The organism is Pseudomonas sp. AC255, assembly GCF_979258175.1.
Window position 1 is genome coordinate 1819250 of the sequence record NZ_OZ409841.1, and the last position, 57083, is coordinate 1876332.

The following is a 57083-nucleotide window of genomic DNA, read 5'->3' on the forward strand; positions in this document are numbered from 1 at the left end:
GGCGTCGAACAAGTCGAGCACACCGGTCAGCATCTGGAAAACATCGCGCGACTTGCCGCCGGAGTGGAAACCCAGGTCAGCGAAATCGCCCGTGGCGCGCAAACCAATCGCGAGCAGCTTGATGCGCTGTTCAGCGCGATTGAGCAAATGCGTAGCGATCTGGCGATCAGCGATCAGCAGACCCGCCGCCTCGCCGAGGCAGCGGTGCAGATGGAAGGGCAGGCGGAAACCATAAGCGAACGCTTGGCCGAAGTCGGTCTGGACGACTATCACCAGCGCATTTATGACCTGGCGCGCGAAGGTGCGAGCCTGATCGCAGCGCGCTTCGAAGAGGATGTCGAGCAGGGGCGGATCAGTCTGGATGACCTGTTCGATCGCAGCTACCAGCTGATTCCGGGCACCGAACCAGCCAAATTTCAAACCAGGTTTGATCAGTACACAGATCAGGTCTTGCCCGCGATTCAAGAGCCTCTGTTAACGCGTCATGAAGGTTTGGTTTTCGCGATCGCCTGCACGCAGCAGGGTTATGTACCGACGCATAACCAGGCATTCAGCCAGCCGTTGACGGGTGATGTGCAGGTCGACACGGTAAATAACCGCACCAAACGCAAATTCGCTGACCGCACGGGCATCCGTTGCGGCAGCCATCAACAACCAGTTTTGCTGCAGACTTACACGCGCGATACGGGTGAGCTGATGCATGATCTTTCGGTGCCGATCATGATCAAGGGCCGGCATTGGGGCGGATTGCGGCTGGGCTACAAACCGGAGAATCCACGCTGAGATTGTTACCGTTGACGCAATGAATCTGTGCACGGCGGTTGCTGTTTCCTCCCGAAGGAAAGCTTTAATCTGACGACTTAGTTAGGTAGCTAATTATTTCGGAGGGCACATGCAGTGCAGGGTGGATGTGGCAGTAATGATCGGCAGCGGCGTTCCGGCCGGCTTACGCGCGATGGGGCGCAGTGTGTGCTGGGTGGTTTTGCTCAACGGGGAGCGACGCGGCACAGCCTTCGCCAGTCGCGATGAAGCGGAGGAGTGCAAGGCTGCCTGGCTCGAACAACTGAACATCGAGCCCGGCGACAGCCTGCACTGATCGCCCTTATTTACCGCGATGCAGGCGCACGTTCAGCTCATCGACAGTTATCGCTTCCTCACCGTCAGCACGCAGCCACTCTTTGAGTAATTGCGCCTGTTGGGGCGTCCAGAAATCGGCATCGATCAATTTGATATCAGATTTCAAAGGGTGGGCTTCGACAAAATTATTGATCGACGCTTCATCGGCCGGTAGGCCCAGCTGTTCGAAAAGGGTGGTCAGGTTATGCTCGGTTGGCAGTTCCATCATCTACTCCTGAATTGGTGCCGGTACGGCTTGTTCGTTCACTCCCTTATCAGAGGCAGGCGCTGGCGCGGAGTTCGATTTTTGATTCAAGCGAGCGGGCGAGGGCGCAGGCTTCGTTGTGATTGCCGCGGAAACCTCTGACACGGCCGGTGGATATTTCCTTGATATGAAAGAAAGCGATGCCCGCCGGCACCACCTGAAAATGTGGAGTTTGGTGATTGTTAGAAGATGTCGGAAGGTGATCGAGGTCGGTAACCTGCATGGCCAGAGATGGAGTGATTCGCGCGTCAGCCGACGTGGCAAAATGAGTCAAAGTGCACATATGAAGTCCTTTTCATCAGTCGGCCGGGATTTAACGGCCGTTGCGGGTAGTCGTAATGAGCATCGCTGCTCTAGAATCGCCAGTACCTGTTGACGACCGGGCTTATCTAAAGCAATTTTTCGCCAGCGATATGTCGGAAAAGTGCTTTTTTTCGTGAGAAATTTCCCTGAAGTTCGTAGTCAGAATTGCTCTAGTCGCACTTGAGGCGTTTTTCTTCAAGCTTTGGCGATTTCAGAGCAGGTTTCACTAATGACAATCCAGTAGTCTACGAACCTCGCGATTCAAGAGTGCTTTGCTCGCTTCGGGTGTTTGAATGTTTTTGCAGTTTTCATCGGCCTGGCCGTTTCTTTGCCGTGGGCGTTTTTCGCTGCGCGGTTTTTCAAATGTGGGGATGTTTCTTTGGCAGTCAGTAACCTCGATATGCATGCTTTGTTCGTGCTGGGTGATTTGCGTGCAAAGCTGGTCAAGCAATTCCAATCACGTTTTGTTTACATCACCGAGCAAAACGCCGAAGGCATTTACATCGCCGAAATCGACACCGAAAGTGCATTGGTAGTCGATGACAAACCGGGACTCAAACTCAAGGTTGGCGACCATTTCATCGCGTCAGTTTTGCCCAGCCGTGAAGGCGGCAAGATGGACATTCGTTTTCGCGACATCAAACTGACGGTCTACGGCCTGGGCGATTACGCCTTTGTCAGCACGGCCGACGGGCACGCGATCCTGTTCAAGGAAGGCCATAGCGTCGTCACCGTGTTCGCCGCCAATGAGCAGCTGCAGGAAGGTTTGACCAAAACTCTCAAAGCCGTCACTGCCAAAGCCGCCAAATGGCGCAAGGGCGAGCTGGTGACCTTCAAGGCCAGCGAGTGAAGCGCGCGGATTTCCATGCGCAAAACCTCGACAGCGCACGCGAAGACGCTCAGCGCTTGTTCGCCCGCAAGGCCGAACTGCAAGGTGCCTGGCTGAGTTGGGTAGCGTCGCAGCTCTATGCATTGCAACCGGCGGCATACGCCAGCATGGTCAGGCGTGAGCTGCAAAGCCTGCAGGAAAACTCTTAAACGTAACCTCGCGCACGGTAGACCCCGGAAAAAGCAGGAACCTCGGCTAAAGTCAGTTGACTGAGTCATTCAGAGGCTTGCGTTTCTGTCAGGCCAACTGCCATTGCTGTGAACAGCACGAGGTGAGATGCATGAACGGATTTCGACGGTTACTGGCCGCCAGCGTGGCCACCTTTGGTTTGCTGACGTCAGCGCAATCGCTGCAGGCGGCACAGGCGCCGATCCACTTTGCCGACCTGAACTGGGAAAGCGGCAGCCTGATCACCGAGGTGCTGCGGGTGATCGTCGAGAAAGGCTACGGCTTGCCGACCGATACCTTGCCGGGTACCACTATTACCCTTGAGACCGCGCTGGCCAACAATGACATCCAGGTGATTGGCGAGGAGTGGGCCGGGCGCAGTCCGGTCTGGGTCAAGGCCGAAGCCGAGGGCAAAGTGGTCGGCCTGGGCGATACGGTAAAAGGCGCCACTGAAGGCTGGTGGGTGCCGGAGTACGTGATCAAGGGCGATCCGGCCAAAGGCATCAAGCCGCTGGCGCCGGATCTGCGCAGTGTCACTGATCTGAAGAAATACAAGGACGTGTTCAAAGACCCGGAAAGCCCGGGCAAAGGGCGTTTCCTCAACAGCCCGATCGGCTGGACTTCGGAAGTGGTCAACAAGCAGAAGCTCACGGCGTATGGCTTGCAGGACGACTACACCAACTTCCGCAGCGGCTCCGGCGCTGCGCTGGATGCCGAGATCAGCTCTTCGATTCGTCGCGGCAAACCGGTGTTGTTCTATTACTGGTCGCCGACGCCGCTGCTTGGCAAATTCAAACTGGTGCAGCTGGAAGAGCCGCCGTTCGATGCCGAGGCGTGGAAGACGCTGACAGATGCCGATAATCCCAATCCGAAACCAACCCGCTCGCTGGCATCGAAGCTGTCGATTGGCGTGTCTACGCCGTTTCAAAAGCAGAACCCGCAAATTGCCGAATTCTTCAGCAAGGTCGATTTTCCCATCGAGCCACTGAACAAGGCACTGGCGGATATGAGTGACAAGCACACCGCGCCTCGTGAGGCGGCGGTCGCGTTCATGAAAGCGCATCCGGACGTGTGGCAGGCCTGGTTACCCAAGAATGTGGCTGACAAGGTGACGGCTGATCTGAAATAACGCGGTCAACGCAGCGTACCGCCGACCGGTCGTGCAGGGGCAAAAATCCGACTAGGATGGTTTGTTCAAATCCCTTTGAAGGATTTCAACCATGACCTTTGTGTTGGCTCAATGGCTGGTGACTGTGTTCGCAGCAATCGGCCTGATGCACGTGTATTGGGCGTTGGGTGGGCAATGGGCGGCTGCGGTGGTGGTGCCGCAGGTGCCGGTGTCGGGCTTCGTGGCCTCGGTACGCCCGGCCTTCAAGCCCTCAGGCTGGCTGACGCTGGCAGTCGCCGCTGCGCTGCTGGTGATTGCGGCCCTGGTTTGCATGCGAGTGGGTTGGGGCGTGCCGGCGGTGCAGCACAAGGCACTGCAATGGGTGATCAGCGCAATTGCGTTGTTGATGTTCGCCCGAGCGATCGGTGATTCGAACCTGGTCGGATTTTTCAAGGAAGTGAAGGATTCGCGATTCGCGCGGCTCGATACCTGGGTGTATTCGCCGTTGTGTGCGCTGCTGGGGGCGGGGTTGTTGGCGGTGGCTTGGGTTTGAGCTGATCCGGAATTGGCGACGCCCCGACTGGCCTCTTCGCGAGCAGGCTCGCTCCCACTTGGGAGAGCGGATTCCTGGTGTAGCGATGGCGCCATCACAGGCGCCACATGATCATCAGTTACCACTTTCAGTCTGACGACTGCTCACCTCTGCCGGCACATCATCCCCGGCCATCCGCTTGCGGAACAACGCCGCCCGCGCCAGCAGCAGGGTGGTCACTGGCACGGTGATCGCCAACAGAACCGGAATCAGCCAAGCATGCACCACTGGCCCGGACTTCAGCGCTGAAAAGCAAATGATCGACGCCAGTGCCACACACCAGGCACCGATTGTCGAGGCCAGCGCTGGCGGGTGCATACGCTGGAAGTAATCCTTCATGCGCAGCAATCCGGTTGCGCCCAGCAGGGTAAACACGCCGCTGAGCACCAGCAGGACCGCCACCGGAATCTCGACCCACAAAGACAATTCGGCATTCATTCGATCACCTCGCCACGCAGCAGGAATTTCGCCAGGGCAAACGAGCCGACGAAGCCGAACAGCGCAATCAGCAGCGCCGCTTCAAAGTAGGTATCACTGGCGTAGCGAATGCCCAGGGTCAGCATCATCAGCATGGCGACGATGTACAGGTAATCCAGCGCCAGTACCCGATCCTGAGCTGACGGGCCTTTGAACAGACGCACCAGCGTCAGCGTCATCGCCACGCAGTACAGAAACAGCGTGAGCAGAATCGCATTCGACAGCAATGGGCTCATTCGAAAATCTCCATCAACGGTCGCTCGTAGGTGCTTTTGAAGTGCTCGATAAACTGCGCCTCGTCGTGCAGGTCCCAGACGTGCAGCAACAGAACGCTGCGGTCCAGCGCCAGCTCCGACCATACGGTGCCGGGCACCACGGTGCAGATCATCGCCAGTGCCGCCAGACCATGAGCATCGCGCAGATCCAGAGGCACCTTGATAAAGCATGAGTTGGGCGGGCGCCGTCCGGCGTTGAGTACGCCCCAGGCGACGATCAGGTTGGACATGATCACGTCACGACCGACCAGGAGAAACAGGCGCAGCACGGCCATCGGATTGCGAATGCGCGCACGTTTCGGCCGCAATTTGCGCATCATCAGCGGCGCGGCGAAACCCAGCGCGGCACCGAGCAGCAGATTGCCCGGGCTGACGGACAGGTTCAGGGTCAGCCACAAGACCCACAGCGCCAGCGATAACCACGGAGCCGGAAACAGTCGATTCATGGCTGCACCTCGAGCATGTCAGCTCTGGCTTGCGGACTCGGCACCGCACGTGTACCGAGAACTGCGAGCACATATTGCTGCGGATTGTTCAGCGCATCGGCCGTAGCCTGGGTGTAGCGCAACAGCGGTTCAGCCTTGAACGTCAGAACAATGCTCAGCCCGAGCAGCAGAAAAATCGGCGCGCATTCGAGTTTGCGCAGCAGTGGTGACGGGCGCTCCTCCGGCGTCCAGAAGCGCTGGATACCCAGGCGAGAGAAGGCCATGAGGGAGGCCAGGCCGGTCAGGATCAACAGGGCCAGCAATCCCCATGCGCCGGGAGGCAGCGGCGCCGCAGTGCCAAGTCCCGACGGGTTGAGCAATGCCCCGATCAGGCTGAGCTTGCCGATAAATCCGGAGAGCGGTGGCATGCCGATAATCAACAGCGCGCAGGCAATGAAGCTCAAACCGAGAAAGGCCATGGTCCACGGGATGACCTGACCGACCACGGCTTTCTGTTCGTCGTCGAGGTTGATGCCCTTGGGCGGTTGCAGCGATTCCTGCGGGCGCGGAAGCAGTTCGCTTTCGTCCTCCAGCGGAATTTCGTTGGCCGAGCGCGAGCGCTCGATCAGTTCGGCCAAGAGGAACAGCGCGCTCAGCGCCAGGGTCGAGCTGACCAGATAGAACAGCGCAGCGCCGATCAGGTTCGGCTGGGCGAAGCCGATCGCCGAGAGCAGGATCCCCGCCGACACCAGAATGCTCAGGCTGGCCATGCGCTCCAGGCGTTGCGCGGCGATAATCGCCAGCCCTGCGCAAGCCATGGTCGCCATGCCGCCGTAGATGAGCCAGTCGCCGCCGAAGAATGCCGAGGCGCCGGCCTGACCGGAAAACAGCAGCGTCCACAGGCGCAGCAGGGTGTAGACGCCGACCTTGGTCATGATCGCAAACATCGCCGCCACTGGCGCGCTGGCCGAGGAATAGGCCGGCACCAGCCAGAAGTTCAGCGGCCACATCCCGGCCTTGGCCAGAAACGCTACCGCTAGAATCCCCGCGCCAGCGTGCAGCAGACCACGATCGGCTTCCGGCACCAGCGGGATTTTCATCGCCAGATCGGCCATGTTCAGCGTGCCGGTCACCCCGTAGATCAATGCAGCGCCGATCAAAAACAGTGACGATGCCAACAGGTTGATCGAAATGTAATGCAACCCCGACGACACCCGCGCCCGGCCCGAGCCGTGGAGCAACAAACCGTAGGATGCCGCGAGCAACACTTCGAAGAATACGAACAGGTTGAACAGATCCGCCGTCAGGAACGCGCCATACAGGCCCATCAGCTGGATCTGGAACAGAGCGTGAAAGCTTGAACCGGCGCCGTCCCAGCGGGCCATGGCAAACAGCAACGCGCTGACGCCGATAACGCCGGTCAGCACCAGCATCAGTGCCGACAGGCGATCAACCACCAGAACGATGCCAAACGGTGCCTGCCAGTTGCCCGGCAGGTACACGCCGATGGAGCCGGGTACGCCGGTGGTCTGCGTCCATTGCAGCAGCATCACTGAAATGAACAGGCCGAGGAGGCTGGAGAACAGGTTGATTTTCGCCTTCAGCGGCCGATGCTTTTCGCCCAGCATCAGCATGATTGCGGCGGTCAGCAGCGGCAGCAGGATCGGTGCGGCGATCAGGTGAGTCATCGCCATCATTCTTTAGGCTCCCGGCCGTCGACATGGTCGGTGCCGGTCAAGCCGCGCGAGGCGAGCAATACGACGAGGAACAGCGCGGTCATGGCGAAGCTGATGACGATCGCCGTCAGTACCAGCGCCTGGGGCAGCGGGTCGGTGTAATGCAGCAGATCCTGGGTCACGCCGTCCTTGATCACCGGCTCCTTGCCGATGAACAGGCTGCCCATGCTGAAAATGAACAGGTTGACCGCATACGACAATAGACACAGGCCCATGACCACCTGAAAGGTACGCGGGCGCAGGATCAGCCAGACCCCGGAGGCGGCGAGAATGCCGATGGCGATTGCGATGACTTCTTCCATCAGACGGCTCCTTTGCTGGCGACGGACTTGGGCAGCGAGGCCGTCTTGTGGCCGCGCACCGATTGGTGGGCGAGGGCGGTGAGAATCAGCAGCGTCGACCCGACCACTACGGCATATACACCGATGTCGAAGAACAGCGCACTGGCGATATGGATATCGCCCAGCAACGGCACGCTGATGTGCCAGGTGTGAGTGGTGAGGAACGGATAGCCGACCAGCATCGCACCGAGGCCGGTGGCGGTGGCGAACAGCAGACCGGTGCCCATCCAGCGCAATGGACGCAGGCTCATTTGCGCCTCGACCCACTGCGTGCCGGCAACCATGTATTGCAGGATAAAGGCCACCGACATCACCAGCCCGGCGACAAAACCGCCGCCCGGCTGATTGTGCCCACGCATGAACAGATAGAACGACACCACCAGTGCGACAGGCAGCAGCAGGCGCACCAGCACTGCCGGCACCATCATGAAGCCGAGCGCGGTGTCGCTGGCCGAACGCGGGTTGACCAGATCGGTGACCACGTCCGGTGCCAGCAGGCGTTGCTGCGCCGGCAACTGCAGGCTTTCCTTCGGCGGGCGGAAGCGGCGCAGCAGGGCGAACACGGTGAGCGCCACGGCGACCAGCACGGTGATTTCACCGAGGGTGTCGAAGCCACGGAAGTCCACCAGCATCACGTTGACGACGTTGCTGCCGCCGCCCTCGGGCAGGGCGCGACTGAGGTAGAAAGAGGAAATATGGTTCGGCGTCTGCCGGGTGAGCATGGCGTAGGACAACAGCGCCATCCCCGCACCGACCGCAATCGACAGCAGCAAGTCGCGCAGACGACGGGTACGCGCCTTGCGCAGGCTGCCTGGCAGTGGTGAGACCTCTTCGATGCGTCGTGGCAACCAGCGCAGACCAAGCAGGATCAACACCGTGGTCACCACTTCGACCGCCAGTTGCGTCAGCGCCAGATCAGGCGCGGAGAACCAGACGAAGGTCACGCAGGTCATCAGGCCACAGACGCTGACCATGGTCAGTGCAGCGAGACGGTGATATTTGGCCTGCCATGCGGCGCCGAGCGCACAGGCGATCGCCAACAGCCACAGGGTCACGAAGACGATGGAACCAGGTATTTTCGGCCGGTCGCCCCAGGTCAGCGTGCTGTGCAGCATCGGGATCAGACCGGCGAGCACGGCGGCCGAAACCATCAGGAACAGCTGCATCTGCAAGCGCTTGGTGCCGAGGCGCCGCTCGACGCGCCGGGCGATGCGCATCATCACGACCAGACTGCGCTCGAACAAACGCTTGCCGTTGAAGCGGCCGACCAGCGGCGGATACTTGAAATGGCCGAGCTTGAACTGCTTGCGCAGCAGCAGATAGAGGATGATGCCGCCGGACATGGCGATCAGGCTCATGATCATCGGTGCGTTCAAACCGTGCCAAATGGCCAGGCTGTATTCCGGCAACTCACCACCGACCACCGGCAGTGCCGCAGCGGCGAGTAATGGCCCGACGATCTGCGCCGGGAAAATCCCCACCAGCAGACAGGTGAAGACCAGCAACTCGACCGGGGCGCGCATCCAGCGCGGCGGCTCGTGCGGCGTGTGTGGCAGGTCAGTGGCGGTGGGGCCGAAGAACACGTCGACGGTGAAACGCAGGGAATAGGCAACGCTGAACATGCCGGCGATGGTCGCGACGATTGGCAGACTGGTCTCGACCCACGCGGTGGCGTTGATGAACACGGTTTCGGCGAAGAACATTTCTTTCGACAGGAAACCGTTGAGCAGCGGCACGCCGGCCATTGAGGCACTGGCGACCATGGCCAGCGTCGCCGTATAGGGAATCAGTTTGATCAGACCGCTGAGCTTGCGGATATCACGGGTGCCGCTTTCGTGGTCGATGATGCCGGCGGCCATGAACAGCGAGGCTTTGAACGTCGCGTGGTTGAGAATGTGAAAAACTGCTGCCACTGCGGCCAGTGAACTATTGAGGCCCAGGAGCAAAGTGATCAGACCGAGATGGCTGATGGTCGAGTAGGCCAGCAAACCTTTGAGATCGTTCTGGAACATCGCGCAGTACGCGCCAAGCAATAGCGTACAGGCGCCCGCTCCGCTGACGATGTAGAACCATTCCTCACTGCCGGACAGCGACGGCCACAGACGTGCCAAAAGGAAAACCCCGGCCTTGACCATGGTCGCCGAGTGCAGATAGGCCGAGACGGGCGTCGGTGCCGCCATCGCGTGGGGCAGCCAGAAGTGAAACGGGAATTGCGCGCTTTTGCTCAGCGCGCCGATCAGGATGAGTGGCAAGAGAACAGGGTAGAGGGCATGTGCACGAATCAGATCGCCGGCGGCCAGGACCTTGTCCAGGTCATAGCTGCCGACGACATGGCCGAGAATCATGACCCCCGCCAGCAGACATAACCCGCCGGCACCGGTGACCATCAGCGCCATATAAGCCCCGCGCCGCGCATCGGCGCGGTGGTGCCAGTAGCCGATCAGCAGGAACGAGAAGAGGCTGGTCAGCTCCCAGAAGAACACGATCTGAATCAGGTTGCCGGAGATCACCAGCCCGAGCATGGCGCCCATGAACGCCAGAAAAAATGCGAAAAAGCGCGGCACCGGATCGTCCGGCGACATGTAATAACGGGCATATAAGGAGACAAGTGTGCCGATGCCGAGCACCAGCATCGAGAACAGCCAGGCGAAGCCGTCCATGCGCAAAATGAAGTTCAGCCCGAGGCTGGGCAACCACATGAATTCTTCGCGGATCACGCCACCGTGGGCGATTTGCGGGTACAGCATCGCGACCTGAACGGTGCCGATCAAAGCGACCAGACCCGCCAGCAGCGATTCGGCATTGCGCGCATTGTGCGGCAGCACCGCTGCCAGACAGCTGCCGATGAACGGCAGAAGCAGTAGAACTATCAGGGACATAGGCTTCTAATCTGCGGAAGTTTGTGAAGCATCATACGTGCCAGCTCCCTGATCACCAAACGCGAGGATGTCTCAGAATCCTACAAAGTAGTCTGGAATTTTGTGTTTGGCGTTGTTTCCGCTTGGCCAGACAACCGCAGAATCCAATTGCAAGGATGAAATCTCACTCAAAGGCGGCGTTTGGTTATCGACCGTTCATCGGGAAAAGCTCTTAACCTGTAATTTCTGACAGTAGACGGTCTTTTGTAATGCCGTTGTACTTGAGTTGCACCGAGGTGCATTGAACGGCCAGCCGGACGAGCGCGGGCCATACCAGGTACAAGGAGAGTTGGAAGATGCATATTCAAACAGAAGGGAAACGTACACTAAAAAAAGACCAATTGCAGCCGCCCCTCTTTTCTGAAGCAGTCGGGACTGTTATTTCCCGGGCAAAAATCAAGAATGGCGCTACGTTCGTGGTTCCTCCTATTTCTCAGGCAAAAGTCGGGGACATTCTCGACATCTATTCCGATACAGAAACAGGGCTCTGGTCGTCTCGTCTGCAACTCAGTGAGTTGCATCTGGGCAAGTCCTTGGAATTCAGAGTCCTGGCGTTTCACTTTGATGACACTGATTGGGCAAATGCGTATTACGTGTTGACCCAAGGAGGCGCACAGTTTGTCTCTGAAATGAGCCAGTATAAAGTGACGGATTGATCTGGAGCAGTCAGGTCGGTACCTCACTGTGAATTGTGAGCGCACCGGCCTGGCAGTTTGTACTGGGGCTGGTTTTGTGCCAGGCGTACACTTTCAGTCCCTACTGACCTCAGCTTCCTGGCCCTGATCCACGTCGGATGACACATCCTTACCCTTGGTCTTCAACTCACTGACAATCACCGCCGCAACAATCAACCCGGCCCCAACCAGTGCAATCGCCGGCAAGCGCTCTCCGGCAATCCGTCCGACAATCCCGGCCCACACCGGTTCACCGGCATAGATCAACGTCGCCCGAGTCGGCGAAACACTCTTCTGCGCCCAGTTCATCGCCACCTGAATCGCCGCACTTGCTGCGCCCAGACCCAAAGCGGTCACCAGCAACAACCAGGAAAATTCCGGAATCACTTCACCGGTCGGGACCACCAGCAAGAACGACAGCACCGCCGTCACCGCCAGTTGCACCACCGTCACCCGCCGCACATCAACCTGTCCGGCGAATGTGCTGATCAAAATGATCTCGGCAGCAATCGCAACGGCGCTGATCAATGTCGCGATTTCTCCGGGACTGAAATTCAACGCCGCCCCCGAGGGGCCGGACAACAACATCAGTCCGGCAAACGCCAGCATGATCCCGATACTTGGCATCAACCCCGGACGCCGTCCCAGCACCAGCCATTGCAGCAGCGGCACAAACGGTACATATAGCGCGGTAATGAACGCCGACTGACTGCTCGGAATACTTTGCAATCCGACCGTCTGCAGGCCGTAACCGAGCATGATCGCCACGCCGATGAACGACCCGGCCTTCACTTCGAACAAGGTCAGTTCGCGCAGATGACGCCAGGAGAACATCGCCACGATCGCCGCCGCGGCGGCAAAGCGCAGGCCGACAAAAAACATCGGGCCACTGACCGTCATGGCATGTTGCACAATCAGAAACGTGCCGCCCCAGATCATGGTGATCAGCACCAGCACGCACTCGGCTTTGCTGAAGCGGGAAAAGCGGATTCGGGACGCAGAATTGTTTGGCGACATCATGACCTTGCGCACATTAAAAGGGAGGCCGCACAATGCCGCCAACGTTGCGCAGTATACTGCCCAACCCCACCGAGTGAGCAATATAGTGCACAAAGATTCGACCCAGCGAGCCTCCGTCCTGCAACACGTCAGCCAGAACGTTCGACGCCTGCGCCATGCGGCGGATATGAGCCAGACCGCACTGGCGGAAAAGTCCGGGGTGAGCCGACGGATGCTGGTGGCGATCGAGGCAGGCGAAAAGAATGTCAGCCTGACCACGCTTGATCGCGTCGCCGAAGCGCTCGACGTTGCGTTCAGTGATCTGATCCAAGCGCACGATGCGCGCGACCCGAGCCGGATCAATGAGGTTGCCTGGGCGGGCACGATTCCCGGCAGCAGAGCCGTGCTACTGTCCAAAGCCACCGCGAGCCGCGAAGTCGAGCAATGGGAGTGGTGCCTGCAACCGGGCGAGGTTTATCCGTCGCAACCGGACGCCGATGGCTGGAGCGAGCAGATCTACGTATTTGAGGGTTGCCTGACGCTGATGCTCGGCGATCAGGCGCAGCACATCAATAAAGGAGAGTTTTTCATGTTCGCCAGCAATCAACCGCATGCCTACCGCAACGATGGCGATGTGGCTGCGCGGTTCGTGCGTAATGTGGTGATCTGAATGGAGCAGCCTGCGGACATTCTGATCATCGGCGGCGGCCTTAGCGGCACGATGCTGGCAGTGCAATTGCTCCGGTTGCCGGGGCAACGAAAGATTCTCATCATCGAGCCTCGCGCTGAACTGGGACGTGGTGAGGCTTACAGCGCAGTCGAGTTGGGGCATACGCTGAACGGCAACGCGGCGCGGATGAGCGTCGATCCGGATAATCCTGATGATCTGACGCAGTGGCTGACCGCGCATATTGCCGGCGGCGGCTGGCCGGAATCTGCCGAGCAGGACGTGCCGGTCAGTGAGCTGTTTCCGCCGCGCGGCCTGTTCGGGGTCTATGTGCAACAGCGTCTGGCTGAGGCCCGGGCGGTGGGCGCGCTGCAAGGTTCGACCGTTGAACATATTTGTGCTGAAGCCGTCGACCTGCAAAGCGATTCCGGCTCAATGCAGCTCACCTTGAGCGATGGCCGGATTTTGCGTGGATCGCAGGCGGTGCTGGCCACCGGCATGTTTCCCGCCGCTCGCACGCCGCAGACGCAATCCAGTGGCCTTAACGCCGCAGCGCTTGATCCCTGGGATGTGGCGGCCATGCGCGAACTCGACCCGCAGTCCACCGTGGTGATCATCGGCTCCGGTCTGACCATGGTCGATGCCGTGGTGTCGCTGGAGCAGGCCGGGCACCGTGGGCCGATCGAGGTATTCTCCCGGCATGGCCTGCTGCCGCACGTGCGCCGTCAACCGCCGGCCTGGGTGGATTTTCTGGCAGCAGATCACAGCATCCGCACGCCACGCCAGTTGGTGCGCGAATTGCGCCGACATTGTCGCGACGCAATCGCCCAAGGCATCGACTGGCAGGCGCCGCTGGATACGGTTCGCGCGCATATCGCGCGGTTGTGGAGTCAGGCGACTGACGTGCAACGTCGACAATTCGTACGGCATGTACGGCCATGGTGGGAGAGTCACCACCATCGTTCGCCGCCACTGAGTGCCGAGTTGATCGAACGGCTGCACAAGGAAGGACGCTTGCGCATTCACGCCGCGTCATTCAAGGGCATTGAGCCCGGCGCTGGCGATGCTGTGACCATTCGCATCCGTCCTCGGGGTGAGGCTGAAACATCTACTGTAAGTGGTGCGGCGCTGATCAACTCCAGCGGTATTGAATACGACTGGCGGCGAGTCGCACGACCGTTGCCACAGCAGTTGCTGGCGCGGGGGCTGGTGCGGCCGGGGCCGTCGGCGCTGGGGATCTCGGCAAAGGACGGCGCAGTGGTGGGTGCCGAAGGGCGGGTGAGTAGTCAGCTGTTTGCCATGGGCCCGCCGTTGCGCGGGATGTGGTGGGAGAGTACGGCAGTGACGGACGTCGCTGCGCAGGCTAAAGCGTTGGCTCGGCGGTTGGTGGATAGCCTGAGAGACTGATGTGTTTTTCTTGGGCCTCTTCGCGAGCAGGCTCGCTCCCACAATGGGATTCAGGTTGTTACTACAATTTGCGGCACACCATAAATCCTGTGGGAGCGAGCTTGCTCGCGAAAGCGTCATCTGATTCAACGTCTCTGTTGAATGAAAGACCGCTATCGCTGGCAAGCCAGCTCCCACATTGGGCTTTTGTGACGGCTTGAGATTATGCGACTACCCGGTAGCAAGGCACATACGCCGCGCCACCCGGAAGTTTCATCCGGTGCTGGGCGACGAAGGCTTTGAGCAGTGCATCAAGCGGCTGCATGATCGCCGCATCGCCACGGATCTGATACGGCCCGTGCTCTTCGATCAGACGAATGCCCTTGTCCTTGACGTTACCGGCGACGATCCCGGAAAACGCCCGACGCAGATTGGCCGCCAGTTCATGCGGTGGCTGGTCGCGGTGCAGTTTCAGGTTGGCCATGTTTTCGTGGGTCGGATCGAACGGACGCTGGAAGCCCTCATCGATCTTCAACAGCCAGTTGAAATGAAACGCATCGTTACGCTCGCGGCGGAACTGCTTCACCGCTTTCAAGCCTTGAGTCATCTGCCGCGCTACTTCGGCCGGATCATCGATGATGATCTCGTAATGCTGTTTGGCTTCTTCGCCGAGGGTCGCGATGACAAACGCATCCAGCTGTTCCAGATACGGCGCGGCATGCTTCGGCCCGGTGAGGATCACCGGGAACGGCAGACCTTCATTGTCCGGGTGCATCAGGATGCCGAGCAGGTACAGGAACTCTTCGGCCGTACCGGCGCCGCCCGGGAAAATGATGATGCCGTGGCCAACACGGACGAAGGCTTCCAGACGTTTTTCGATGTCCGGCAGGATCACCAGCTCATTGACGATCGGGTTCGGCGCTTCGGCGGCGATGATGCCTGGCTCGGTCAGGCCGAGGTAGCGACCGCCGTGAATGCGTTGTTTGGCATGGGCAATGGTCGCGCCCTTCATCGGGCCTTTCATCACGCCAGGGCCGCAACCAGTGCAGATGTCGAGGCTGCGCAGGCCCAGTTCGTGGCCGACTTTCTTGGTGTATTTGTATTCTTCGGTATTGATCGAGTGGCCGCCCCAGCACACCACGATCTTCGGCTCGACGCCCGGGCGCAGGGTGCGCGCGTTGCGCAGCAGGTGGAACACGTAGTCGCTGATGCCTTGGGAATTGCTCAGGTCGATGCGCTGGCTGTCGAGTTCGTTCTCGGTGTAGACGATGTCGCGCAGGGCGCTGAAGAGCATTTCGCGGGTGCTGGCGATCATCTCGCCGTCGACGAACGCGTCGGCCGGAGCGTTCAGCAGCTCCAGGCGTACGCCGCGATCCTGTTGGTGAATACGGATTTCGAAGTCCTTGTAGGCTTCGAGGATGGTCTTGGCATTGTCGACATGCGCGCCGGTGTTGAGGATGGCCAGGGCGCACTGGCGGAAGAGGGTATAAGTGCTGCCGGATCCGGCTTCGCTCAGTTGCTGGACTTCACGTTGAGAAAGGGTTTCCAGACTGCCTTTCGGGCTGACCGAGGCATTGATTACGTGTCGTTGGGTCATGCAGTGATCCTTAAAACGATGTCATCCACAACGCAGCGGATGGCATCCGAATAGTGTGTATCCATGAATGAAGATGGCACGATCTGCGCTATACCGCCATGTCCCGTTGGACTTTGAAAAGATGAAAAGGAGCCCCAGCATAGCTAAAACCCGGTGCGATGCGATAATGCGCCGGCGAGTTTTTTCCGTTGCGCGTTTTGTCACTCAAGGAAGTCATTTTCGATGTTCGAGATTCAGCCGATGGACCCCGCTACCTTTCGTCAGCAGACCCGCCGCAGCACGATCATCATCGCCGTGCTGTTTCTGCTGCTGGCCATGCTGTTTTCGTCTGTCGCGGTGGCGGTATTTGGCGAGCCCGATGGGGATAATCTGCGATTCAACGTGGGCGGGGTATTTGTGGCGTTTCTGCTGACGGCGGCGCTGTTGCGCGGACGTTTCTGGCATCAGACCTGGATGGCCCCGGCGGTGTACAGCTGGCGCCTCAAGCGCAATCTGATGAGCATCACCAATATGATGCATCAGGTAACAGCGGCGGCGCAGAACAACGATCCGACGGCGATGAAGGTGTTGCGTTTCTACCACTTGGGACTGCTGCAGATGCATGAGCTGGACGGCAACTCCAGCGATCATGGACAACTGCGTGACGAAGTCGCACAGCACAAGGCGCGGATGCAGGCGCTGGGCCTTGATCCTGACCAGCCACGCTTCGATCCGCAGTGGCTGGAAACGTTGAAACCGGCCTCGCGTTAAAACGGAATGCGCCGGGCCCGGCGCAGTTTCCACGAACGCAGCAGTCGTGCGTACACCAACAGGTTGACCGCCAGCACCACGCTGCCAAGTGCCAGTTGAATCTGCGGCGTCAGACCGGCCGGGTAGATGATCGGCCAGATGTAATGCTCAATGAAACCGCCGGCGTATTCGGTCTGCCCGGCCGCGTGGCGCATGAGGTTTTCCCAGTAGGTCAACGGACAGGTCAGGTGCAACACCTCGACCGCTACGCCCCAGGCAGCCGCCGGCAGGTGCAGCCACATCAACCGTGGCCAGCGCAGCACCAGCAGCCCGCCGAACAGTACGAACAAGATGAAACACAAGTGAAACAGCACCAGCCCGTCGGCGGCGATTCGGTACAGCATGGCGTCTTCCTGACGTAAGGGGAGATGGCGCTATGGTACGCCGCGCGGGACAAAATGCGTTGGTGAATCTGGGCGCGCAAAAGTGTTCTACCCTTTAACGATCATCAACTGTTCTGAGGTGAGGTGCACATGGCAACTGAGCAAACGCGCGCGGAAGATGATGAGCCAACGGAAGAAGAAATCGAGCAGCAGAAGAGGCAGGAAAAAACCTGGAAGCATGATGACAGCCGCGAGCTGTCGGACCGCGATCAGGAGCGTCCTCTGAAACCTTGAACAGCGCATACGAAGAGCCCCGCATCAGCGGGGCTCTTCGCGTTTCAGAAGTCTTCCAGCTGCGTGAAATCCGGGTAGGTCGCTCGATACCCCAACGTTCGATCGATCCACGCATTGAGCTCATTGACCATCACCGGCGGATGGCCGGGATATCCCTCGAGGGTGCTGCGCAGGGTGCGTTCGATATCGGGCACGCTGTGCAGGTTTCGGGTCTTGATGTAATGGCCGATAAAACAGTCGAGTTCCAGGCGTTCTGTCTTGGACAGATGGACACACTTCAGGCCGCTGACCTGTTTGATTGCAAAATCGTCGCTCACTTATTTCTCTGCAAGGCTTGAAAGTTGTTGATGGATTCCTGATTTCTTTGACTCTTTGGTCAACTGGTATACCAATCGGAAAGGCGGCGCGCATGCTATCCGCAGCGCGGGGAAATGTATGTATGACTGTCGAAATGTCTGACAGGCGGTTGATTCGCTCAAACGGCTGTTTTACGGGGGTGTATCGCGGTTGAAACACTTTTTGTAACGCGCGGGATTCAGTGACGGGCTCGCTTGATTAACGCAGCAGTGAAGTAATTATTTAGTCGACTCGTTCTATCAATTGCGCACCTTGATTACGCGTATTACCGACCGCTTTGCCGACTTTGTACCATTCGAAGGCATCACTGGGCTCGCCTTCAAACAGCAGCATCTGCTCGGCGCGTTCCAGCGGCGTAGCCGGATCAAGCCATTCCCGAGCCCGCGTCGAATCGAAGACCACCGGGCGGCGATCGTGAATATCGAGGAGGCCGCCCAGGCTGTCAGCGGTGATGATGACGAACCCGTCGTCCTCCCTCGGCGCAACCCCCGGTGCCGGAAACTGGCCGATACCAGCACAGAAAACCGGAGCCTGATCCGCCCGACGAATCAACCAGGGCTGGCGGGATTTTTCCCCGGTATCAACCCATTCAAACCAGTTGTCGACCGGCACAATCAGCCGCTGCCGCCAGATCGCCCGGAAGAACGCGCCGTGGGCGACTTTTTCCACCCGTGCGTTGATGGGCGCGGCACGATCCTTGGCCCAATGCGGCCGCCAGCCCCAGCGCAGATTGTCGGCATGAATAGCCTGTTCGTGCTGATGCAGAACCGCCAGCGCAGTGGTGGGCGCTGCGTTGTAGCGATTGAGCGGCGCATCGCCAACGTGATTGATCAACGCATCGGGGATGCTGAGCACCGCGACGAAATCGTGAATCCCACGGTACTGCGTGAGTCTTCCGCACATGGCTGAAATCTCCTTGAGGAAATTTGAGTCTAGTCGGACATGCCGACGTGCCTGGCCGATGACGCACTGGAACCAGCACCGGAACCAAACCCTGTGTACCTTATCCAACCTGCGCTCGCGGATAGCCGCGCAGGGATGGACAAAGGCGAGGGAGGTTTGCCATTCGACAACACCACGGCCGCGGCCTCGGGGCAAGACATGACATCCGGATGCAAACTTCTTTGTGTTGCGCTCATCGCGCTCGGTCAGGCCGGTTGCATCGCCGCGCCGATTGAAATGACCACGCAAACCGAAACGCGCCTGAAGGCACAGGCCCCCGTACGTTTTCTGCTGACGTTTGACGATGGCCCCAGCGCTTCAGGATGGTGGAATCCCACGGCGACGGTGCTCGACAGCCTCAAAAGCAATCCGCTGCAGGCAGACATCAAAGCCGTGTTTTTCGCGCAGACCCGAGCACCCAGGGCAGGCGACAGCGAGATCGGTCGCAGCCTGATGCGTCGTGAACACGCCGAGGGGCATATTCTCGCCTTTCACACTGCAACCCACTGGCACACCAACCATCGCTCACTCGATCCGCAAGAGCTGGAGCAATCGCTGACCGATGGCAGCGCTGACATTGCCGCCATCACCGGAGCGCTGCCCAAGCTGTTGCGCCCACCGTTCTGGAACTACGACAAGCGCACATTTGCGGCCTATCAAAAACACGGCTTGCACGTCTTGCTCACGGACCTGAGTGCCAACGACGGCAAGATCTGGGGCTTCAACGCCAGCCCTCGGCGTCGGGCGAACATGCTGCGGCAGTTATCGGAAGTGCGCGAGCGCATCGCCGTGGGTCAATTGCCGACCGTGGATGGCGTGATTCCGGTCGTGGTGACGTTCCATGATCTCAATCGCTACACCGCGCGCCACACTCGCGAATATCTGCAGATTCTGCTCGATAGCGCGGCGGCGACCGGGGTCAGACTGGCGGACGAGCCGTTCTACGACGATCAGGCCGCACTGGAAAAAGCCGCGTTGGCGCGTACGGTTCAGCAAAGCGCTGAGCCGGTGAATCTGCCCGGTATGTGGAACTGGATCTGGGATCACGACGCGCATTGAATGACGTGAGTGAGTTGTGATCGGCTTGGCATTCCCGAGCGGGCAATCAACAGACCGTGGGTCTATGCTCGATGGATCGATTCTCCGCCTGCGAGGCGCCCGTCCATGCTTGCCATTGCCGATATTTGCCGGATCGTCGAGTCAGGCTTCCCCACGTTCAAGTGTGATTGCACACCGACCGGACAAGGTCTGTTGCGGATCAAGGTGTATGAGCCGGGCAGTGGGCGTGTCGAGTTGTTGCTCGACGGCGTTTCTCCCGAACATCTGGTGACGATTCGCGATATTTCCAATTTCATCGGTGAGTTGCGCACGGAAATCAGCGCCGGTCGCCGGGCGTTCGCCGGCTGATCGTTATAAACGCCGTTGAAAGGCCTGCACGATGCGCCGTGTCGCGTCGTTGGTTTCAAGATTGTGCAGGGCATCTAGCGGATACCAGATGCAATCGACGATTTCATTCTGCGGGCGCACCTCGTCGAGGTTGACCACCGACGCCTCATAAACGTGATGTCGCGTACTGCCCGCCTGCAGATCCATCAGATACAGGACGTCCTCGGCATTCAGCCCGGTTTCTTCTTCCAGCTCGCGAACGGCAGCCGCCGCGCGGGTTTCCCCGGGCTCGATCTTGCCTCCGGGCAGCGACCAGTGATGGCGGGGTTTGCGCACCAGGAGGATATGCCGATCCTGTTCGCAAATGACGGTAGCGCGTACTTTCATGAATGCCCTGCTGATGCTTGTCATAAAAATGTAATTAAACTGCAATATTCGAGCCGCAAGCAGATTTAAAGGTTCCCCGTTGATTGGGAGCTACTTGCCCAGCAAAAAGTGCCAGTGGATTGACGAATGCAGGGTGAGTTCGGGTTTACAACGAAGCAGGTACCGGGTGTAAGGTGGGCCTGTACACCGAAAACACCGTTGGCAAAAGGGAGGTGCTTATGAGCATTCCAATGCTGAACAAGCTGCACATGAATGGTTACGATGTGCTCAGTGTGAACAACGGCCCGTGGCGGGTATGCACTCAGGGCGACCGGTTGGCGTCATTCACCAGCAGGGAGGAAGCGATGGCCTATGCGGCGGCGCTTCCTGGTTACAAGCAACGCCCCAAACGGGTGCAAAGCCAGAACGTCAGTTGATGCGTTATAACGAAAGAGCCCCGGTTTCGACCGGGGCTTCTTATTTGTGGCTTTGGAACGCTTGTCAGTGCACCTTGATTCGGCTGATGGTCCGGGCTTTTACCTCCTTGGCATAGATCTGCAATCTCTCTTCGTCGCTTTGCAGGATTTCGCACGACCGCAACACGGTCTGGGCGTCTGCCTCGTTGCCGGATTTACGCAGTTGTTCAGCGATGCGCTTGAGATCGACCGCCGACCATCTCAGGTCCGACGCCACGCTTTGCAAATCCCGTTGAAGTTCGTGTTCGTATTCATTGAGCCGCATGATCACCTCCTGAACGTTCTCGGTAGAAAAGAGTAGTCGCATTTTCCCGGATGCGGCCAAGTCATCTGACGCCCGGCTGAACCGATGTGAAAAATTGTCCAAACGCCGGTAACGGCGGGTTGCCACGATGGATGTGCAAGCGGTTAAACGGTACATTCAGCTTTTTTCCGCACAGGTAAACAACATGCGCGTATGGATCGGCAGTCTGGCACTTGCTCTGTTGACGGGGTGCTCGTTACCGGCGTCGCTGGTGCCGGGCGAGCCAAACCTCAGCAAGGCCAGTGACAAGCCACCCAAGGAATATGCTGCGTGTTTGTTACCGTTGTGGCAGAAGGATGTTGCCAGGACCTCGCAGACGTCGATTTCCAACGGCTACCGGATTACCGCGCCGAGCATTATCACGGCGGATGAGATTCTCGATATCGTCAAATACAAGGACGGTAGCAAGGTGTCCCTCTACCAGGGGCCGCCGTGGGCCAAGTCCGGATCGCTGCGCCAATCGGTGCGTGATTGCCTGTAACCGGGCGCCCGGATCTCAAAAAAGGCAGACACCGAAGTTCGATGTCTGCCTTTTTTCATCGGATGGAGACTCCAGCCAAACGCTCGCAATGAGCTGTGACAGTTGCCCGCGAGGCGCTGCCGAATCCTTGACTAGGCTTTGAATGTCGGCCCGTGACGGGTTCGGCATGACTGAAAGGAGCCTCGGATCATGGATGATCTGGTCAAGGACATCATTCCGCTGTTGCAGTATCTAATCCCAGGTTTTCTATCGACCTGGATCTTCTATTCACTTACGGCATTCAAGCGACCGGATACGTTCGGCCAGATCGTGCAGGCGCTGATATTCACATTTGTGATTCAGGGCGCGGTGTTGGCGGTGGGCAACCTCTGTTTGTGGATTGGCTCGAAGGGTTTTTCATTAGGAAACTGGGATGATCGGGCGCAAACGCTCTGGGCATTTATGTTTTCGCTGATGCTGGGATTGTTTGCCTGTTACCTGGCAACGAGTGACAAATTGCACGGCTGGTTACGTAAGCGAAACGTCACGAAACAATCTTCTTTCCCCAGTGAATGGTTCTGCGCCTTTGCCCAACATGAGCGCTTTATAACCCTGCATTTAAGCGACGAAAGGCGCGTATTTGGCTGGCCGGTCGAGTGGCCACGGGAATCATCAAATGGTCAGTTTGTCATGAAATATCCGCGTTGGCTCACGGATGATGGCCAACCTGCATCTATTGGCGCGGAGTTTTTGTTGATAGATTCCGCGAAAGTCAAATGGGTCGAGTTCAGCCCAGTATCAGAGGGATCAACATGCCAACTGCCAGAGCACCACAACCCATGCCAAAGCATTTAGAGCGACTCTTTGTCGGGCCGGACGGAAAAATGCTCGACGTGCCCTTGATCAAGGGACCCAGTGCGCCGCCGCCTCTGAAACCACGGTCTAGACGATAAACTTCTTCAGCCCCAACCCTGCACCACCGCCCGGCGAATCGCCTCCAGCAACATCGCGAACGCCGGGTTGTCATTGTTCTCCCGCCAGATCAGATGCAGTTCGCTTTGCACCCCTTCGCCCAGATCGATCTCGCGAAACACCACATTCCTGAACACCACGCTGGTAGCGCAACGCGGTACCAGCGCCAGACCCATGCCAGCGTTGACCAGCGCCAGAATCGTCAGCGACGAGCCCAGCCACTGCACGTAATCCGGCGCCACCCGCGCTGAGCGTAGCGTGCCGGTCAACAGTTCGTTGAACGGCGGATAGGCTTCATGGGAGTACATCAGGAACGGTTGTTTATCCAGATCGGCGACAGACACTTCAGTCGCGTTTGCCAACTTGTGCCCGCTGGGCACTGCAAGCACAAATGGTTCGCGCACCAGGCATTCGGTGGCATAGCCCGGTTCCTGCAATGGCGCCCGTGCGATGCCCAGGTCGATACGGCGAGCTCGCAACGCCTCGTGCTGTTGATAGGTGTTCATCTCTGCCAGATCGATTTTCACCTGGGGCTGTTTAAGTCGCGCTTCGGCGATCACCTTGGGCAGAAACTCATACACCGCGCTGCCGACAAACGCGATGTTTACCGAACCAATATCGCCCTCGGCAAACCGGCGTGCGGTGATCGCTGCTTGCTGGGCGCGCTCCAGCAGATTCTGCGCTTCAACGAAAAATGCCCGGCCTGCCGACGTCAGCGCAACGCTGCGTGTGCTGCGGGTGAACAGCTCGACGCCAAGGTGATGCTCCAGCAACTGGATCTGCCGACTCAGCGGCGGCTGCGTCATGTTCAGACGCTCGGCGGCGCGGCGGAAGTTGAGTTCGGTGGCGACCGTGGTAAAGCAGCGCAGTTGGGTGAGTTCGAACATTGATCTAATCCAGGTATCAATCGAATGCCTGTTTAGATTAGACGGGATCAATGCACGACGTCCATGATCGGCTCATTGCTTCAAGTCATCCCTAAAAAACAAGATCGGGAGTCGCCCCTTGAAAACCCTCCAGAGTCCGCCGGACATCACGGTGCTCGCCCGCGCCGCCGCCAAGGTCAAACGCCACGTACTGCCGCTGTTCGTGGTGATGTTCATCGTCAACTACATCGACCGGGTCAATATCGGTTTCGTGCGCAGTCATCTGGAGACCGATCTGGGCATTGGCGCAGCGGCTTATGGACTTGGCGCCGGATTGTTTTTCATCGGTTATGCGCTGTTCGAAGTGCCGTCGAACATGCTGTTGCAGCGCTACGGCGCGCGGGTCTGGCTGACGCGGATCATGTTTACCTGGGGCGCTGCGGCCATGGCCATGGCCTTTGTTCAGGGCGAAACCAGTTTCTACGTACTGCGCTTTATTCTTGGCGCGGCTGAGGCCGGGTTCTTCCCGGGAATCATTTACTACTTCACCCAATGGCTGCCAGCGTCCGAGCGCGGCAAAACCATGGCGGTGTTCCTTAGCGGCTCAGCGATTGCCTCGGTCATTTCCGGCCCGGTGTCCGGTGCGCTGTTGCATATCAGCGGGTTTGGCATGCACGGCTGGCAGTGGATGTTTCTGATCGAAGGCGCAGCGTCGGTGGTGTTGTGTGCTTTCGTCTGGTTCTGGCTGCAATCGCACCCGCGTCAAGCCAAGTGGCTGAGCGAGGAAGAGCGGGACGCACTGGTCGCGGCGATTGCCGAGGAGCAGCGCGCTCGCGAAGCGGTACAAGTCGCCAAGCCGTCGATGTTCAAGCTGTTGGCCGACCGGCAGATCGCGCTGTTCTGCTTCATCTACTTTTCCATTGCCCTGACCATCTACGGCGCAACCTTCTGGCTACCGAGCATGATCAAGAAGATGGGCAACCTCGGTGATTTCCAGGTCGGGCTGCTCAACTCCATTCCGTGGATCATTTCGATTGTCGCCATGTACGGCTTCGCGGCGCTGGCCGGCAAGTGGAAATTCCAGCAGGCCTGGGTCGCGCTGACCCTGGTGATCGCCGCCATCGGTATGTTCATGTCGACCACCGGCGGGCCGGTGTTTGCATTTGTCGCGATCTGCTTCGCCGCCATCGGTTTCAAAGCGGCGTCGGCGCTGTTCTGGCCGATTCCGCAGAGCTATCTGGATGCGCGCATTGCGGCGGCGGTGATCGCGCTGATCAACTCCATCGGCAACCTTGGCGGCTTCGTCGCGCCGACCGCGTTCGGCATCCTTGAACAAACCACCGGCTCCATCGAGGGCGGCCTGTATGGCCTGGCGGCGACATCGCTGATCGCTGCCGTGGTGATCTCCTTCGCCCGCACGGCGCCTGGCGCCAAAGATAAAACCCCGGCAAAGCCAAGTGACGAAGCCGCCGTTGTGGCGCCGGCTCGTCCGGCTGCGAGCCACTGAATCGATTGTTGATCTGTCAGGAGCGTTATCTTGAAAATCACCCGTGTCAGCGTCACCCCGATTGCCTTTCGCGATCCGCCACTGCTCAACGCCAGCGGCATCCACGAACCCTTTGCTCTGCGCTCGATCATCGAGATTGAAAGTGACAACGGCTACATCGGCCTCGGCGAAAGCTACGGCGATGCCCCGGCGCTGGCGATCCAGCAACAATTGCAGAGCCAGTTGATCGGCCTCGATCCGTTCAGCCTCAATCAATTGCGCGCGATCGTGCAGGCCACCGTGGCGGCGAATAAACCCGCCGGCGTCGCTGGTGCCGAACTGGCCCCCGGTTCCCACGCCAGCAAAGCGGTGAGCAATGCCTACTCGGCATTCGAAGTGGCGTTTCTCGATTTGCAGGCGCACTACCTGAACGTGCCGCTGGTGGACCTGCTCGGCGGAGCGATCCGCGATGAAGTGCCGTTCAGCGCCTACCTGTTTTTCAAATACGCCGAACATATCGAGTCCCCCTACAAGCCGGACAACTGGGGCGAGGCGCTGAGCGAGCAACAGATCGTCGCGCAGGCAGCGCGGATGATCGAGGCGTACGGTTTCAAGAGCATCAAGCTCAAGGCCGGCACCTTGCCGCCGGAGCATGAGGTGGCGTGCATCAAGGCACTGAAGAAAGCCTTTCAGGGATTTCCGCTGCGCATCGATCCGAACGGCAACTGGTCGCTGGAGACAGCGATTCGCATGGCCGAACTGCTCGGCGATGATCTGCAGTATTACGAAGACCCGACCCCGGGCCTTGATGGCATGGCCGAACTGCACAAGCGCACCGGTCTGCCCTTGGCGACCAATATGGTCGTTACCGATTTCGACGAGTTCCGCCGCAGCGTTGCGCAGAACAGCGTGCAAATCGTCCTCGCCGACCACCATTACTGGGGTGGCCTGCGGGATACGCAGACGCTGGCGAAAATGTGCGATGTGTTTGGCCTCGGCGTGTCGATGCATTCCAACTCGCACCTGGGCATCAGCCTGATGGCCATGGCGCACGTCGCGGCGGCGGTGCCGAATCTGGATTACGCCTGCGACACCCACTACCCGTGGCAGGAGCCGGACGAGGAAGTGATCAAGGGCGGCAAGCTGCCGATTGTCGATGGCTGTGTGAAGATCACTCGCGCTCCGGGGTTGGGGCTGGAGCTGGATCATGAGCAACTGGCCAAGCTGCATGACCAGTACCTGACGTGCGGGATTCGCCAGCGCGATGATGTGCGGCAGATGCAGCGGTACAAGGCGGATTGGCGGGCGGTCAAGCCGAGGTTTTGAGGTGGTCGGGACGGGCCCCATCGCGGGCAAGCCCGCTCCCACAGGGTCTTTGTCGGATGCAAAATTTGTGAGCGACACAATACCTGTGGGAGCGGGCTTGCCCGCGATGGGGCCCACGAGTCAAAGCGTCTCGAGCAGCCAATCCCGAAACGCTCTCAACGAAGGCAGATTCTCATTACGCGGCGGATACACCAGGTAATAGCTGCGTCGGCTGGTAATCGGCTCGCCCAGTTGCAGCAATTCGCCCTTGAACAATTCGTCTTCGACCAGAATTCGCGGCACCAGGCCAACACCGATATTGGCGCGTACCGCCTGGATCAAGTGCGAGGTCATTTCAAAGCTCGGCCCGATCCGCATGCTGCGATGCGGCAGTTGCTGATGGCTGAACCATTCCGCCCACGCCTGGGCATTGCTGCTGACGTTGAGCAATAACTGCCCGGCAATGTGCTGCTCAGCTTTGTCGCGTTCAGGTGCCGACAACTGCGCGCTGGCAATGGCCACCAGTTCTTCGGTGTGCAGGGGCAGGGCGGTCAGGCCTGGCCATTCTCCGCCGCCGACGCAGATGGCGGCGTCGATTTCGCTGGTATCGAAGTCGATGGTTTCGATCCGCGAGTGCAGGTGCACGGTCATGCCCGGGTGCGCCGTGTAGAAATCCTTCAACCGTGGCAGTAGCCATTTCGAGCCGAAGGTCGGCAGCGTCGCCAGGCGCAGGCTGTGGATGCCCGAACCAAACGCCATTGCCTGCAAGGTTGCGCTGCGAATCTGCCCGAGGGCTTCGCTGAGTTCGCGCTGATACATGCGCCCGACATCCGTCAGCACCACCTGCCGGCCTTCGCGGCTGAACAAGCGCATGCCCAGCATCTTCTCGAGAATCTGTACCTGACGGCTGACCGCGCTCTGCGTCAGTGACAGTTCATGGGCGGCGCGGGTGTAGCTCTCGTGTCGAGCGGCGGCCTCGAAAGCCAGCAGCAGCGACATGGACGGTGTGAGGGTGCGCGGATTCATTCGTAAAACTCATCGATAGCGGGTCGAAATTACGCTTGTTCCATGGCTGGCCAGCAATGAACATGGGCGCAATCAGATGGCGGAGCCTGACGCAATCATTCCTTGCGCACAACTGTTCACCGCCACACAGCCCGATTTGACCGAGATGACCTGACCGATGATTGCCCAGCTGTCGCCTGCCAAAGCCCTGACCGGCGATTACCAACAATTCCTCGCCGCCCTGAAAGACAGCGGCTTTCGCGGTGAAATCAGCGCTGATTACGCCAGCCGGGTGGTGCTCGCGACCGACAACTCGATCTATCAGCGCTTGCCGCAAGCGGCGGTGTTTCCGCTGGATGCGGACGATGTGGCACGTGTCGCACGGCTGATTGCCGAACCGGCGTACGAGAAAGTGGTGATCACCCCCGTGGCGGTGGCACCGGCACCAACGGTCAATCGCTGACGGACGGCATCGTTGTAGACCTGTCGCGGCACATGAACCGCATTCTGGAAATCAACGTCGAACAGCGCTGGGTGCGGGTGCAGGCCGGGGTGGTCAAGGATCAGCTCAACGCCGCGTTGAAATCCGCCGGGCTGTTCTTCGCCCCGGAACTGTCGACCTCCAATCGCGCCACGGTCGGCGGCATGATCAATACCGACGCCAGTGGCCAAGGCAGTTGCACCTACGGCAAGACCCGCGACCATGTGCTGGAACTGGAGATGATCCTGCGCGGCGGCGAGCGTTTGCACGGTCTGCCGCTGACGGAGGACGAGCTTGAAACGCAGTGCGCCCGCGACGATCGGGTCGGCGAAGTCTATCGTTGTGCGCGGCAGATCATTGATGAACAGGGCGAGCTGATCAAGGCACGCTTCCCCGATCTCAACCGCTGCCTGACCGGTTATGACCTGGCGCACCTGCGTGAGGCCGATCAGCGCTTCAACCTCAACAGCGTGCTCTGCGGCGCTGAGGGCTCGCTGGGCTTCGTCGTCGAAGCGCGGTTGAACGTTCTGCCGATTCCCAAGCACACGATGCTGGTGAATATCCGCTACGCCGGGTTCATGGATGCCTTGCGCGATGCGCGGGCGTTGATGGCGCTCAAGCCGTTGTCGATCGAAACCGTCGATTCCAAGGTTTTGCTGCTGGCGATGCAGGACATCGTCTGGCACGGCGTTGCCGAATATTTTCCCGAAAACCCTGAGCGACCGACTCTGGGCATCAATCTGGTCGAGTTCTGTGGTGACGATCCGCAAGACTTGCAGCGCCGCGTCGAAGCGTTCCTCGAACATCTGCAAAGCGACCGCACGGTTGAGCGCCTCGGGCATACGCTGGCGGTCGGTCAGGCAGCGGTGAACAAGGTTTACGGCATGCGCAAACGTGCGGTGGGCCTGCTCGGCAACGTCGCCGGTGAAGCCCGCCCGCAGCCGTTCGTTGAAGACACCGCAGTGCCGCCGCAGCATTTGGCCGAATACATCGCCGAGCTGCGCGACCTGCTCGACAGCCACGGTTTGCAGTACGGCATGTTCGGCCATGTCGACGCCGGCGTACTGCACGTGCGGCCGATCCTCGACATGAAAGACCCGCAGCAAGCGGCGCTGGTACGCCCGGTGTCCGATGGCGTAGCGGCGTTGACTCAGCGCTACGGCGGCCTGCTCTGGGGCGAGCATGGCAAGGGCCTGCGTTCGGAGTACGCGCCGGCATTCTTCGGCGAGTTGTACCCGGCGCTGCAAGCCTTGAAAGCCGCGTTCGACCCGTTCAACCAGTTCAACCCGGGCAAAATCGCTACGCCGGCCAACAGCGGCGCAGCACTGCTGAAGATCGACGAAGTGACCCTGCGCGGCGAGCTGGATCGACAGATCGACGAGAAAGTCTGGCAAAGCTACGGCGCGGCCATGCACTGCAATGGCAACGGCGCCTGCTACAACTTCGATCCCGATGACGCCATGTGCCCGTCGTGGAAAGCCACCCGCGAACGCGCGCAGTCGCCCAAGGGCCGCGCGTCATTGATTCGCGAATGGCTGCGGTTGCAGGGCGAGGCGGGCGTCGACGTGCTCTCGGATGCGATCCGCAAACCGGCGTTTTTCCCCACGCTGTGGCAGCGCTGGCGCAACAGTCGCGATCCGTCGGCAGACTTTTCCCATGAAGTTTACGACGCCATGGCCGGTTGTCTGGCCTGTAAATCCTGCGCGGGGCAGTGCCCGGTCAAGGTCAACGTGCCGGAGTTTCGCTCGCGTTTTCTCGAGCTGTATCACAGTCGTTATCTGCGGCCGGCACGGGATTACCTGATTGCTTCGCTGGAATACACCGTTCCGTACATGGCGCGGATTCCGGCGCTGTACAACGGTGTGATGGGCGCTGGCTGGGTGCGTGGCGCACTCGCGCGGATCGGTGGCATGGTCGATGTGCCGTTGCTCAGCCGTTTCGATTTCCACGCGGCGATGCGCCGTTGGCAGGTGCAGCCGGCAACCGTCGCAACGCTGTCGGCGCTGAGCCCAGAGCAACGCGAACGCAGCGTGGTCATCGTGCAGGACGCCTTCACCCGCTACTTCGAAGCGCCGCTGCTGGCGGATCTGGTCGAGCTGATTTCACGCCTGGGTTATCAGGTGTATCTGGCGCCGTTCAGCGCCAATGGCAAACCGCTGCATGTGCAGGGCTTTCTCTCGGCGTTCAATCGCGCGGCGTTGCGTAACGCTGAGCAGTTGCAGGCGCTGGCGCAGACCGGCGTGCCGTTGCTGGGGCTCGATCCGGCGATGACCCTGGTCTATCGCCAGGAATACCTGAAAGTGCCGGGCCTGAATGAATGTCCTGAAGTGGCGCTGGTGCAGGAGTGGTTGCTCAAGGTTATGCCAGAACGGACGCCTGATGCTCAGCCCAAAGCGTTCCGTCTGCTCGCCCATTGCACGGAGAAAACCAACGCGGCGGCCGCGACCCGCCAATGGGAACAGGTCTTCGAACGTGCCGGACTGAAGCTGGCCACGCAAGCCACCGGTTGCTGCGGCATGTCCGGTACCTACGGCCACGAAGCGCGTAATCGCCAGACCTCGGCAGTCATTTATGAGCAATCGTGGGCGCGTCAGGTGCAGGCTTCGGCGGAGAAGGGCGAGGCGCTGGCGACCGGCTATTCCTGCCGCAGCCAGGTCAAGCGCCAGTCGGATCAGGCGCTGCGCCATCCGTTGCAGGTGCTGCTCCAGACGCTGCGTCGCTGACCGTGTCGCTGGTGTCCTTGTCCCAGATCAGGCGCGGGTCGAAACTCATCGCCGCGAGCATGGTGAACACCACGACCAGGCCGAAGAAGAGGATGCCCGGTCGTGGCTCGATATCGCCCAGCGCCTGGAATTTCACCAGCGCCGCGACCAGCGCGACCACCAGCACATCGAGCATCGACCAGTAGCCGATCAGTTCGACGAAGCGGTACAGCTTCGAACGCTCCCTGCGCGCCCAATCGCTGTTGCGCTGCACGGTGACCAGCAGCAAGGTCAGGGCGACGAATTTGATTCCCGGCACCGCGATGCTGGCGATGAAAATGATCAGCGCAATATCCCACGCCCCGGCCTCCCAGAACTCCAGCACGCCACTCATGATCGTGCTGTCGGCGCCGTTGCCGAGCATCACGGTATTCATCACCGGCAGCAGATTGGCGGGAACATAAAACGCCAGCGCGGCGAGCATGTACGCCCAGGTGCGCGCCAGCGAATTGGTCTTGCGCCGGTGCAACGGCGCATCACAGCGCGGGCACTGGTGTGGCTCGTCGGTCATGTCACAGGCCAGGCCACAGCTGTGGCACAGGCACAGGTTGAGTTCGCTGGCGGTCGGTGGACGCTTCATAAAATGTCCCAAAGTTCGCGAATGTCCCGGCCGGCAATGCGGATCATCATCAGGCTCAGCACCGCCAGGGCGAACAGGCCGATCCCGGGCAGCACATCGAGCAGTCCGGCGAGTTTGAACACCGCGACCATCGCCCCCAGCAGACACACTTCGAGCATGCTCCACGGGCGCAGGGTTTCCAGCCAGCGCATGCACAGATTGAACCCCGGTGCCCGACGCAGGCCGAGGGCAAAACTCAACACCCAGACCAGCAACACCAGCTGAAATGCCGGGGCGATGATGATCGCAATCGCCGCGACCATTGCAATGAACGTAATCGGCCCCTGACTCAGAGCAAGCACCGAATCCCAAAGGGTTGCGCTGTTTTTCATGCCTTTGAGGCTGATGCTCATCACCGGGTAGAAATTGGCGAACAGCCACAGCATCGCCGCCGTGAACGTCAGCGCCAGACGCTGCTCGATGGTCAGGCCGTTGAAGCGCTGCAGCACGCCACCGCAGCGCACGCACAGGGTTTTCTGGTGTTGGGCGAGCACGACTTTCTCGTACACACAATCACAGTGCTCGCAAATGATCAGGTGTTCGGTGTTGACCATGGACAACGCTCGAGGAGGGCCGCGACGGCAGGGCAGACCTGTTCACTATAGAAGGCCGGGGCCGATGGGCAACCTTGATCCTGACTTGTTTGGGTTTTGCTTTTTAGATGTTATAAGGTAACGCGAATTTGCGGGCGGCGTTACGGCCGTCCGGTGTTATCCCTCTCGATTGCGAAAGATCCATGACCCCTGTGCTTCCCCGTTCTGCCCCCTTGACGACTGGCCGGCTGCTGTCCATTGATGCGCTCCGAGGCCTGGTGATCCTGTTCATGCTGCTCGATCACGTGCGCGAAACCTTCCTGCTGCATCGCCAGGTCTCCGATCCGATGGACATCGCCAGCACCGAGCCGGCGCTGTTTTTCAGCCGCACTCTGGCGCATCTGTGTGCGCCGGTGTTCGTCTTGCTGACCGGATTGTCGGCATGGCTCTACGGCGAAAAATACGCCGGCAAAGCCGATGTCAGCGCGTTTCTGTTCAAGCGCGGATTGTTCCTCGTGGCGCTGGAGTTCACCTTGGTCAACTTCGCCTGGACCTTCCAGTTGCCGCCCAGCGTGATCTACCTGCAAGTGATCTGGGCGATCGGCCTGAGCATGATCGCGCTGGCGCTGCTGGTCTGGTTGCCACGTGCGGTGCTGCTGACGCTGAGCCTGGCGATCATCGCCGGGCACAACTTGCTTGATACGCTGCATTTCCCGGTCGAGTCGGCGCTGCATGTGCCTTGGGCGATTCTGCATGATCGAGGCTGGATCGAGATCAGCGACACCCTGCGCCTGCGCACCTCGTACCCGCTGCTGCCGTGGATTGGTGTAATCGGCCTGGGCTATGCGCTGGGGCCGTGGTTTGCTCGGGGCATGGACGCGGCGGTGCGTCAGCGTCGTTTGCTGATTGCCGGGATCGGTGGATTGCTGGGATTTATGGTGCTGCGCTTGATTAACGGCTACGGCGAAGAACCGTGGGCGATCAGCGATTCGTTGGTGCAGACACTGATGAGTTTTTTCAACATCACCAAATATCCGCCGTCGCTGCTGTTCATCGCGCTGACTGTGAGCGTGGGTCTGTTGCTGTTGCTCGCCTTTGAGCGCGTGCAGAGTCCCCGCTGGATTGGCTGGCTGACGGTGTTCGGCTCGGCACCGATGTTTTTCTATCTGCTGCACTTGTATGTGTTGAAGGTGTTGTACCTGATTGGCGTGGCGCTGTTCGGCCTGAATCAGGGCAGCTATTTCGGCTTTTCGACGGTGACGGCGGTGTGGCTGGCGGCAGTGATTCTTGCCGTGGTGCTGTTCCCGGCAGTGCGCTGGTTCTCTGTATTGAAAGCGCGGCGGCGGGACATCAGATGGTTGAAATATCTGTAAATTGCGTGGACTTGTGGGAGTGAGCTTGCTCACGAAAGCGGTGAATCAGCCGGTATAAATGCTGGCTGATGCACCGCCATCGCTGGCAAGCCAGCTCCCACAGGGTTCTATGGGGTTTGCTGTATCAGTTTCCACCGCAGTATTTGTGGGAGCTGGCTTGCCAGCGATGGCGCCGGTGGATTCGGCATCTTCATCGCTTGATACACCGCTTTCGCGAGCAGGCTCGCTCCCACAGGTTTTACAGCACCAGGCTTATTTACGATCCAGCCACACGGTCTGCGCGTTGCAGAATTCCCGTACGCCAAAGTGCGACAGCTCACGACCGAAGCCGCTTTTTTTCACGCCGCCGAAGGTCACACGCGGATCGCTGGCGGAGTAGCCGTTGATGAACACGCCGCCGGTTTCCAGTTCACTGGTCAGTTGCTCAGCCAGCGCCACGTTCGCGGTGTAGATAGTCGCGGTCAGGCCGAAATCGCTGTCGTTGGCCAAGGCCACGGCGTGTGCGCAATCGCGGGCGGTGATGATCGAAGCGACCGGGCCGAACAGCTCTTGCTTGAACGAAGTCATGCGGTCGGTGACATCGGCCAGTACCGTCGGCTCATAGTAGTTGCCCGAACCCTCAACCTTGCCGCCCCCCAGCAACAGCGTCGCGCCTTCCTCCAACGTGTCGCGCACTTGCTGATCCAGTTCATCACGCAGATCGAACCGCGCCATCGGCCCGATGTAAGTGTCAGCGTTCAGCGGATCGCCCATTTTCAACTGGCGTGTCGCTTCAACGAACTTGCGGGTGAATTCTTCGACAACACCTTGTTCGATGATCAGACGTTTCGCAGCCGCGCAGACCTGGCCGGAGTTCTGATAACGACCGACCACCGCCGCGTGCACCGCCTCATCCAGGTCAGCATCGTTGAGCACGATGAACGGATCGGAGCCGCCGAGTTCCAGCACGCATTTCTTCAATGCCGCACCGGCCTGAGCGCCGATGGCCATGCCGGCGCGGACGCTGCCGGTCAGCGTCACAGCGGCGATGCGCGAATCGGCAATGGCGCTGGAAACGCCTTCCGGGGTGACGTTGATCACTTCAAACACGCCCTCGGGGAAACCGGCGCGAACAAACGCATCGCGCAGCAGGTAAGCGCTGCCCATCACGTTCGGCGCGTGCTTCAGTACGTAGGTGTTGCCGGCAATCAGCGTCGGCACCGCGCCGCGCAGCACTTGCCAGATCGGGAAATTCCACGGCATCACCGCCAGAATCGGCCCCAGCGGACGGTACTCGATACGCGCCTTGCCGCCTTCAACCTGGGTGGCTTCGGCGTCGAGCATGGCTGGGCCGTGTTCGGCGTACCACTCGCAGAGCTTGGCGCATTTCTCGATTTCGCCACGGGCCTGGGCGATCGGCTTGCCCATTTCCTGGGTGATCATGGTTGCCATCGCTTCTGAGGTTTCACGCAGCGCGCCGGCGAGGGCGGTCAAAAGGCGCGAACGATCCTGCAGCGGCTTGCGCTTCCACTTGCCAAAAGCGAAGGCAGCGCGAGTCAGCGCCGAATCAAGGGCGGCGGCGGATTCAAACGCGTAGTGACCGATCTGCTCACCGGTGGCGGGGTTGATCGAGATGGCGTGGGTCTGGCTGGAAATCTGGCTCATGACGTTGTCCTGTAGGTTCGTCGGATGGGCCTAGAGTAGGGTGGCGTTAGTTTTCTGGAAACTGAATAATAAAGAGCGTTTCTTTCACGATTGGAGAATGACTTTGGATTTGGTGCAACTGGAAATCTTCAAGGCCGTGGCCGAGCACGGCAGCATCAGCGCCGCCGCCACCCACATTCACCGCGTGCCGTCGAACCTGACTACGCGGATCAAGCAGCTTGAGCAGGATCTCGGCGTCGATCTGTTCATCCGTGAGAAAAGCCGTCTGCGCCTGTCACCGGCCGGGTGGAGTTTTCTCGAATACACGCGGCGCATTCTCGATCTGGTGCAGGAAGCCCGAGCCACGGTGGCGGGGGAGGAACCCCAGGGCGCGTTCCCCTTGGGTTCGCTGGAAAGTACCGCAGCGGTGCGTATTCCCGAACTGCTGGCGGCGTACAACCAGCAGCACCCGAAGGTCGACCTTGACCTGTCCACCGGGCCATCGGGGACGATGATCGACGGCGTGCTGTCCGGGCGGCTCGCCGCTGCATTCGTCGACGGCCCGGTGCTGCATCCGGCGCTGGAAGGGGTGCCGGCGTTCGAGGAGGAAATGGTCATCATCGCGCCGCTCAATCATTCACCGGTCGAACGTGCGGCGGACGTGAATGGCGAAAACATCTACGCCTTCCGTTCCAACTGTTCTTACCGGCATCATTTCGAAAAATGGTTCAGCACTGACGCTGCCGTACCGGGCAAGATCTTCGAAATGGAGTCCTACCACGGCATGCTCGCCTGCGTCAGCGCCGGTGCCGGCCTGGCACTGATGCCGCGAAAAATGCTGCAAAGCATGCCCGGCAGCGCGACGGTCAGCGTCTGGCCGCTGACCGCGGACTTCCGCTATCTGACCACTTGGCTAGTGTGGCGCCGGGGCACAGTGTCGCGCAGTCTGAGCATGTTCGTGCGCTTGCTTGAAGAGCGGGGCGTGGTGCGTGAGCAAGCCTGATCGAGCATGTCTTTATGGCGTGCCGTTGCGCCCGTACAAACGATAACCGTCGCGCTGATTCAAGCGATCGTAATAGGCGCGCACCGCAGCCAGATCTCCGTGATCGAGCGGCGTTTCGAACCAGCGATTCACTGACAGCCCGATCGGGATGTCCGCCAGGGAAAATTGCTCGCCACTGACGTAAGCGCCGGTCTTCTCCAGTTGGCGATCGAGGATTTGCATGTTGCGCGTCCAGTCCCGGCAGCCGGCGGCCAGGGCATTGCGATCCTGATAGTCCGGCGACTTGCGCACCAGCGCCATCAGCGGATACGACCACGAGCGATTCAGCTCCGAGGCCTGCCAGTCGGTCCACTGATCGACCCGCGCCCGGGCAACAGGCTCAGCGGGATACAAATGCGCGCCGCCGTAACGCGTCGCCAGATAACGAATGATCGTGTTTGATTCCCACAAGGTGAAATCGCCGTCCTGGATCACCGGTACCATGGCGCAGGGATTCAGCGCGAGAAACTCCGGCGTGTTTGGCGACTTGAAACCCGAACCCCAGTCTTCGCGCTCGAACGGGATGTCCAGTTCGGCACAGGTCCACAGCACTTTGCGCACGTTGATCGATGAGGCTTTGCCGAGTAGTCGCAGCATGGGATTTCCTTCTCCGGGTAGTGGACGCAGAAAAATACCATAGCGCAAAACACAAGGCCCGCATTGCGCGGGCCTTGGTTCATCAACATCTGAATACGGCGCGTGCCGGGCGGGATTACCGGTTGAGGAACGCCAGCAGATCCTCATTCAACGCCTGCGCATGGGTCACGGCAAACCCGTGCGGCGCGCCGGCATAAACCTTCAATTCAGCGCCTTTGATTTGCGCGGCGGCCTGCTTGCCGGTGGTTTCGAATGGCACGATCTGGTCGCCGTCGCCATGGATCACCAGGGTCGGCACATCGATCTTGGCCATGTCCGGGCGGAAGTCGGTTTCCGAGAACGCGGTCACGCAATCGACGGTGCCCTTGAGCGAGGCCATCAGCGCGATGTTCAGGGTTTGCGTGAGCACGCCGTCAGAGACTTTCTGGCCCTGATTGGTGCCGTAGAACGGCGCGTTGAAATCAGCGATGAATTGCGCACGATCCTTCAGCAGGCCGGCCTTGATGCCGTCGAACACCGATTTGTCGACGCCGTCGGCGAAGTCGGCTTTCTTGCCGAACAGCGGCGTGACCGCACCGAGCAATACCAGGCCGGCAACACGCTCGCTGCCGTGGCGGGCGATGTAGCGGCTGACGTCGCCGCCACCCATGGAGAAGCCGACCAGAGTTACGTCGCGCAAGTCCAGATGGTTGATCAAACCGGCGATGTCATCGGCGAAAGTGTCGTAGTCGTAGCCGGTCCACGGCTGCTCCGAGCGACCGAAACCACGGCGGTCGAAGGCGATGGTGCGATAGCCGCGACTGCTCAGGTATTCCATCTGGTATTCCCACATGTCGGCATCCAGCGGCCAGCCGTGGCTGAACAGCACGGGCTTGCCGCTGCCCCAGTCCTTGTAATAGATCTCGGTACCGTCTTGGGTCTTGAAGGTGCTCATGCAAACTCCTTGTGATCGTGTATGGCAAGAATAGATGCCGAATGGGCAACGGCCACTATCCGCGCAAATCGCGCCGACCACTTGTACGCAGGTGCTGGTTTCACACCGATGGAAGGACGGTAATCGCCGATGAACGGTGCAAACATAAGTTTGACGTCAAAATGATGGCCATCTAATATCGCGCCACTATTTTGATGTCACTTTTTATGTCGAGGGATCGAACATGTTTTCACCCGCCTTCACGGCGCGGTTGTGCCTGGCGCTGCTCTGCCTTTTTCCGCTTGACTCTGCCTGGGCCGCGCCCACTCCCGGTGAAACCGACCTGATCCGCGAACGTCAGAACCGTTTGCTCGAAGAGCAGCAGCGGCGCCTCGAAGAACTCAAGGATCTGCCCGGCAAAGACGCCAAACCGGCGCAACCGACAGCACCCGCCGATACGCGCTGCTTCACCATCAAGGACATCGAGCTCAAGGGCGCCGACAGCCTCTCGGAGCGTGAGAAGACGCGGCTGCTCAAGCCTTATATCGGCGAATGCCTCGGCGTGCCGCAGCTCAACGAGCTGCTCAAAGTCATCACCGATCACTACATCGAGAAAGGTCTGGTCACCAGCCGCGCTTATCTGCCGCAACAGGATCTGTCCGCCGGGCACCTGAAAGTGCTGGTGGTCGAAGGCAAGCTCGAAGGCATGAAAGGCGCAGAAAACAGCCGGCTCTCGGATCGCGAACTGGCCATGGCCTTTCCCGGCAAAAGCGGTGAACTGGTCAACCTGCGCGAGATCGAGCAGATGGTCGACCAGCTCAATCGCCTGCCATCCAATCAGGCCAAAATGGAGCTGGCGCCGGGGCAGAATGTCGGCGGCAGCGAGGTGCGCGTGACCAACACGCCGCAGAAGCCATGGCGCGCCGGCCTGTCGCGCAGCAACGATGGCCAGCGCAGCACCGGCGAGCAGCAGTGGGGCACGTCGTTCGACTGGGACAGCCCGCTGGGTCTGGCCGACCAACTGAGCCTGCGCGGCGGTCACGATGCGATGACCGATCACCAGCACACCTCCAACAACGCCATGCTCAATTACAGTCTGCCGTGGGGCTGGTGGACGTTCAGTTACACCTACAGCCAGAGCGAGTACCGCTCGCAGATTGCCGCTAACGGCTACAACTTCAAGCAGACCGGCGACAGCGAAAACCATCAGTTGCGCGCCGAGCGCGTGATCCATCGCGACGCGGTCAGCAAGACCTCCCTCAGTGCGGGACTTTCGTACCTGCGCACCAACAACTTCATCGAAGACAGCAAGCTCAAACTGAGCAGCAATCGCATCAGCGAAGCGCAATTCGGCTTCAACCATGGCCGTCGTGTCGGCAGCGCGTTCGTCAACTTCGATGCTGGCATGCAGGAGGGCATCGGTGCTTTCGATGCGCAGGGCAGTCACGATCCCGGCCCCGGCGAACCGGACGCACGCTACCGAAAATACACCGCAACCCTGAGCTATTTGCAGCCGTTCAAATTGCTCGGTGAATCCTTCAGCTTCAGCAGCCTGATGACCGGCCAGCGCAGCGAAGACGTGCTGTTCAGCTCGCAGCGCACGAGCCTCGGCGGCTCGGCGTCGATCCGTGGCTACAAGGATCAATCGCTGTCCGGCGACAGCGGTGGTTACTGGCGCAACGACCTGCGCTGGAGCCGCCCGGTGACCGCCGAATGGCTGCAACCGGTGTTCGCCGAGTACGGCACCAGCCTCGGATACGACCAGGGCGTAATTCGCGGCGATCGCTACAACGGCGATCAGCACGGACGCATGTCGAGCAACTCGCTGGAGCTGTTCGCACGTGGTCAGCATGTGGCCGCCAGCGTGACTTTCGCGCATTCCCTGGAACGACCCGACGCGCTGACTGAGCGTGAAGCGCCGATCTATTTCCGCCTGGACTTTTTCATCTAAACGCTAGTAATCGGGGTCATTGACATGGACGTTCGCCAGTTTGCCTTCCTCGCAGATCAGCCGAGTGCGGTCGTGAAAAACCGTGAGTTGTTTCTCGGCATGCCCAAACGCGGACTGGCGTTCCTGCTGGCCAACGTCATGCTCTGGCAGCCGCTGTGGGCACAGGCCGATGGCATCGTCGTGGCCAACCCGAATACCTCGCTGGATCGCGCCGGCAATGGTGTGCCGATCATCAACATCGCCACGCCCAACGCCAGCGGCCTGTCGCACAACCAGTTCCACGACTACAACGTCGGTGCGCAGGGCGTCATCCTCAACAACGGCGCGGCGCAGACCACGTACACGCAATTGGGCGGGCATGTCGTCGGCAACCCGAACCTGAAAAACAGCGGTTCGGCGCAGGCGATTCTCAACGAAGTCATCAGCGGCAACCCGAGTCAGTTGCGCGGCTACACCGAAGTGGCCGGGCAGTCTGCGCGGGTCATCGTCGCCAACCCCTACGGCATCACCTGCAATGGCTGCGGTTTCATCAACGCACCACGGGTGACGCTGACTACCGGTAAACCGGTGCTGGAAAACGGCCGTCTGGATCGCTTTCAGGTCGATCAGGGCAGCGTCGCCGTTGAAGGCGCGGGCATCAATGCGACCAATATCGACCGCTTCGAAATCATTACCCGCAGCGCCAAGATCAATGCGCAGATCCAGGCGCAGAACCTGACCATCGTCGCCGGTCGCAACGACGTTAACGCCGACAGCCTCAACGCCACGGCCCGCGCCGACGACGGTAGCGCGAAACCGCAACTGGCCATCGACTCCTCGGCACTCGGCGGCATGTACGCCGGGGCGATCAAACTGGTCGGCACCGAGGCCGGCGTTGGGGTAAAACTCGACGGCAAACTGATCGCCAGCGGCGGCGATATTCAGCTTGATGCGAACGGGCAACTGAGCCTGGCCGACACCTCGGCTACCGGCGCGGTCAACGTCAAAGCTGCCAGCCTCGACGCGCAAGCTCCGGTCTACGCCGGCACGTCGCTAAATGTGCAGACCCAAGGCAACCTGACCAACCGCCAGACCTTGGCCGCCCGCGACAGCGTGGTGCTCAGCGCCGGTGGGCAACTGACCAATGCCGGCGCCATCGAAGCCGGCGTCAATGCCGACGGCAGCCGCAACGCCAGCGGTGATCTGACTCTGAGCGCGCAGACCCTGAACAACAGCGGCAATAATCTCACTGCCGGCCGTAATCTGACGGTCAATGCTGCGCAGGCCCTGATCAATCAAAGCGGCACGCTCAGCGCGCAAAACATCAGCATCAGCGGCGGCATGCTCAACAACCGCAGCGGGCAGATGCTCGGTGATCTGGGCCTGAACATCGATTTGAGCGGGGCGCTGGACAACCGTGATGGGGTTCTTGGTTCGGGGCGTTTGGTCAATCTCAAAGCCGCGAGTCTGGATAACCGCGAGGCCGGTGCGGTGGTCAGCGATGGCAGCCTGACGGCGCGCATCAGTGGCACCCTCGACAACCGCAACAAAGGTGACATCTCGGCCAAAGGCGCCCTTGATCTGCAGGCCGGCACGCTGCTCAACAGCGACGGCAAAGTCATCGGTAAAAACACGCTGGCCGTGCGCGGCGACGCGGTCGACAACCGGGGCGGTGTGATCCAGGCCGACCAGCAACTGAGCCTGAACGTCGCGCAACTGGATAACCGCGAAAAAGGTGTGATCAGCGGCAAGCAAGGCCTGACTTATGTGGGTACTCGACTGGACAACAGCGGTGGTCTGCTCAGCGCGGCCGGCGCGGTCAACCTGACCGCCGCAGAAATCCAGAACGCTGCCGGGCGCATCGCCAGCCAGGGCGACTTGCTGGCAACCATCGGCCTGCTGCAGCAACAGGGCGGCGAACTGGTCGCGCAAGGCAATCTGCGCCTGAGCGGCAAGTCCCTCGATAACCGTAACGGCGGAATTGTCGGCACCACCCAAGCGCTGACCCTGTCGGTGGATGACGTCGACAACCGCAGCGGCGAAATCTCCAGCAGCCTGTTGATGAACGTCAACGGTCTGCGTCTGGACAACAGCGACGGCGGCAGGATTCTTTCCGGCAACGATCTGGGTTTAAGCGTCGGCAAACTGATCAACCAGAGCAAGGGCTTGATCGCCGCGACGAAAGGCGCGGCGACGCTCAGTGGCAACACGTTCGACAACAACGGCGGCACGCTCAACAGCCTCAACGGTCTGGTATTTACCCTCGATGATGCGCTGAGCAATTCTCTTGGCGTGATCAACAGCAACGGCACGCTGACCGTCAATGCCGCACGCATCGACAACAGCAACGGCAGTCTCGGCAGTGGCGGCGATTTGAAGCTGACCAGCACTGGCGCGCTGCTCAATCAGGCCGGTTCGATCAACACCGACCGCGCGCTGACAGTCAACAGCGGCAGTCTGGATAACAGCCAGAAAGGTGTGATCTACGCCCAAGGCAGCAGCCGGGTCGAGACCGGCGCGTTCAACAACAGCGAAGGCGGCAAACTCACCAGCGGTGCGGCACTGACGCTCAAGGCCGGCCAAGTCAATAACGCTGCTGGCCGCATCGCCAGTCAGCAGGCGCTGGATGTTTCGCTCAGCGGGCTCGATCAGCAGGGCGGTGAACTGTTCAGCAAGGCCGACCTGACGCTCGATCTGAACCACGGCCAGTTGAACAACCAGAACGGTTTGATCAATGCACCCGGCACGCTGTTGCTGAAAAACCTCAACGGCGTGAACAACCAGGGCGGGGAAATTTCCAGCCAGCAGGCTTTCACATTCGCCGCGCGTGAGCTGGACAACAGCAACGGCAAACTGCTCAGCCAGCAAGGCCTGACGTTGCGCATCGCTGCGGCATTGAACAACCTCAAAGGCGTGATCTCCGGCGCCTCGCTCGATAGCCACAGCGCCAGCCTCGACAACCATGAAGGCCTGATCAGCAGTCGCGGCGAGTTGTTGCTGACTGTCGACAAGACCCTGGATAACCAGCTCGGTACGGTCATCGCTGACGGCCAACTGACCGTCAACGCTGATGAACTGGTCAACCGTGAAGGCAACATCGCCGGCAAGGCCGATGCCGGCGTGCAGGCCAAAACCGTCAACAATCAGAAGGGGCAGTTGATCGCCACCGGCGTGCTCAAACTGCAGGCCGATCGACTCGATAATCAGCAGAACGGTTTGCTCGGCTCGAGCAAGGACATGACCCTGACCGTCGCTGACCTGGACAACCGTGGAGGCGAAATCAGCAGCAACGGTGATTTGCTGGTCACTGGCAAAAAACTCGACAACAGCGACGGCGGCAAGATCTTCACCGGCCAAGGCCTGACCCTGACTGTCGACGAAGTGCTCAACCGCAGCAAAGGGCTGGTCAATGCGGGCGCCCGGTTCACCCTGCAGGGGGGCTCGCTGGACAACGACGGCGGCGAATTGCTCAGCCAGCAAGGCATGTCGCTCAACCTCACTGGCGCCGTTTACAACAGCTCGGGCAAGGTCAGCAGCGAAGGCACTCTGACGGTCGACACCGCGAAATTGACCAACGTTGGCGGTAGCCTGTCCAGCGCGGCGGATCTGAAGCTGGACAGCGACGGCAGTATCGATAACCAGGCTGGCCAGATCGTCACCGATGGCACGCTGCTGCTGACTGGTGCCAGCCTCGATAACCGTCAAAAGGGCACGCTCAGCGGTAAAGGCGCGGTCACCGTAACCACCGGCGCCTTCGATAACAGTAACGGTCGACTGAGCAGTGCCGACACCCTGAATCTCACGGCGGGTCAGGTCACCAATGGCGGCGACGGCAGTATTGGTAGCCAAAGCGCACTGACGGCTTCGGTCAGCGGCCTCGATCAGCAAGGCGGCAAGCTGTTCAGCAACACGCAACTGATCCTGGATTTGAACCACGGTCAGTTGAACAACATCGGTGGTTTAATCAACGCCCCAGGCGCGCTGCTGCTCAAGCAGCTCAAGGGCGTCAACAACCAGGGCGGCACGATTTCCAGCGCCGAGGCGTTCACCCTGACAGCGCAAAGCCTGGACAACAGCAACGGCAAGCTCTTGAGCAATCAGGGCCTGACCCTGCGCATCGCGGCGGCACTGGACAACGTCAAAGGCATGATCGGCGCCGCCGCCATCGACGCGCACGCGGCAAGCCTGAACAACAGCGGCGGCAACCTGGTCAGCCGGGGCGACCTCGACCTGACTGTGGACGGCTTGCTGCGCAATGACGGCAAAGGCTTGATCAGCGCGGCGCAGTCGCTCGAGATCAGCAGTGCCGTGTTGAACAACCGCGACAGTGGTTTGATCAACAGCCAGGGCAAACTGACCCTGACCGCCACCGGGCTTGACTCCAGCGAAGACGGCGAAGTCTCCGCCAGCGGTGACATGGACTTGAAACTGACGTCCCTGACCCAGAACGGTGGACGCCTGCTGGGCGACAAAGCCGTGACCCTCGACCTTGCCAATGGCGATCTCGACAACCAGCGCGGCTTGCTCACTGCCCAAGGGCCACTGACGCTCAAACGCCTGCGTGACGTGAAGAACCAGAGCGGCGAGATCTCCAGCAACCTCGGTTTCGACCTCATTGCTCAAGCGCTCAACAACACTTCCGGCAAGATCATCAGCGGCGAAAAACTGCTGTTGCGTGGCACCGCACTGATCAACCAGAAGGGTCTGATCTCCGGCTGGCAGGGACTCATCGTCAACGCCGACGGCCTTGACAACCGCAACAGCGGAACGCTCTCCAGCAAGTTCGCCGATGTCTCGGTCGACCTCAAGGACGCGCTGCTCAACAGTGGCAGCGGCGCGCTGGTTGCTCAGGGAGGCCTGACCGTCAAAGCAGGCAGTCTCGACAACAGCAACAAGGGCAATCTCAGCAGTGGCGCAGGCCAGACCCTGACACTGGGCGGTGCGCTGAATAACAATCAGGGCCTGATCTTCAGTGGCGCAGCACTGGATGTCGTGAGCACGGCGTTCACCAATGCCAGCGGCTCAATCAATGCCGAACAGGCTTTCACCACTACAGCCACCCGTCTGGACAACGGTGGCGGACAGATCGCCAGCAACGCCGCGATCACCCTCAATCTGAGCGGTGACCTGAACAACAACGCCGGCAAGCTGGCGAGCAGCGGCGCGATGTTGCTCAAGGGCGTCACCGACCTGCGCAACCAGAACGGCCAGATCGCCAGCCAGAAAACCCTCGAGGTGCGTACCGGTTCGCTGGACAACAGCAACAAGGGCACGGTCGCGGCCAACGATCAGTTGCAGATCATCGCAACGGGCGCCGTCAATAACAGCGCTGACGGTCTGATCTACAGCCAGAACGCTGGCGTAGAGCTGAGCGCCGCCAGCCTGGGCAACGGCAAAGGCTCGATCCAGAGCGAAGGCGCATTGACCCTGGACGTCGGCGCTGACTTCGACAACCAAAGCGGCAAGGTCATCGCGCAAAACGGCAAGGTCTTTGTCAAAGCTGCCAACATCGACAACCGTGGCGGCATTCTTTCCAGCATCAAAGGCGCACTGGAAGCACGCACCGTCGGCGTGCTGCGCAACGGTTTTGACCTGAACAACAATCGTCAGGGCGGCATCATCCAGGCGCAGGCTCTGACCCTGACCGCACTGGCCGGGCTGAACAACAACGGCGGGCGCATTTCCGCACAGTCCGCTGACAGCAGCATTACCACCACCGCGCTGGATAACAGCAGCGGCGTGCTGTATGCGAAAGGAATGCTCGGCGTCACTGGCTCGAATCTGGAAAACGCCAGCGGCCAGATCGCCGCGAATCGCATTGACTTCGGCCTGACGGGTGCGTTGCGCAACGGCGCGGGCGTCATCGAAAGCGAAACCCAACTGAGCGTAAAAGCCGCCAGCGTCGACAACCAGAACGGTCGTCTTCGTTCGCTGGGCAATACGGGCAAGACCCTGTTCCAGATCGGCGGTCTGCTCGACAACCGCAACGGGGTGCTGGAAACCGCCAACACCGACATGACCCTAACTGTCGGCAGCTTCTTCAACGGTGGCGGGCAACTCAACCACGTCGGGCGCGGCAAGTTCGACATCTCAACCGCCAATGTCATCGGCGCGGGCGGTAGCATCGTCACCGGCGGGTTGCTGGAACTCAATGCCGACAGTTGGAGCAACTCCAACGTCATTCAGGCCGGTCGCCTGAACGTCAATGTCGGGCAGTTCAGCCAGACCGCGAGCGGCAAATTGCTGGCTTCGGATTCGCTGCAGATCCGTGGCGGGAATTGGAGCAACGATGGGCTGATCATCAGTGATGGCCTCCTTGATCTGCAAATCGGCGGTACCTATTCCGGCACTGGCCGCTTGACCAGTCAGCGTGGCGCTTATGTTTCTGCCGCGCAGATGAGTGTCGCGGCGGGTGGCAGCTTTGCGGTAGGCGCAACTTCGATCGTCAATATCGGCGGACAGCTCACCAATGCCGGACGCATGACCTCCAGCGAAGACCTGACCATCAATGCGGGCGGTGTTGCCAACTACGGCACCCTCGGCGCAGCGCAGAACCTCATCATCAACACGCCTTCGCTGCTCAATGATCGCGGGCTGATTTTCAGTGGCAACAACATGACGCTTGGCGTCGCTACGTTGACCAACCAGCACGGTGATTTCTACGGCCTGGGCGATGTGGTGATGGGCGGCTATGGCGGCGCGGCACGGGCGGCGGGGGTGTACAACATTTCCGGCTCGATGGAGAGCGGGCGCGGCTTCACGATGAATGCGGATGTGTTTGAGAACCGTACGGAAGGCGCGGTGATGTCGGGCGACCGCAAATTAACGTCTGGCTATATCGCCAACATTTGCAACGACTGCAGGGGTGGCACTTTTACCTTCACGCTGATAGCTCGCGAGTTCTTTCAAAGTACCGACACAGATAGCAGTGCCTCGGCATTACTCAATGTCGGCAAGGATTTTGTGTTCCGGGGCGGTACGTTCCTCAATAGCAAAAGTACAGTTGCTGCGGGTGGCGACATTAACATCACCGCTGACAGTCTAAAAAATGTCGGCGCTAAAAGCGGCACGATCGAGCGTTCGAGTACTTATGTGCTCACCATGGGGGGCGGTACTACTAAGCAATTTCTCGAAGACGTCATGACGCCGTACAACCAGCGCAACAATCCCGATTTTCCATATGTTTATTACATCGATTCGACCGGAGCGACGCGTAAGGCTATTGCCAGATCGGCGTCTGTCAGAGATGGCGGGGGCAGGGAAGCTGAACACATCAAAACGGTGATACTCAACGACAGTGAGACAGGCGAGGGCGTCAGTGGCTTCTATGGTTATGGCATCGCGCTTTCCGGCTTGCGCTACGGCTTTGAGTCCGTAACGCCTTCGTTGTTCGATCCCAACAATCTCGTCGAACTGCCTGGTCAGTTAACCCAGTACACTCCCGAATCTGTAACAGAAGTTGCCGTGGACAGCACCGGTGCCGTTGCGACAAACACCGGCCGCAACGCAGTCATTCAGGCGGGCGGCAATGTATCCATTACCGCTGCCAAGGAACTCGAAAACAGCGTTATCCACCAGGATTACGGTTCGACCGGCGGCACCAACAAAGTCGCCGATACCCAGGTTGGTAGCAACGGTTCTGTTGTCATTCGCATCAACAGCCAACTGCCGCCGGACCTTGCACAACAGCAAGTCAACCCGCTGAGTCTGCCAGGCTTCTCCCTGCCGACGGGTGAGAACGGCCTGTTCCGCCTGAGCGGGCAGGGCTCCAGCAGTACCGCAGCCAGCAATACCGGGCCAGCGCCAACGTGGACGGTCGGTAATGTTGCGGTAAATGCCCAGGACCATCTGGTCGCCGCCAGCAGCGGCGGGCCGCGCAGCCTGTTCATCGATGCCCCGTCAGCGGTGTCCGACAGCACGCGCGCCGTTGATACCTTCCACCGCACCCCAAGCATGGTTCAGGCTGTCGCAAGTACGGTCGACGTCAAGGTGCCCGAGGGCAGCGCCGGGGCGGGCATGCCGAGTCGCGGCAACGACATGAAGGAGTCGATCGACACCCGTCCGGTCACTCGTGTCACCGGCCTGCCGGACACCACGGCACCGTCCAATCCGCACAAATACTTGATCGAAACTAACCCGGTGCTGACCGAGCTCAAGTCGTTCATGAGCTCCGATTACCTGTTGGAAAAACTCGGCTTCGACCCAGACCAAAGCGCCAAGCGCCTCGGTGATGGCCTCTACGAACAACGCCTGATCCAGCAAGCCGTCACCGCACGCACTGGCCAGGCTTTCCTCGACGGCCAGACCTCTAACGAAGGCATGTTCAAGTACCTGATGAACAACGCCATCGCCAGCAAGGACGCGCTCAACCTGTCCGTCGGCGTCGGCCTGACCTCTCAGCAAGTCGCCGCGCTGACCCACGATATTGTCTGGCTCGAAGAGCATGAAGTGAACGGCGAGAAAGTGCTGGTGCCAGTGGTGTATCTGGCGCAAGCCAATGGCCGCCTCGGCCCGACCGGCGCGCTGATTGCCGGTAATGATGTGACGCTGATTGCTGGTGAGAACCTGGATAACGTCGGGACGTTGAAGGCGACGAATAATCTGTCCGCCACAGCCGGCAAAGACTTGGTGAACAGCGGCTCGATCGAGGCGGGCAATCGCCTGGATCTGTTGGCGACCAATGACATTGTCAACAAGTCCGGGGGAATAATCAGCGGTCGTGATGTCAGCATACGGGCGATCAACGGTGACGTAGTAAACGAACGCACGATCACTTCTCTCGACAGCAGCAGCCGAAACGGTGTCCTGCATCATGACTTTGCCGACACTGGTGCCCGTATCGAAGCTGCCAATGACCTCAGCGTGATCGCAGGCCGGGACATCGATAACGTTGGCGGTGTATTGCAAAGCGGTCGGGATATGAACCTGGATGCGGAGCGCGACGTGAACATCTCTGCTGCAGAGGTTACCAATAGCGTATTCCACGATAGCCGCCACAACAGCAGCAACATTACCCAACTGGCTGCCAGCGTCACCGCAGGTCGTGATTTTTCTGCACATGCGGGGCGTGATTTCGGTGTGATTGCCAGCCAGGTTGAAGCGAAACGCGACGTCTCTATGGCGGCTGCAGAAAACCTGATAATCAGCTCAGCAGCTGATGAACAGCATTCCTTGTCCAAAAGCAAAAAACTTACAACCCAGCAAGACCATGTCAGTCAAGTGATGTCCGGGGTAAGTGCAGGGGGCAGCCTGGCGCTGAGCTCGGGTGAAGATCTCACAGTAGTGTCCAGCCGCATTACCGCCGGTGACGAAGCGTATCTGGTTGCGGGCAAAAATCTGGAAATACTTGCGGCTCAAGACTCCGACTACTCCCTGTACGACAAAAAGAAAAAGGGATCTTTCGGTTCCAGCAAAACGAAGCGCGATGAAGTTACCAAGGTCAAAAACATAGGCAGTGTGATTACCTCGGGTGGTGACATGGTGCTCGTTAGCAATGGCGATCAACATTACCAAGCGGCCAAACTCAACAGTGGCGATGACCTTACAATCACCAGTGGTGGTTCTGTTACGTTTGAAGGCGTCAAAGATCTGCATCAGGAGAGTCACGAGAAAAGTAAATCAAGCTCGGTATGGAGTTCGTCGAAAGGCCGCGGCAATACCGACGAAATCTTGCGTCAGAGCGAACTGGTTGCTAACGGCAATCTGGTAATCAACGCTGTTGAAGGCTTGAATATCGATCTCAGGGACATTAACAAGAGTTCGATTAGCCAAACCATTGATGCCATGGTGAAAGCAGACCCTGGCTTGGCCTGGCTCAAGGAAGCAGAGAAGCGCGGCGATGTGGATTGGCGATTGGTGAAGGAAACTCACGAGTCGTTCAAATACAGCAACTCCGGCATGGGGCCGGCGGCAATGCTGGCTGTCATCATTATCGTTACTGTGTTGACGGCAGGTACGGCTACTGCTGCGACTGTTGGCACCGCGGCAGCAAATGCCGCTACAGGCGCTGCTGCGGCCGCCGGTGCATCTGCATCAACGGTTGCAGCCGTCGGGGCGGCTGCCTCTGCCGCTGCCACGGCAGCCTTCTCTGCCGCCGTCGGGCAGGCGGTCGCAAGTGGTATCAACAACAAAGGAAACTTGGGCGATACGTTCAAAGATGTTCTGTCTTCCGAGAATCTCAGGGGATACGTACTGGCAGGAATTACCGCGGGAATTGCTTCGAAGTTTGGCTACAACGCGACGGAGCTGAAGTTCGACCTCAATAGCGCTCAGAGTGTCGCAATGAAAGCCACGTTCGATGCGTTGGCGAAGACGGCGGTCATGGGCGGTAGCTTGCAGGACAACCTGTTCGCTTCTGCATTGGGGGCTGCGATCTCCATTGGGGGCGCGGTCACAGCCAACAAAATCGGTGACATTACTCTTTTTGATAACGGCAAGGTGAGCAAAGTCGTAATGCATGCTGCATTGGGCGGCTTGATGGCAGAAGCCATGGGAGGTGATTTCCGAACGGGTGCGATTGCAGCGGGGGCAAATGAGGCGCTGGTCGATTTTCTGGGAGAAAAGTTACTGCCCAAGGGGTTGGACAAGAACGATCCGGCGTATCAGGCAGGCGTCACCAAGCTGATTGCTGCATCGCAACTGATCGGCGTATTGACCGCCGCAGTGACGGGGGTGATGCGTCAATTGCTTCTACGGTAACCACTAACGCAACCGTCAACAACAACCTCAATCACAGCGATGCACGTGATTTCGTCGAGGGAATGACCAGTTGTGGCGGCGACGAACGTTGTCAGGTGGAAACCTGGAAAAGCCGGGGCTTCGGCGAGCTCAGCGATGAACTTCTGGACCAGGCATTAAAGACTGGTGGCGCAGCTTATGCGAAAGATCAGATGGGCCAGATCGCTGCCGGTCTGAGTGTACTTAACAAGCTGGAGTGCACAACTCAGGTCTGTAAGGATTACAAGTTCCTGCTTACTGATCGTGCATTGAAAAGTGTTGTCAAGCTGAGCGACGTAGTTGGGCAATGGGAACCAGTGCTTGGTGCAATCGCCGGTGTGGCTGGTGGCATTGCTGGCAATTACGCCGGCGTAGGTAGGCCTCGACCTTCCGGCGCCGAGTCAGTAATCGGGTCTGCCGAAATCAACAAAGCATATGAGTATTGGGCTCGGATCAAGGCAGGACCTGCTCTGCCGGACAAGGCGTGGTACAAAAACGAATCGATGCAGGTAACCCCGGGGATACGAGAAATCAATCAAGAGAAATACAACCCAAGGACCGGAAAACTGGAGTATTCCAAGATTGAGTATGATGAATGGGGGCGAATGGTCAAACGTGTCGACTACACTGATCACGGGCGCAATGACCCATCGGATCCGAAAACCTTTCATACGGATCCTCATACTCATACCTACCAGTACGGGCCGGGCAAGGGTGACAATGGACAGCATACGAGGATCAACCATTGAGCAATGTTGAAGCACTGAATGGTTTTCTGCGTGAATACGTTTATGTGGAAAGTCTTCACCTGGATTCCGAAGATGGACTTACCGGTTACAACCTGTTGATGACGCTGGCGAAGTCTGCGGATCTTGGAGCAGCGACTATCGCGGTCATATTTTTTAACGTGGGCGGTCTGAACGTGCGGGGATTTGGTGGTGGCCTGACACAGTTCATGGATCTTTGCGTGTCGAGGGTTGAAGGCGGACTGGATCGTATCCGGTATGAGCTGGTTGATGAGGAAGAAGAAAAAATAGCTTTCAACTTCCACTCCTTCAAAGTGCTCAGCGAGGATGGCAGCGGCGAATAGGCTGCGAAAGCCAGGTTGCACGAATTGATGCCTTTTTCCAAAAAAAGCCCCGTCTGAAGCGGGGCGTTTTTTTGGTTTAACCTGCGAAACCTTTAGCGAAACGCCGGCACCACATGCTTGATAAACAACTCCAGCGACTTCTTCTTCTCTTCATGCGGCAAGCTGTTGTCGCACCAGAAACTAAACTCATCCACCCCCAATTCCTGGTAATACTTGATCCGCGGAATGATCTCTTCCGGCGTGCCGATCATTGCGGTCTTGTGCAGGCTCTCCAGTTCAAACTCAGGACGCCCGGCAAACTTCTCTTCAGGACTCGGCGCGAGGAAGCCGTTGACCGGAGTTTCCTTGTTGCCGAACCAGGCATCGAACGTGCGATAGAAACGTGAGATGGCTTTCGCGCCGACCTTCCAGCCGTCCGGGTTATCAGCGGTGTGCACGTGGGTGTGACGCAGCACCATCAATTGTGGGCGCGGTACGTCTGGGTTGTTGTCCAGTGCAGTCTGGAATTTGTTCTTCAGGTCAAGGACTTCTTCGTCGCCTTTCATCAATGGCGTGACCATGACGTTGCAGCCGTTGGCGACGGCGAAGTTGTGCGAGTCGGGGTCGCGGGCGGCGATCCACATTGGCGGGTTTGGCTTCTGGATCGGTTTCGGCACGCTGGTGGAGGTGGGGAATTTCCAGATGTCGCCGTCGTGGGCGTAGTCGCCTTGCCACAGGGCGCGGACCACCGGGACCATTTCGCGCAGGGCCTGGCCGCCGCTGGAGGCGGGCATGCCGCCGGCCATGCGGTCGAATTCGACTTGATAGGCGCCGCGCGCGAGACCGACTTCCATGCGGCCGTTGCTGATCACGTCGAGCAGGGCGCATTCGCCGGCGACGCGCAGCGGGTGCCAGAACGGCGCGATGATGGTGCCGGCGCCGAGGTGGATGGTGGTGGTTTTCGCTGCGAGGTAGGCCAGCAACGGCATCGGGCTTGGGGAGATGGTGTATTCCATGGCGTGGTGTTCGCCAATCCACACGGTGCTGAAACCGCCGGCCTCGGCCATCAGGGTCAGTTCGGTCAGGTCTTCGAACAGTTGGCGGTGGCTGACGCTTTCGTCCCAGCGTTCCATGTGTACGAACAGGGAAAATTTCATGACGCTACCTCGAGTCTTTTGTAATTGGCCGGTCGTGTGCGGGCCTGTCGAACTGACGTGAACGCTGCGCGCTCGCGAGTCTTCTCACCATTCAAGCACGCCTTCGAGGACGGCTGTTCGGTTGATTGAATATTGGTATACCATAATACGGAATATCCGCAAAATATTTCTGACCGACACTTCGAACAAGGAAGGCGCAAGCAATGAACATAAAACAAAAACTGACTCTGGCGTTTGCGGTAATCGCCAGCCTGCCGGTGTTGCTGGTGGCAGCGCTGATCATCCTCAATGTCCGCGAGGGCGCGCGCGACACCTTTACCGACAGCACCGGGCGCGAAGTGCGTCAGGTGGAAAACGCAATGCAGCTGTTTTTCGAGGGCATCAGCCAGAACGTTGCTTACCTGGCCGAGCATCCGCAACTGCAGAGCATCGACACCAGCCTCAAACGCTACCTGAGCAGCGACGCCGCGCAAGTGCCGCTGGGGCCGCAGGATCAACAGCTGTTCAAGCTGTTCGACGGTCTGGCCAAGGCGCACCCGGCTTACACCTATCTATCTGTCGGCACCGAGCAGGGCGGTTACCTGTTCTGGCCGGGCGATGCGCAACTGGCCAACTACGATCCGCGTACCCGGCCTTGGTACAAAACCGCGATGGCCAATCCCGGCAAAACCCTGCGCACCGAGGCCTATTACTGGGCGGCGGATGACGTGGTGCTGGTGAGCACCGTGCGCAGTTTCAACAACCAGTTGGGTAGCAATGCCGGCGTGGTCAACATCGATGTGTCGCTCAAGCAATTGACCGATCTGGTGAAGCAGATCCGCCTCGGTGAGAGCGGTTATCTGATGCTGATGGAAGCCAACAACACCGTGCTGGTCGACCCGAGTGATCCGGCGCACAACTTCAAGAAACTCAGCGATCTCGGCGACGGTTATCAGCAACTGGCCGAGGCGGGCAAAGGCCTGGTCGAGGTGCAATTGGCTGGCGAGGATTACATGGCGCTGGTCTGGCCTTCGCAGGCGTTGGGCTGGCGGTTTGTCGGCTTGGTCAAGGCGAGCGAAGTGATGGCCGGGGCGACTCGTTTGACCTGGCTGATCGGCGCTATTGCTGTGGTTTGCGCACTGTTGTTTGCAATGGCCGGCGCGTGGTTCGCCGGGCTGATGGTCAAGCCGATTCGTGGTGTCGCCAGCGGACTCGAAGGCATTGCCCAGGGCGAGGGCGATCTGACTGCGCGACTGGAAGTACGCGGGCAGGATGAAACCGCGCAACTGGCCGGCTGGTTCAACCAGTTTCTCGAAGCGATTCGCACGTTGATTCAACGCATCGGCCAGGCAGCCGGGCAGATTCACAGCAGCTCCGGCAGCGCAACCGAGGTCTCGGCGGAAATGGCCGACGTGGCTTCGCGTCAGCGTGAGGCGGTGGACATGGTGTCTACGGCGTTTCACGAAATGGTCGCCACTTCCAACGAGGTTGCGCGCTCGTGCAGTCAGGCGGCCGATTCGGCAGACAACGGTCAGCGTCAGGCACACACCGGGCAGCAGCAGATCGATGCGGCGGTGAGCAACGTCGGGCGCTTGAGCCAGGAGATCGGCCACAGCGCCGAGTCGATGCAGCAACTGGAACAGGACAGCAACGACATTCAGTCCATCCTCGGCACCATCCGCTCGATTGCCGAGCAGACTAATCTGCTCGCGCTCAACGCCGCCATCGAAGCCGCGCGTGCCGGTGAACAGGGCAGGGGCTTTGCTGTGGTCGCGGATGAAGTCCGGGCGCTGGCCAAACGCACCTCGGATTCCACCGGTGAGATTGACGCACTGCTGGGCAATCTGGCGCGGCGCACCCATCAGATGGGCAAGCAGATGCACGCCAGCCTTGAGGTGTCACAGGAAACCGTGGTGTCGATCAACGAGGCGCGGGCGAGTTTTGAATTGATTCGTGAGTCGGTCGACGTGATCCGCGACATGAACACCCAGATCGCCACGGCGGCGGAGGAACAGCATCAAGTGGCGGAGGACATCAATCGGCACATCAGCCAGATTCATGGTGATGCGCAGTTGGTGGCGAGCCTGGCGGATTCGACTCGCCAGGATGCGCAGAACCTGACGGCGTTGTCGCAGACGTTGAATCAGTTGGTGAGCCGGTTTCGGACCTGACACGGTCGCCCAGGCAACACCAAAACTTGTGGGAGCGAGCTTGTTCGCGAAGGCGTCGGGTCAGTCAAAAATGTAACAACTGACCCATCGCATTCGCGAGCAGGCTCGCTCCCACATGGGATATCCGAGATCTGGTGAAATCACGCCACAACCGGTAAAGCACCCATCTTGCCGTGGCAATACACCAGCGGTCCGGCGACCTGCTCGGGGACGATCAGGTTCTTCACCGCGCCGACCATGATCGCGTGGTCGCCACCTTCGTATTCACGCCACAACTCGCACTCGATCACCGCCGTCGCATTGTCGAGGATCGGGTTGCCCAGTTCGCTCAACGTCCACTCGATGCCCTGCGCCTTGTCCTTGCCTTTGCGCGCGAAGGCATAGGCCTCGCTTTGCTGCACGCTGGACAACAGGTGAATCGCAAAGCGTTTGTTCTTGATCAGCACGGGATAGGAGTCGGAGCTGTAGTTAGGGCAGAACAGCACCAGCGCCGGGTCCATCGACAGCGAGCTGAACGCGCTGGCCGTCAGGCCGACGATCTGGCCGTCGTCGTCCAGCGTGGTGATGACGGTGACGCCGGACGGGAACGAGCCCATGACTTGTTTGTAAATGGCAGCATCGATCATTGGGTGGTCCTCGGGTGGTGTGACGCGGTTTTTATGGGTTGTAGGTCTGATGGTATACCGTAATACATATCTTGCAAGAGCTTTTCTGGTGAACCGATAAACGTGCCGATTTCGTCGGAAACTCAATGTTTACGGGGCTTCCAGCTAGCAGTGCAGGGGCGGGATCAGCGAGGATAGCGGATCAGACAGCGACAGAATCAGCGGATCAGGCTTGTGCAAAGCTTGGAATACCATAATATGGTCTGCATCTGAGGGGCGACCCAAGAGTCCTCCCGGTTTGGCTTCATACAAAGATAAAAACAGACAAACTCGAGTTCATGCATATGTCCCAGATGTCCCGGCAAGATCCGTTGATCGAGAATCATACGGTCGATTACGTCCCACTCGCGGAACGCCACGGGAAGGCGCGCGATCTGTTCACTCTTTGGTTCAGCACCAACATCGCGCCACTGCCCATCGTCACCGGCGCCATGGTGGTTCAGGTGTTCCACCTCAATCTGTTCTGGGGGCTGCTGGCGATTGCGCTGGGGCACATGATCGGCGGCGTGGTGATTGCGCTGGCCTCGGCGCAGGGTCCGCGCATGGGCATTCCGCAAATGGTCCAGAGTCGCGGTCAGTTCGGTCGTTATGGCGCACTGCTGATCGTGTTCTTCGCGGCGCTCATCTACATCGGTTTCTTCATTTCCAACATCGTGCTGGCCGGTAAATCCATTGTCGGCATTGCGCCGTCAGTACCGGCGCCGCTGAGCATTCTGATCGGCGCGCTGGCTGCTACGGCGATCGGTGTGATCGGCTACAACTTCATCCACACCCTCAACCGCATCGGCACCTGGGTGATGGGCGGCGCGTTGCTCGCCGGATTCATCTACATTTTCGCCCATGACTTGCCGGCAGACTTCCTGACGCGCGGCAGTTTCAATCTCTCCAGCTGGCTGGCGACGGTGTCGCTGGGGATCATCTGGCAGATCAGCTTCTCGCCGTACGTCTCCGACTATTCGCGTTATCTGCCAGCAGACATCGGTATCGCCAAACCGTTTTGGGCGACTTACTTGGGCGCGACGCTGGGCACGATTCTGTCGTTCAGTTTTGGCGCGGTGGCGGTACTGGCGACGCCGGAAGGCACTGAAGCGATGGCAGCGGTCAAGCAGTCCACCGGCTGGCTGGGGCCGATTCTGATGGTGCTGTTTCTGCTCAACATCATCAGCCACAACGCGCTGAATCTGTATGGCGCAGTGTTGTCGATCATCACCTCGATTCAGACCTTCGCCAGCCAGTGGACGCCGAGCATCAAGGTGCGCGTGGTGCTCTCGAGCGTGATTCTGGCCGGATGCTGCGTGGTCGCCCTCGGTGCCTCGGCGGATTTCATTTCCGAATTCATCGGACTGATTCTCGCGTTGTTGCTAGTGCTGGTGCCGTGGGCGTCGATCAACCTGATCGACTTCTACCTGATCAAGCGCGGCAACTACGACATCGCCTCGATCTTCCGCGCTGACGGCGGGATTTACGGGCGCTTCAACCTGCACGCGATCATTGCCTATTTCATCGGCATCATCGTGCAGCTGCCGTTTGCCAACACCTCGCTGTACGTGGGGCCGTACGCCAACTTGGTGGAAGGTGCCGACCTGTCCTGGCTGGTCGGTCTGGTGGTAACGGTGCCGCTGTATTACTGCCTCGCAACCCGTGGTCAGGCGCAGCAGAGCAGGGCGGCCAGGCTCGGCTATACCGACTGATCCCAACGGCAACACAGCAATGCCCGGCCCAGTGCCGGGCATTTTTGTGTGCGTATCTCGGCGGTCAAGCAAATTGGCCATATCGATCCCCTTTTGGCCTGCCGCCTACTGTCATCGCGCTACGCTGTCAGCAAGAATCGAAACCATAACAACAGGCTCGACCTTTTTTGCCCTTGGCTATCGTTACAGCCACTGCCGTGTACAGAACATAAAAACCATCGATCTCACGTCGCATTCGGGGAAACAACCATGGTCACGATCAAACGCATTCTGGGCGCCACCGTGTGTGGCTTGACGCTGCTGGCCAGCGCCGTCCAGGCCGAGCAGCGCGAACTGCGGGTGTACAACTGGGCGGATTACATCCTGCCGTCAGTGCCCAAGGACTTCGCCGAGCAAAGCAAGATCAAAGTGACCTGGGACACCTTCGACACCAACGAATCCCTGGAAGCGAAACTGCTCACCGGCAACTCCGGTTACGACCTGGTGGTGCCGTCC

Annotated in this window: 50 protein-coding genes and 3 pseudogenes (2 of these 53 running past the window's edge); 29 read left to right on the forward strand and 24 right to left on the reverse strand. The window is 59.5% G+C overall.

The window, feature by feature from the left end; all coding sequences use genetic code 11:
- Positions 1–783: the 3' portion of a methyl-accepting chemotaxis protein gene (locus ACZZ0K_RS08475; protein WP_463559757.1), read on the forward strand. Its footprint begins 441 nt before the window's first position; 783 of the gene's 1224 nt are visible here — the last part of the coding sequence; its start codon lies beyond the left edge, outside the window; its stop codon occupies positions 781–783.
- Positions 784–892: 109 nt separating this feature from the next.
- A complete protein-coding gene (locus ACZZ0K_RS08480; RefSeq protein WP_016775093.1) occupies positions 893–1096 on the forward strand; it encodes a hypothetical protein in 204 nt (67 codons plus the stop codon).
- 6 nt (positions 1097–1102) lie between these two features.
- Here ACZZ0K_RS08480 and ACZZ0K_RS08485 read toward each other — a convergent pair whose 3' ends face one another.
- A complete protein-coding gene (locus ACZZ0K_RS08485) occupies positions 1103–1342 on the reverse strand; it encodes a DUF2789 family protein (RefSeq protein WP_252867780.1) in 240 nt (79 codons plus the stop codon).
- A 49-nt stretch (positions 1343–1391) separates the two neighbouring features.
- A complete protein-coding gene (locus ACZZ0K_RS08490; protein WP_224789874.1) occupies positions 1392–1604 on the reverse strand; it encodes a hypothetical protein in 213 nt (70 codons plus the stop codon).
- A 459-nt stretch (positions 1605–2063) separates the two neighbouring features.
- Between ACZZ0K_RS08490 and ACZZ0K_RS08495 the strand changes: the two genes are divergently transcribed.
- The 4 genes from ACZZ0K_RS08495 (at position 2064) to ACZZ0K_RS08510 (ending at position 4402) form a co-directional block, all read left to right on the forward strand.
- Positions 2064–2534 carry a hypothetical protein gene (locus tag ACZZ0K_RS08495; protein ID WP_039763128.1) on the forward strand — a complete coding sequence of 157 codons (471 nt, stop codon included), beginning with the start codon at positions 2064–2066 and terminating at the stop codon, positions 2532–2534.
- Positions 2531–2722 carry a hypothetical protein gene (locus tag ACZZ0K_RS08500; protein ID WP_258706834.1) on the forward strand — a complete coding sequence of 64 codons (192 nt, stop codon included), beginning with the start codon at positions 2531–2533 and terminating at the stop codon, positions 2720–2722. Before ACZZ0K_RS08495 ends, ACZZ0K_RS08500 begins: the two co-directional genes overlap by 4 nt.
- Before the next feature lie 131 nt (positions 2723–2853).
- Positions 2854–3870, forward strand: coding sequence for an ABC transporter substrate-binding protein (locus ACZZ0K_RS08505; protein ID WP_252878435.1), 1017 nt, complete (start codon positions 2854–2856; stop codon positions 3868–3870).
- A 91-nt stretch (positions 3871–3961) separates the two neighbouring features.
- Positions 3962–4402 carry a DUF3995 domain-containing protein gene (locus ACZZ0K_RS08510; protein WP_252876479.1) on the forward strand — a complete coding sequence of 147 codons (441 nt, stop codon included), beginning with the start codon at positions 3962–3964 and terminating at the stop codon, positions 4400–4402.
- 114 nt (positions 4403–4516) lie between these two features.
- On the opposite strand, the gene ACZZ0K_RS08515 is transcribed toward ACZZ0K_RS08510, so the two are convergent.
- The 6 genes from ACZZ0K_RS08515 to ACZZ0K_RS08540 are packed head-to-tail and all read right to left on the reverse strand — an operon-like array spanning position 4517 to position 10574.
- Positions 4517–4879 carry a Na+/H+ antiporter subunit G gene (locus ACZZ0K_RS08515; RefSeq protein ID WP_041480808.1) on the reverse strand — a complete coding sequence of 121 codons (363 nt, stop codon included), beginning with the start codon at positions 4877–4879 and terminating at the stop codon, positions 4517–4519.
- Complete coding sequence (locus ACZZ0K_RS08520) at positions 4876–5154, reverse strand: K+/H+ antiporter subunit F (RefSeq protein WP_041480807.1); 279 nt, start codon at positions 5152–5154, stop codon at positions 4876–4878. The genes ACZZ0K_RS08515 and ACZZ0K_RS08520 overlap by 4 nt, the downstream gene beginning before the upstream one ends.
- Positions 5151–5639 (reverse strand): Na+/H+ antiporter subunit E, encoded by a 489-nt coding sequence (locus ACZZ0K_RS08525; RefSeq protein ID WP_041480806.1) that lies wholly within the window; start codon positions 5637–5639, stop codon positions 5151–5153. Before ACZZ0K_RS08525 ends, ACZZ0K_RS08520 begins: the two co-directional genes overlap by 4 nt.
- Positions 5636–7315 (reverse strand): monovalent cation/H+ antiporter subunit D, encoded by a 1680-nt coding sequence (locus ACZZ0K_RS08530; RefSeq protein WP_095180236.1) that lies wholly within the window; start codon positions 7313–7315, stop codon positions 5636–5638. The genes ACZZ0K_RS08525 and ACZZ0K_RS08530 overlap by 4 nt, the downstream gene beginning before the upstream one ends.
- Positions 7312–7656: a Na+/H+ antiporter subunit C gene (locus ACZZ0K_RS08535; protein WP_016775082.1), complete on the reverse strand. Its 345-nt coding sequence runs from the start codon at positions 7654–7656 to the stop codon at positions 7312–7314. Before ACZZ0K_RS08535 ends, ACZZ0K_RS08530 begins: the two co-directional genes overlap by 4 nt.
- Positions 7656–10574, reverse strand: a complete 2919-nt coding sequence (locus tag ACZZ0K_RS08540; protein WP_258706833.1) for a monovalent cation/H+ antiporter subunit A — start codon at positions 10572–10574, stop codon at positions 7656–7658. The genes ACZZ0K_RS08535 and ACZZ0K_RS08540 overlap by 1 nt, the downstream gene beginning before the upstream one ends.
- A 335-nt stretch (positions 10575–10909) precedes the next feature.
- Here ACZZ0K_RS08540 and ACZZ0K_RS08545 point away from each other — a divergent pair, with 335 nt between their 5' ends.
- The gene (locus tag ACZZ0K_RS08545) at positions 10910–11269 is read left to right on the forward strand and encodes a hypothetical protein (RefSeq protein WP_252878434.1); all 360 of its coding nucleotides are present in this window, start codon (positions 10910–10912) and stop codon (positions 11267–11269) included.
- A 93-nt stretch (positions 11270–11362) separates the two neighbouring features.
- On the opposite strand, the gene ACZZ0K_RS08550 is transcribed toward ACZZ0K_RS08545, so the two are convergent.
- Positions 11363–12307, reverse strand: a complete 945-nt coding sequence (locus ACZZ0K_RS08550) for a DMT family transporter (protein ID WP_150741035.1) — start codon at positions 12305–12307, stop codon at positions 11363–11365.
- Between the two features lie 85 nt (positions 12308–12392).
- On the opposite strand from ACZZ0K_RS08550, the gene ACZZ0K_RS08555 reads away from it, so the two are divergent.
- Entirely contained in the window at positions 12393–12956 is a 564-nt protein-coding gene (locus tag ACZZ0K_RS08555) for a helix-turn-helix domain-containing protein (RefSeq protein ID WP_041480799.1), read from the forward strand.
- The gene (locus tag ACZZ0K_RS08560) at positions 12957–14360 is read left to right on the forward strand and encodes an FAD/NAD(P)-binding protein (RefSeq protein WP_463559051.1); all 1404 of its coding nucleotides are present in this window, start codon (positions 12957–12959) and stop codon (positions 14358–14360) included.
- Between the two features lie 202 nt (positions 14361–14562).
- Here the strand turns inward: ACZZ0K_RS08560 and ppnN are convergent, their stop codons facing one another.
- The gene (gene ppnN, locus ACZZ0K_RS08565) at positions 14563–15936 is read right to left on the reverse strand and encodes a nucleotide 5'-monophosphate nucleosidase PpnN (RefSeq protein WP_056789275.1); all 1374 of its coding nucleotides are present in this window, start codon (positions 15934–15936) and stop codon (positions 14563–14565) included.
- 222 nt (positions 15937–16158) lie between these two features.
- Here ppnN and ACZZ0K_RS08570 point away from each other — a divergent pair, with 222 nt between their 5' ends.
- Entirely contained in the window at positions 16159–16686 is a 528-nt protein-coding gene (locus ACZZ0K_RS08570) for a DUF3087 domain-containing protein (protein ID WP_150741034.1), read from the forward strand.
- Here ACZZ0K_RS08570 and ACZZ0K_RS08575 read toward each other — a convergent pair.
- Positions 16683–17069 (reverse strand): DUF2784 domain-containing protein, encoded by a 387-nt coding sequence (locus tag ACZZ0K_RS08575; protein ID WP_041480792.1) that lies wholly within the window; start codon positions 17067–17069, stop codon positions 16683–16685. The two genes, ACZZ0K_RS08570 and ACZZ0K_RS08575, sit on opposite strands and share 4 nt — an antisense overlap.
- A 129-nt stretch (positions 17070–17198) precedes the next feature.
- Between ACZZ0K_RS08575 and ACZZ0K_RS08580 the strand changes: the two genes are divergently transcribed.
- Positions 17199–17342, forward strand: coding sequence for a hypothetical protein (locus tag ACZZ0K_RS08580; RefSeq protein ID WP_164488351.1), 144 nt, complete (start codon positions 17199–17201; stop codon positions 17340–17342).
- A 44-nt stretch (positions 17343–17386) separates the two neighbouring features.
- On the opposite strand, the gene ACZZ0K_RS08585 is transcribed toward ACZZ0K_RS08580, so the two are convergent.
- Together ACZZ0K_RS08585 and ACZZ0K_RS08590 are read right to left on the reverse strand one after the other, a co-directional pair.
- On the reverse strand, positions 17387–17659 hold the full coding sequence (locus ACZZ0K_RS08585) for a hypothetical protein (protein WP_041480791.1): 273 nt from the start codon (positions 17657–17659) through the stop codon (positions 17387–17389).
- Between the two features lie 262 nt (positions 17660–17921).
- Positions 17922–18602 carry an SOS response-associated peptidase gene (locus tag ACZZ0K_RS08590; RefSeq protein ID WP_041480789.1) on the reverse strand — a complete coding sequence of 227 codons (681 nt, stop codon included), beginning with the start codon at positions 18600–18602 and terminating at the stop codon, positions 17922–17924.
- 198 nt (positions 18603–18800) lie between these two features.
- On the opposite strand from ACZZ0K_RS08590, the gene ACZZ0K_RS08595 reads away from it, so the two are divergent.
- Positions 18801–19700: a polysaccharide deacetylase family protein gene (locus tag ACZZ0K_RS08595; protein WP_258706831.1), complete on the forward strand. Its 900-nt coding sequence runs from the start codon at positions 18801–18803 to the stop codon at positions 19698–19700.
- A gap of 105 nt (positions 19701–19805) precedes the next feature.
- On the forward strand, positions 19806–20048 hold the full coding sequence (locus ACZZ0K_RS08600; RefSeq protein ID WP_016775073.1) for a DUF1652 domain-containing protein: 243 nt from the start codon (positions 19806–19808) through the stop codon (positions 20046–20048).
- A gap of 3 nt (positions 20049–20051) precedes the next feature.
- Here the strand turns inward: ACZZ0K_RS08600 and ACZZ0K_RS08605 are convergent, their stop codons facing one another.
- Positions 20052–20414 carry an NUDIX hydrolase gene (locus tag ACZZ0K_RS08605; protein ID WP_258706830.1) on the reverse strand — a complete coding sequence of 121 codons (363 nt, stop codon included), beginning with the start codon at positions 20412–20414 and terminating at the stop codon, positions 20052–20054.
- 218 nt (positions 20415–20632) lie between these two features.
- On the opposite strand from ACZZ0K_RS08605, the gene ACZZ0K_RS08610 reads away from it, so the two are divergent.
- Positions 20633–20830 (forward strand): hypothetical protein, encoded by a 198-nt coding sequence (locus ACZZ0K_RS08610; RefSeq protein WP_056789288.1) that lies wholly within the window; start codon positions 20633–20635, stop codon positions 20828–20830.
- Between the two features lie 64 nt (positions 20831–20894).
- On the opposite strand, the gene ACZZ0K_RS08615 is transcribed toward ACZZ0K_RS08610, so the two are convergent.
- Positions 20895–21134, reverse strand: a complete 240-nt coding sequence (locus ACZZ0K_RS08615; protein WP_041480783.1) for a hypothetical protein — start codon at positions 21132–21134, stop codon at positions 20895–20897.
- A 184-nt stretch (positions 21135–21318) separates the two neighbouring features.
- On the opposite strand from ACZZ0K_RS08615, the gene ACZZ0K_RS08620 reads away from it, so the two are divergent.
- Positions 21319–21654, forward strand: coding sequence for a hypothetical protein (locus tag ACZZ0K_RS08620; RefSeq protein ID WP_056789890.1), 336 nt, complete (start codon positions 21319–21321; stop codon positions 21652–21654).
- 189 nt (positions 21655–21843) lie between these two features.
- On the forward strand, positions 21844–22488 hold the full coding sequence (locus ACZZ0K_RS08625; protein ID WP_252878428.1) for a DUF6338 family protein: 645 nt from the start codon (positions 21844–21846) through the stop codon (positions 22486–22488).
- Between the two features lie 104 nt (positions 22489–22592).
- Here the strand turns inward: ACZZ0K_RS08625 and ACZZ0K_RS08630 are convergent, their stop codons facing one another.
- Positions 22593–23492 (reverse strand): LysR family transcriptional regulator, encoded by a 900-nt coding sequence (locus tag ACZZ0K_RS08630; protein WP_252878427.1) that lies wholly within the window; start codon positions 23490–23492, stop codon positions 22593–22595.
- A gap of 118 nt (positions 23493–23610) precedes the next feature.
- Between ACZZ0K_RS08630 and ACZZ0K_RS08635 the strand changes: the two genes are divergently transcribed.
- Together ACZZ0K_RS08635 and ACZZ0K_RS08640 are read left to right on the forward strand one after the other, a co-directional pair.
- Complete coding sequence (locus tag ACZZ0K_RS08635; protein ID WP_323620354.1) at positions 23611–24978, forward strand: MFS transporter; 1368 nt, start codon at positions 23611–23613, stop codon at positions 24976–24978.
- A 30-nt stretch (positions 24979–25008) separates the two neighbouring features.
- Positions 25009–26283, forward strand: coding sequence for a glucarate dehydratase family protein (locus ACZZ0K_RS08640; protein WP_258706828.1), 1275 nt, complete (start codon positions 25009–25011; stop codon positions 26281–26283).
- 120 nt (positions 26284–26403) lie between these two features.
- Here the strand turns inward: ACZZ0K_RS08640 and ACZZ0K_RS08645 are convergent, their stop codons facing one another.
- Positions 26404–27288, reverse strand: a complete 885-nt coding sequence (locus ACZZ0K_RS08645; RefSeq protein ID WP_463559052.1) for a LysR substrate-binding domain-containing protein — start codon at positions 27286–27288, stop codon at positions 26404–26406.
- A gap of 157 nt (positions 27289–27445) precedes the next feature.
- Between ACZZ0K_RS08645 and ydiJ the strand changes: the two are divergent.
- Positions 27446–30471 (forward strand): annotated as a pseudogene (gene ydiJ / locus ACZZ0K_RS08650) (D-2-hydroxyglutarate dehydrogenase YdiJ).
- Here ydiJ and ACZZ0K_RS08655 read toward each other — a convergent pair.
- Positions 30404–31090 carry a paraquat-inducible protein A gene (locus tag ACZZ0K_RS08655; RefSeq protein WP_258706825.1) on the reverse strand — a complete coding sequence of 229 codons (687 nt, stop codon included), beginning with the start codon at positions 31088–31090 and terminating at the stop codon, positions 30404–30406. The pseudogene ydiJ and the gene ACZZ0K_RS08655 sit on opposite strands and share 68 nt — an antisense overlap.
- Positions 31087–31683 carry a paraquat-inducible protein A gene (locus ACZZ0K_RS08660; RefSeq protein ID WP_041480769.1) on the reverse strand — a complete coding sequence of 199 codons (597 nt, stop codon included), beginning with the start codon at positions 31681–31683 and terminating at the stop codon, positions 31087–31089. The genes ACZZ0K_RS08655 and ACZZ0K_RS08660 overlap by 4 nt, the downstream gene beginning before the upstream one ends.
- 182 nt (positions 31684–31865) lie before the next feature.
- On the opposite strand from ACZZ0K_RS08660, the gene ACZZ0K_RS08665 reads away from it, so the two are divergent.
- Complete coding sequence (locus ACZZ0K_RS08665) at positions 31866–33035, forward strand: acetyltransferase domain-containing protein (protein WP_258706824.1); 1170 nt, start codon at positions 31866–31868, stop codon at positions 33033–33035.
- Positions 33036–33287: 252 nt separating this feature from the next.
- Here ACZZ0K_RS08665 and ACZZ0K_RS08670 read toward each other — a convergent pair whose 3' ends face one another.
- Positions 33288–34679, reverse strand: coding sequence for an aldehyde dehydrogenase family protein (locus ACZZ0K_RS08670; protein ID WP_252878422.1), 1392 nt, complete (start codon positions 34677–34679; stop codon positions 33288–33290).
- A 103-nt stretch (positions 34680–34782) separates the two neighbouring features.
- Here ACZZ0K_RS08670 and ptrR point away from each other — a divergent pair, with 103 nt between their 5' ends.
- Positions 34783–35661 (forward strand): putrescine utilization regulator PtrR, encoded by an 879-nt coding sequence (gene ptrR, locus ACZZ0K_RS08675; RefSeq protein WP_133336964.1) that lies wholly within the window; start codon positions 34783–34785, stop codon positions 35659–35661.
- Between the two features lie 12 nt (positions 35662–35673).
- On the opposite strand, the gene ACZZ0K_RS08680 is transcribed toward ptrR, so the two are convergent.
- Both ACZZ0K_RS08680 and ACZZ0K_RS08685 read right to left on the reverse strand, forming a co-directional pair.
- Entirely contained in the window at positions 35674–36297 is a 624-nt protein-coding gene (locus ACZZ0K_RS08680; protein ID WP_150635062.1) for a glutathione S-transferase family protein, read from the reverse strand.
- 115 nt (positions 36298–36412) lie between these two features.
- Positions 36413–37231, reverse strand: a complete 819-nt coding sequence (locus tag ACZZ0K_RS08685) for an alpha/beta fold hydrolase (RefSeq protein WP_095180222.1) — start codon at positions 37229–37231, stop codon at positions 36413–36415.
- A gap of 223 nt (positions 37232–37454) precedes the next feature.
- On the opposite strand from ACZZ0K_RS08685, the gene ACZZ0K_RS08690 reads away from it, so the two are divergent.
- From ACZZ0K_RS08690 to ACZZ0K_RS08705, 4 genes are all read left to right on the forward strand, one after another.
- A complete protein-coding gene (locus tag ACZZ0K_RS08690) occupies positions 37455–39161 on the forward strand; it encodes a ShlB/FhaC/HecB family hemolysin secretion/activation protein (RefSeq protein WP_258706823.1) in 1707 nt (568 codons plus the stop codon).
- A 24-nt stretch (positions 39162–39185) separates the two neighbouring features.
- Positions 39186–49838, forward strand: coding sequence for a two-partner secretion domain-containing protein (locus tag ACZZ0K_RS08695; RefSeq protein ID WP_463559053.1), 10653 nt, complete (start codon positions 39186–39188; stop codon positions 49836–49838).
- Positions 49839–49933: 95 nt separating this feature from the next.
- Positions 49934–50605, forward strand: coding sequence for a hypothetical protein (locus ACZZ0K_RS08700; RefSeq protein ID WP_463559054.1), 672 nt, complete (start codon positions 49934–49936; stop codon positions 50603–50605).
- Positions 50602–50946 carry a hypothetical protein gene (locus tag ACZZ0K_RS08705; protein WP_150741019.1) on the forward strand — a complete coding sequence of 115 codons (345 nt, stop codon included), beginning with the start codon at positions 50602–50604 and terminating at the stop codon, positions 50944–50946. Before ACZZ0K_RS08700 ends, ACZZ0K_RS08705 begins: the two co-directional genes overlap by 4 nt.
- A 92-nt stretch (positions 50947–51038) precedes the next feature.
- On the opposite strand, the gene ACZZ0K_RS08710 is transcribed toward ACZZ0K_RS08705, so the two are convergent.
- On the reverse strand, positions 51039–52082 hold the full coding sequence (locus ACZZ0K_RS08710; protein ID WP_056789330.1) for an LLM class flavin-dependent oxidoreductase: 1044 nt from the start codon (positions 52080–52082) through the stop codon (positions 51039–51041).
- Between the two features lie 359 nt (positions 52083–52441).
- Between ACZZ0K_RS08710 and ACZZ0K_RS08715 the strand changes: the two are divergent.
- Positions 52442–53326, forward strand: a pseudogene (locus ACZZ0K_RS08715) (cache domain-containing protein); the annotation flags it as partial.
- A 306-nt stretch (positions 53327–53632) separates the two neighbouring features.
- Positions 53633–54232: pseudogene (locus ACZZ0K_RS08720) on the forward strand (methyl-accepting chemotaxis protein); the annotation flags it as partial.
- 140 nt (positions 54233–54372) lie between these two features.
- Here ACZZ0K_RS08720 and ACZZ0K_RS08725 read toward each other — a convergent pair.
- A complete protein-coding gene (locus ACZZ0K_RS08725; protein ID WP_056789336.1) occupies positions 54373–54858 on the reverse strand; it encodes a flavin reductase family protein in 486 nt (161 codons plus the stop codon).
- A 323-nt stretch (positions 54859–55181) separates the two neighbouring features.
- Between ACZZ0K_RS08725 and ACZZ0K_RS08730 the strand changes: the two genes are divergently transcribed.
- Together ACZZ0K_RS08730 and ACZZ0K_RS08735 are read left to right on the forward strand one after the other, a co-directional pair.
- Positions 55182–56588 carry a purine-cytosine permease family protein gene (locus ACZZ0K_RS08730; RefSeq protein WP_258706821.1) on the forward strand — a complete coding sequence of 469 codons (1407 nt, stop codon included), beginning with the start codon at positions 55182–55184 and terminating at the stop codon, positions 56586–56588.
- A gap of 249 nt (positions 56589–56837) precedes the next feature.
- Positions 56838–57083, forward strand: the beginning of a protein-coding gene (locus ACZZ0K_RS08735) for a polyamine ABC transporter substrate-binding protein (RefSeq protein ID WP_041480044.1). The gene runs 855 nt beyond the window's last position; the window shows 246 of its 1101 coding nt (coding positions 1–246); it begins with the start codon at positions 56838–56840; the stop codon falls past the right edge of the window.

Bases quoted from the DNA above. Each gene is read 5' to 3' on its own strand.
- ACZZ0K_RS08480 (WP_016775093.1), top strand. From the start codon at position 893: ATGCAGTGCAGGGTGGATGTGGCAGTAATGATCGGCAGCGGCGTTCCG.
- ACZZ0K_RS08485 (WP_252867780.1), bottom strand. From the start codon at position 1,342: ATGGAACTGCCAACCGAGCATAACCTGACCACCCTTTTCGAACAGCTG.
- ACZZ0K_RS08490 (WP_224789874.1), bottom strand. From the start codon at position 1,604: ATGCAGGTTACCGACCTCGATCACCTTCCGACATCTTCTAACAATCAC.
- ACZZ0K_RS08505 (WP_252878435.1), top strand. From the start codon at position 2,854: ATGAACGGATTTCGACGGTTACTGGCCGCCAGCGTGGCCACCTTTGGT.
- ACZZ0K_RS08510 (WP_252876479.1), top strand. From the start codon at position 3,962: ATGACCTTTGTGTTGGCTCAATGGCTGGTGACTGTGTTCGCAGCAATC.
- ACZZ0K_RS08515 (WP_041480808.1), bottom strand. From the start codon at position 4,879: ATGAATGCCGAATTGTCTTTGTGGGTCGAGATTCCGGTGGCGGTCCTG.
- ACZZ0K_RS08520 (WP_041480807.1), bottom strand. From the start codon at position 5,154: ATGAGCCCATTGCTGTCGAATGCGATTCTGCTCACGCTGTTTCTGTAC.
- ACZZ0K_RS08525 (WP_041480806.1), bottom strand. From the start codon at position 5,639: ATGAATCGACTGTTTCCGGCTCCGTGGTTATCGCTGGCGCTGTGGGTC.
- ACZZ0K_RS08530 (WP_095180236.1), bottom strand. From the start codon at position 7,315: ATGATGGCGATGACTCACCTGATCGCCGCACCGATCCTGCTGCCGCTG.
- ACZZ0K_RS08535 (WP_016775082.1), bottom strand. From the start codon at position 7,656: ATGGAAGAAGTCATCGCAATCGCCATCGGCATTCTCGCCGCCTCCGGG.
- ACZZ0K_RS08540 (WP_258706833.1), bottom strand. From the start codon at position 10,574: ATGTCCCTGATAGTTCTACTGCTTCTGCCGTTCATCGGCAGCTGTCTG.
- ACZZ0K_RS08545 (WP_252878434.1), top strand. From the start codon at position 10,910: ATGCATATTCAAACAGAAGGGAAACGTACACTAAAAAAAGACCAATTG.
- ACZZ0K_RS08550 (WP_150741035.1), bottom strand. From the start codon at position 12,307: ATGATGTCGCCAAACAATTCTGCGTCCCGAATCCGCTTTTCCCGCTTC.
- ACZZ0K_RS08560 (WP_463559051.1), top strand. From the start codon at position 12,957: ATGGAGCAGCCTGCGGACATTCTGATCATCGGCGGCGGCCTTAGCGGC.
- ppnN (WP_056789275.1), bottom strand. From the start codon at position 15,936: ATGACCCAACGACACGTAATCAATGCCTCGGTCAGCCCGAAAGGCAGT.
- ACZZ0K_RS08570 (WP_150741034.1), top strand. From the start codon at position 16,159: ATGTTCGAGATTCAGCCGATGGACCCCGCTACCTTTCGTCAGCAGACC.
- ACZZ0K_RS08575 (WP_041480792.1), bottom strand. From the start codon at position 17,069: ATGCTGTACCGAATCGCCGCCGACGGGCTGGTGCTGTTTCACTTGTGT.
- ACZZ0K_RS08580 (WP_164488351.1), top strand. From the start codon at position 17,199: ATGGCAACTGAGCAAACGCGCGCGGAAGATGATGAGCCAACGGAAGAA.
- ACZZ0K_RS08590 (WP_041480789.1), bottom strand. From the start codon at position 18,602: ATGTGCGGAAGACTCACGCAGTACCGTGGGATTCACGATTTCGTCGCG.
- ACZZ0K_RS08595 (WP_258706831.1), top strand. From the start codon at position 18,801: ATGACATCCGGATGCAAACTTCTTTGTGTTGCGCTCATCGCGCTCGGT.
- ACZZ0K_RS08600 (WP_016775073.1), top strand. From the start codon at position 19,806: ATGCTTGCCATTGCCGATATTTGCCGGATCGTCGAGTCAGGCTTCCCC.
- ACZZ0K_RS08605 (WP_258706830.1), bottom strand. From the start codon at position 20,414: ATGAAAGTACGCGCTACCGTCATTTGCGAACAGGATCGGCATATCCTC.
- ACZZ0K_RS08610 (WP_056789288.1), top strand. From the start codon at position 20,633: ATGAGCATTCCAATGCTGAACAAGCTGCACATGAATGGTTACGATGTG.
- ACZZ0K_RS08615 (WP_041480783.1), bottom strand. From the start codon at position 21,134: ATGCGGCTCAATGAATACGAACACGAACTTCAACGGGATTTGCAAAGC.
- ACZZ0K_RS08620 (WP_056789890.1), top strand. From the start codon at position 21,319: ATGCGCGTATGGATCGGCAGTCTGGCACTTGCTCTGTTGACGGGGTGC.
- ACZZ0K_RS08625 (WP_252878428.1), top strand. From the start codon at position 21,844: ATGGATGATCTGGTCAAGGACATCATTCCGCTGTTGCAGTATCTAATC.
- ACZZ0K_RS08630 (WP_252878427.1), bottom strand. From the start codon at position 23,492: ATGTTCGAACTCACCCAACTGCGCTGCTTTACCACGGTCGCCACCGAA.
- ACZZ0K_RS08645 (WP_463559052.1), bottom strand. From the start codon at position 27,288: ATGAATCCGCGCACCCTCACACCGTCCATGTCGCTGCTGCTGGCTTTC.
- ACZZ0K_RS08655 (WP_258706825.1), bottom strand. From the start codon at position 31,090: ATGAAGCGTCCACCGACCGCCAGCGAACTCAACCTGTGCCTGTGCCAC.
- ACZZ0K_RS08660 (WP_041480769.1), bottom strand. From the start codon at position 31,683: ATGGTCAACACCGAACACCTGATCATTTGCGAGCACTGTGATTGTGTG.
- ACZZ0K_RS08665 (WP_258706824.1), top strand. From the start codon at position 31,866: ATGACCCCTGTGCTTCCCCGTTCTGCCCCCTTGACGACTGGCCGGCTG.
- ACZZ0K_RS08670 (WP_252878422.1), bottom strand. From the start codon at position 34,679: ATGAGCCAGATTTCCAGCCAGACCCACGCCATCTCGATCAACCCCGCC.
- ACZZ0K_RS08680 (WP_150635062.1), bottom strand. From the start codon at position 36,297: ATGCTGCGACTACTCGGCAAAGCCTCATCGATCAACGTGCGCAAAGTG.
- ACZZ0K_RS08685 (WP_095180222.1), bottom strand. From the start codon at position 37,231: ATGAGCACCTTCAAGACCCAAGACGGTACCGAGATCTATTACAAGGAC.
- ACZZ0K_RS08690 (WP_258706823.1), top strand. From the start codon at position 37,455: ATGTTTTCACCCGCCTTCACGGCGCGGTTGTGCCTGGCGCTGCTCTGC.
- ACZZ0K_RS08695 (WP_463559053.1), top strand. From the start codon at position 39,186: ATGGACGTTCGCCAGTTTGCCTTCCTCGCAGATCAGCCGAGTGCGGTC.
- ACZZ0K_RS08710 (WP_056789330.1), bottom strand. From the start codon at position 52,082: ATGAAATTTTCCCTGTTCGTACACATGGAACGCTGGGACGAAAGCGTC.
- ACZZ0K_RS08725 (WP_056789336.1), bottom strand. From the start codon at position 54,858: ATGATCGATGCTGCCATTTACAAACAAGTCATGGGCTCGTTCCCGTCC.
- ACZZ0K_RS08730 (WP_258706821.1), top strand. From the start codon at position 55,182: ATGTCCCAGATGTCCCGGCAAGATCCGTTGATCGAGAATCATACGGTC.